The organism is Pseudomonas abieticivorans (genome assembly GCF_023509015.1).
Taxonomy (GTDB): domain Bacteria; phylum Pseudomonadota; class Gammaproteobacteria; order Pseudomonadales; family Pseudomonadaceae; genus Aquipseudomonas; species Aquipseudomonas abieticivorans.
Genome location: NZ_CP094975.1, coordinates 1,731,466 through 1,788,114, shown reverse-complemented (window position 1 = coordinate 1,788,114; position 56,649 = coordinate 1,731,466). Strand labels below are relative to the sequence as shown.

The window sequence follows — 56,649 nt, the reverse complement described above, 5'->3', positions numbered from 1 at the left end:
TGATCAATGACACCTGCTCCCCATTCTTGTGGTGCAACCGAAAGAACCTCATCCATCACCATTTTTGCTGTGATGCCACCATTAGGATGTTGGTTAAAAAGTTTAATACCAATACCGACAGATATCCGGTCAGGATCGTCGTCCCATGCGCGGAGTCCCTCGACGTTTTCAGCACGTTGAGGCCCTCGGTGTTTTCTTCTTTCCTGTGGTTTTGTTATGTCAGTGAGCGCCCCGACAGAGTCTGAAACTATCTGCTCCAACCCCGCACCGTCGGCCAGTACGCTCTCTGAAAGACCACCTGCGCGCCCAACATAGCCATAGTGGATGTTGGACCAGATATCATAGAAGTATTCGTACTCGCCTTGCTTGTGGTAGTACCCACCGAACTTCTTATGGATTTTCGGCTTGTGGTCCCAATCCCGATACTGCCCCACGCGCTCAGTCCAGATCGCCATAGCAGCAGCGCCATTTGCAGCACCAATAGCTTGTGGGCTGGTGGCGCCAATCTGGGCATACCACGGCAGAGCCATTTGCTTGCGGGTCTCTTCGGCAACGTCGTAGCTGAGCAATTCCTTCATCTTCAGGACAGATGGGTGGTGGATGTTGTTGTTCATCTCGTCGGCTATATATGCCGCCAGTTCTTCCATCATGTCAGGGTCTTTGCAGACGGTAGGTTCCGCTTTCTCTTCAGCTTCCCCCTCAGGTTCCTTACCGGATGCCTTAGGGTCTACCAAAGCGTTCGCCGCTAAGGCCTTCTCCTTGAGATTCGGGTCGGTCAACAAGGTCGCCATCTTCTCATCATCCACAGAGCCATCGGGCCGGAAAGCACCAAGGGCCATGAAGTTGATGATCGTTGCGCCACCGGCATCACCCATGACAAAGCCACCACCGACATCACCTGATCCCGTGATGATTGTCCCACCGTGGCTTGTGGGACTCCCTAAGTGGGCCATAGGACGGCCGTTCACTTGTATAGAAGGAAAGCCTGTAGTGATTACCGCACCACACCCACAGGTATCACCAACGCGGGCGGAGCCCATGAAGTTGATATTAACGTCACCGCTGGCTGAAGCAATTGGGGTAGTCCCGTGTCCGGGTAAAGGGCAGACGTGTTTGTCGCCCAGTCGAGCAGAAGAAATCATTGAGCATCGTCCTTGCGTCTTTCGTCCATAGACAATCACCAGCCTTTGAGCGGGCGCGTGGGAGGCTACTGGAAACGGAAGGGCAGGTCTGTAGGAAAAGTCTTAATCTTGAACAGTGGGTGCCGAAAAAATCTCATTGAGCGAACTCATAGTCGAAAAACGGGAGAGATTCACGGTTGCTACTACGCCCAGTATCTGCGCAGGTATAGGTGTGACTGGGCAAGGGCGTCTGGTCACTTCCAGCACTCATTTAAAAACACCCACTATAAGCAGAGGGGAACTTAAAGGTATCTCTCTCGGTATCCATCCGAGCACTCAATGGTGAAGTCAAAACTTCTCACTATAACCAGAGGGGACTTTAGGTTATTCAAACAGCCCTTGCACTCTAAGACCTCTCACTGGCTTCCTCTCTGGTGATGAATATCAATTGACCAATAACCACCTCACACACACGGAGGGCTACGCGATGACTACACGGTGGGAGACCTGTGTTGCTGTATTCCGCACTCTGGCTACCCATCGTGTCACCTATCGATTCCTTGGCTTACTCCTTGTCACTCTTGGAGTTGCGCAAGGCGGTCCTTTGGTCGAAGGTTTTGAGGATGTCGTCTGTGTCGCACTTGGCGGCTGTGACGGATGATTTTCCAGCTGATGATTCGGAAAGTTTATAGATCGCCGTTGTAAGTGATTGGGTCTGTTTCAATTCCAATATCTGCACGAATGGCGTTGAGCGCCGCCAGTGCCACCACTCGGACTCTGGCCCACTCGTAGGTGTCGCGTCCATTACAGATTTTTAGTAAGTAGTCCATAAGGCTATCTTGAGCGTCCATCACAGATTGAGGCGCAAGCGTGGTGAGATAACCGTAGACCCTGATCCGGTGTTCATTAAACTCATCATAGCGAGCTGCAGCATTGATCGCCGGCAATCTGCCGCTCTCGTAAGCGTCAAACGTCGCAAGGATTCGCGCAATGATTTCGATGACTGCCCGGTAAGAGAGGATTTTGTCGTGCAGGGACCGGAGCGTGGTCTCTTTGATAACGTCGAGATTTCGTTTGGTCGCCTCAAGCTCCGTAGCGAACCGGTGCTTTACGGGCTCCAATATCCGATTCGCCCATAGCTTCCCCAACCACGACGACAGGACCAATATAAGAATCCCAGCAGAACCTACTGATGCAATCGCGGCGGTAACCAATTTGAATACGTCGTCCCAACCCATGATTAGAATCTCAGACTCAAAAACTGAGTATGGTTCAGATCTGAACGACTCCTGGAAGACCGTTGAGAATCTGACAGAAAAATCTGAATGACCACCTCAATGTCTTTACAGCCCAAAGCTCCCCCGTGCCACCCTCGCGCCTGAGCCTTATCGTGCGCCCGCATGGGGTCCTCATCGCGCCCGCGCAGGCCTCTGGATGAGGGCTTTCAGGCAACCTTTCTGGTTGCTGCGAGGTGTCACAAGTCCTGTCATAACCACTGTCACAAGTCGTTGCAGTGGCAGGCCTCATCTCACTACGATAGGACTTCCTTTCGCCTTGTAGTCACTCAGTCTGTAAACCGAAGGTCTCGCGTTTCGCCCAGTAATAACGGGCGGTTTAGCTCGGTCACCGCCCGAATGTAATCCCACAACAAGTTAATCCGCTTCAACTTGCGCAAATCCTCCCGGCAGTACATCCAGAACTGCCGCGTCACGTTCACCTCCTGCGCCAGCACGGGCTTCAGGTCTGGTGCCTGGGCTGCCAGGAAACACGGCAGTATCGCCATCCCCAACCCTTGCCGCGCGGCCACGAACTGCGCGATCACGCTGGTGCTGCGCAGGTTGGCGCTGGCGTTGGGCAGCAGGTTGGCCAGGTATAGAAGCTCGGAGCTGAAGGCCAGGTCGTCGACGTAGCTGATGAACTGATGCTGCATCAGGTCGGCGGTGCCGTTGATGGGGGCGTGGCGGTCCAGATAGCCCTGGGTGGCGTACAGCTGCAGGCGGTAATCGCAGAGTTTGCAGCACACGTATGGGCCGTGTTCCGGGCGCTCCAGGGCGATGACGATATCGGCTTCGCGCTTGGACAAGCTGATGAAGTGCGGCAGCGGCAAGATGTCCACGGTGATTGCCGGGTAGGTGTTGACGAAGTGGCTGAGCTGCGGGGTGATGAAAAAACTGCCGAAGCCTTCGGTGCAGCCCATGCGTACGTGCCCGGACAGCGCCACGCCTGTGCCGGATACCTGCTCGCAGGCCATGTGCAGGGTGCTTTCGATCGACTCTGCGTAGCCCAGTAGGCGCTGGCCCTCGGCGGTGAGGACGAAGCCTGTGTTGCGGGACTTTTCAAAGAGCAGGGTGCCCAGGCCGTTTTCCAACGAGGTGATGCGCCGTGACACAGTGGTGTAGTCCACGCCCAGGCGTTTGGCGGCCGTGCTGGCCTTGCGGGTGCGCGCCACTTCGAGAAAAAACTTCAGGTCATCCCAGTTCAGCGCGCTTAGCGAGGTGATGTTTTTTTGCATGTTGGACCGGCTTTTATGTGCGTTTTTATTGGAGATTTGCACATCTATACTCCATGACAGAACCATCACGCCATGCATAAAAACAAACACGCGGAGGTCTTGATGAACGTTTCTGTAAAAGCTGAGCCGGTTAACGTCAAACTGCTGATCGACGGCCAATGGGTCGAGTCGCAGGCCACCGAGTGGCGCGACATCGTCAACCCGGCCACGCAGCAGGTGCTGGCGCGGGTTCCCTTTGCCACCCAGGCAGAAGTGGATGCCGCGGTCGCGGCTGCGCAAAAAGCTTTTCTCACCTGGCGCAACACCGCCGTGGGCGCGCGCATGCGCATCATGCTCAAGCTGCAGGCGTTGATTCGCGAGCACTCCAAACGCATAGCCCACACACTCAGTGCCGAACAGGGCAAGACCATTGCCGACGCCGAGGGCGATATTTTCCGCGGCCTGGAAGTGGTGGAGCATGCCTGTTCCATCGGCAGCCTGCAGATGGGCGAGTTTGTCGAGAACGTGGCTGGCGGGGTCGACACCTACACCCTGCGCCAACCGATCGGCGTGTGCGCGGGCATTACCCCGTTCAACTTCCCAGCGATGATTCCGCTGTGGATGTTCCCCATGGCCATCGTCTGCGGCAATACCTTCGTGCTCAAGCCGTCGGAGCAAGACCCGTTGTCGACGATGCAATTGGTTGAGCTGGCCCTGGAAGCCGGCGTACCGCCTGGCGTGCTCAACGTGGTGCACGGTGGCAAGGACGTGGTGGACGCCATTTGCACCCACCCGGACATCAAGGCCATTTCCTTTGTCGGCTCCACGGCCGTGGGCACCCATGTGTATAACCTGGCCGGTCAGCACGGCAAGCGCGTGCAGTCGATGATGGGCGCAAAAAACCACGCCGTGGTGCTGCCCGACGCCAACCGCACGCAAACTCTCAATGCCTTGGTGGGCGCGGCATTCGGCGCGGCGGGGCAACGCTGCATGGCAACTTCCGTGGCAGTGATGGTGGGAGCCACCAAGCAATGGATACCGGAGCTCAAGGCCCTGGCCCAACAGCTCAAGGTGAACGCCGGCAGCGAGCCGGGCACCGATGTAGGCCCACTTATTTCGCGCCAGGCCAAGCAACGCGTGCTGGGCCTGATCGACAGCGGCGTGAAAGAGGGCGCCACCCTGGAACTCGATGGCCGAGACGTGAAAGTGCCGGGCTTTGAGGAGGGCAACTTCATCGGCCCCACCCTGTTCACAGGGGTTAAGACCGACATGCAGATCTACACCCAGGAAATCTTCGGGCCGGTGCTGGTGGTGGTCGAGGTAGATACGTTTGACGAGGCCATCGCCCTGGTCAACCGCAACCCGTTCGGCAACGGTACGGGCCTGTTCACCCAGAGCGGTGCGGCGGCACGCAAGTTCCAGAGCGAGATCGATGTCGGCCAGGTAGGCATCAACATCCCGATCCCGGTGCCGGTGCCGTTTTTCAGCTTCACCGGCTCGCGTGGCTCCAAGCTCGGCGACCTGGGCCCGTATGGCAAGCAGGTGGTGCAGTTCTACACTCAAACTAAGACGGTGACCGCGCGTTGGTTCGATGACGACAGCGTCAACGATGGCGTGAACACCACGATCAACCTGCGCTAGGAGTACGTCATGCGTATCGCATTCATTGGCCTGGGCAACATGGGCGCCCCCATGGCCCGTAACCTGATCAAGGCCGGCCACACCCTGCAACTGTTCGACTTGAACCAGAGCGTGCTCAAGGAGCTGGCCGAACTGGGCGGGCACATCAGTACTTCGCCCCGCGAGGCTGCGGCGGCCAGTGACCTGGTGATCACCATGCTGCCGGCCGCCGCCCATGTGCGCAGCGTTTACCTGGGCGAAGACGGCGTGCTGGCCGGCATCCGCCCCGGTACCCCGGCGCTGGACTGCAGCACCATCGACCCGCAAACCGCCCGCGATGTCTCCACCGCTGCGGCCGCCCAGGGTGTCGACCTGGGTGATGCACCGGTGTCGGGCGGTACCGGCGGCGCGGCGGCCGGCACCCTGACCTTCATGGTCGGCGCCACTGCGGCGTTGTTCAAAACCCTGCACCCGGTATTGGCGCAGATGGGCCGCAACATCGTCCACTGCGGCGAAGTGGGCACCGGGCAAATCGCCAAGATCTGCAACAACTTGCTGCTGGGCATTTCCATGATCGGCGTATCCGAAGCCATGGCGTTGGGTGACGCGCTGGGCATCGACACCAAGGTGCTGGCCGGCATCATCAACAGCTCCACCGGCCGTTGCTGGAGCTCGGACACCTACAACCCCTGGCCCGGCGTGATCGAGACGGCCCCGGCGGCACGCGGCTATACCGGTGGCTTTGGCGCCGACCTGATGCTCAAGGACTTGGGCCTGGCCACTGAAGCTGCGCGCCAGGCCAAGCAGCCGGTGGTGCTGGGCGCGGTGGCCCAGCAGTTGTATCAGGCGATGAGTCTGCGTGGGGAAGGGGGGCAGGACTTTTCGGCGATCATCAAGGGCTATCGCAAGCCGGAGTGATCTTTTTCTGGATAAACCGGGGCGCCGCTCCTACCGATCGGCGCAATTCACCTGCGCGAACCTGCCTCGCAATCCATCAGGCAAACACAAAGTATTTACGCACCGTTTCCACCACCTCCCACGTGCCCTTCATCCCCGGCTCCACGATAAAGATATCGCCTGCGCGCAGGTGCACTGGCGCCATGCCGTCCGGGGTGATGATGCAGTAGCCTTCCTGGAAGTGGCAGTACTCCCATTTCACGTAGTCGACGCGCCATTTGCCGGGCGTGCAGATCCAGGTGCCCATGATCTTGCTGCCGTCTTCGCTGGTGTAGGCGTTCAGGTTGACGGTGTGCGGGTCGCCCTCCAGCTTTTCCCATTTGCAGGCATCCAGCACGGGCAGGGGGTGGGTGTCGCGCAGCACTACGAGGGGTTGGGACATGGGCGATGGCTCCGGGCTGAATAAGGAGCCAGCACCCTAACGGTTAGGCGGCGTGGGCTGATGCTTGAGGTCGACGTCAGGTTGCCCGGCAGCGCCATGGTCAGGCTCGGGCACTGATCGAAAGCCATGGGCCAATTGTTGGTAAAGCTCGGGCCCCAGCCGCGAGCTGACGGCTTTGGCGATCAAGGCCACGGCCATCAGGCTGATCACCAGCCCGTGGCTGTCGATCATTTCCATCACGATAATCGCCGAAGTGATGGGGGACTGGGTGACGGCCGCCAGGAAACCGACCATGCACAGGGCGATCATAGGCTGCGTTGCCAAGCCGAACAGGTCTGCCACGTTGGCACCCAAGGCCGCGCCCACGGCCAGCGAAGGCGCGAAGATACCGCCAGGGATACCGGAAAAATAGGTCACCACGGTGGCCAGGAAACGCGTCACCGGCGCATGCCAGGGGATGCCGACGTCGCTGCTGATGATTTGCGAGGTGATGCCATAGCCGCTGCCAAAAGACATGCCGCCACTCAGCCAGCCCAGTATCGCCACGATCAGGCCGCAAATGCCGGCAAACCACACCGGGTGGCTGCGACGCCATTCCCACACCACAAAGCGATGGTGGCGCTGGGGCCAGAGCAACATGCGGCTGAACAGCCCGCCCAGCAGGCCGCAGCCAATGCCAACCGCCAGTACCGGAACAATGATTTTCAACGACACGGCCTGCACGTCGAAGTGGCCGAAATAGTTGTAGTTGCCTTGCAGGGCGATGGCGACCATGCCTGACAGGATGATGGTGCTCAGCAGCACGCCGCTGGTACGGGTTTCCAGCTTGCGGCCCAGCTCCTCGACGGCAAAGGCGATGCCTGCCAGCGGGGTATTGAACGCTGCGGCGATACCCGCGGCGCCGCCTGCCAGGATCAGGTCGGCGGGGCGGATCACTCGGCTGTTGGGCAAAAAGCGATGGAAGAAATGCATGATCGAGGCGGCCACCTGCACCGAGGGCCCTTCTCGACCAGCCGAAAAGCCCCCGGTGAGCGCCAGCGTGCCCAGGCCGATCTTGCCAAAGGCGATGCGCAGCGACACCAGTTTATTCACCGGCTTGCCGTGAGCCGCCAGGCGGGTGGCGGCGATAACCTGCGGAATACCACTGCCCTGGCTGCCCATGAAAAAGCGCTGGGTGAGCCACACCACCAGCATCCCGATCAAGGGCGTGTAGACAAAGGGCAGCCAAGGGCGCTGGCTGCTCTGTAAAGCGAACTGGGCCAGAGCCAGGTCCGCCAAACGGGCGAACATCACCACCAGCAAGCCGGCCAAAGTGGCCGCTGTCCACAGCGTGACACGGGTGCGCCAGCGTACGGAGGTGAAACGACGGCGCAGCAGCATGAGCGGTTTTATCACAGGAGTTGCCCCGATGGCGGTCTACAAGTGGGGTAAGCGTAACCGCTCAGGCCGAGGGTACAAAGTGAAGGCTGTCCACCAGCGCCCTGGCATGCCCCGGCAACTGCTCGAAATCCTGCGCGCACAACAGCAATTGGCGGTCGGCCCAGGGCTCCTTCAAGGCAACGGCCCTGAACTGCAGCAACGCTTGCCAGCGCTTCACCGCCGCCAGCGTGACGATACCCAACCCCGCGCCTTGGGCAACCATGCGGATCACCCCGTCAAACCCTTCGGCACGTACCCGCACGGGCAAGCGCCGGCCAGTGTTCAAGGCGTGGTGCTCAATGTGGATGGCCAGCGCGCTGTTGGCATTCAGGGCCACGTGGCCGTGCGCCAGGCTATCGATAAAGGTGGGCGCGCTGGCCTGTGCCAGCGGATGAGCGAGCGGCATCACCAGCATCAACGGGTCGTCGCGAAACGGCCGGGTTTGCAAGCCTTCGGTGTCGACCACGTTGGAGACAATGCCCAGTTCCGCCGCACCTTGGCGCAGCGAGTGGACGATGCGCAGGCTGTGCTGCTCCTGGATGTCCAGGTCGATGCCGGGGTAGCGCTGCAAAAACTCGCCCACCAGTTCCGGCAAGTACTCGGTCAGGGCCGAGGTATTGCACAGCAAGCGTACTTGGCCTTGGACGCCCAAGGTGTATTGCGCCAAGTCGAATTGCAGGTGTTCCACCTGCTGCATCAGCACGCGGCTGTGTTGGCCCAGGGCCTTGCCTGCCGCAGTGGGCGTGATGCCGCGCCGGCCACGCTCCAGCAGCGGGGTGCCAAGGGAGGCCTCCAGCGCACGAATGCGCGCGCTGGCAGCCGCCAAAGACAGATGGCTGCGCTCGGCGCCAGCGGTGATGTTGCCGCTGTCCAAGGTGTTGAGAAACAGCCGAAGGTCGATCAGGTCAAAGTGCATAGAAGTTATCCACAGGCCAGCCTCTTTCTGGGCAAGAGGCTGGCTCAGTATATGGCAGATTTTCAGCGCTGGCCGGGCCGGGCACCATGGGCCCATGACAAACATTCTCGGGTTTTACCAAGACATAGGCCTGGCACTGACGGTGCTGGTGCTTTCCACTTTTCTGCTGGCCGGCACGGTCAAGGGCGTGATCGGCCTGGGGTTGCCGACCGTGTCCATGGGGTTATTAGGGCTGGCTATGGCGCCCGCGCAGGCAGCCGCGTTGCTGATTGTGCCGGCCACGGTCACCAACTTCTGGCAGTTGGCCGCTGGCGGGCATTTGCGTGGGCTGGTCACACGGCTGTGGCCCATGGTGCTGATGATCTTTGGCGGCACGCTGGTGGGCAGCCTGTGGGTCGGCATCGATGGCGGCCCCTGGGTGGTGCGGGCACTGGGCGGGGCGCTGTTGACCTATGCGTTGGTGGGGCTGTTTCTGCCAGCGTTCAAGATCCCGGCCCACCGTGAGCGCTGGGCGGGGCCGGCCTGTGGAGTCATCACGGGGGTAGTCACCGCGGCGACGGGTGTGTTCGTGATCCCCGCCGTGCCGTACTTGCAGGCGTTGGGTTTGAGCCGCGACGAGTTGGTTCAGGCACTAGGGTTGTCGTTCACCGTGTCGACCCTGGCGCTGGCCTGCGGGTTGTTCTGGCATGGCGAGTTGGGGGGCGGGGCAATGGGCGCTTCATTGTTGACCCTGCTGCCGGCGCTCGCGGGCATGGCGCTGGGGCAGTGGTTGCGCCAGCGCATCAGCGCCTTGGTGTTCAAGCGGGTATTTTTTACCGGGATGGCGCTGCTGGGCGCGGTGTTGCTGACGATGGGCTGAGCATCTCCACGCGCTGGATCTCGAAATCGCGCTCCAGGTAATCCATGCGTCGTTCAAAAAACGCGGCCATGTGCGGGAGGGCCGAATGCACGTCCAGGTCGGCCTGGCTGGCCCAGATTTCGTAGAACACAAACAGCGTCGGGTCTTGCAGGTCGCGCAGCATGTGGTACTCGATGCAGCCGGGTTCCGAGCGGCTGGCGGCGACATAGCCGCCAAACAGGTCGTGGAAGGCGTCGGCCATATGCGCCTTGGTCTTGGCCTTGAGGATGAAGCCGTGTTGCTCGCTCATAGCGGTCTCCGAGAAAATGATTGAGCAAAGCCTACGGCAATAATTTCTGCTTATTCGTGATTTTAAGGCAAATGTATTTTGCCCAGGCGGGGCTTAATTCGCCCGCGAGGGATCCCTAGACTGCGCCCATCAGATTTATCCATTCAGCGGCCCCTCTTCAAGAGCGTGGCCAAGATGAGGCTCAGCATGAAAAAGGTTCTGTTGCTCAACGGCGGTAAACAATTCGCCCACTCCGACGGCCGCTACAACGCCACCCTGCACGATGCCGCGGTCGCCTGGCTGGACCACAACGGCTTCGATGTGAAAACCACCTTCATCGATGGCGGCTACGACATTGCCGAGGAAGTGCAGAAGTACGTGTGGGCCGACGTGATCATCTACCAGATGCCTGGCTGGTGGATGGGCGCGCCGTGGACCGTTAAAAAGTACATCGATGAAGTCTTCACCCAAGGTCACGGCAGCCTGTACGCCAACGACGGCCGCACCCGCTCCGACGCCTCGCAGAAATACGGCAGCGGCGGTTTGTTGCACGGCAAGCAGTACATGATTTCGGCGACCTGGAACGCCCCGCAGCAAGCCTTTGAAGACCCCTCCGACTTCTTCGAAGGCAAAGGCGTGGATGCGGTGTACTTCCCGTTCCACAAGGCCAATGAGTTCCTGGCCATGACCGCGCTGCCGACCTTCCTGGCGGTGGATGTGATGAAGGTGCCGAACATCGAAGGCGACGTGGCACGTTATGAGCAGCATTTGGCCAAGGTCTTCGGCTGAGTCACCTTCCTTCTCCCTGAGGGTGAGGGGATCGGGGGTATACTTAGGCTTTGCGCACGCCGCAAGATAGCGCCCTCTCCCTCAGGGAGAAGGCCGGGCTGAGGGGGCCCTTGAAGGTGAAAGCCAGATCCGACGAACTCCAGGTTTTTATCTGCGTCATCGAGTGCGGCTCCATTTCTGCTGCGGCCGAGCAGGTCGGGCAAACGCCTTCGGCCATCAGCCGCACGCTGTCGCGGCTGGAAGCCAAGCTCGACACCACGTTGATCAACCGCACCACGCGGCGCATGGACCTGACCGAAGAGGGCAAGTTCTTCTTCGAGCGGGCCAAGCAGATCCTGCAGCAAATGGAAGAGCTGGAAGAACGCCTGGCGCTGCGCCACCAGACGCCTTCCGGGCGCCTGCGGGTCAATGCCGCGTCGCCGTTCATGCTGCACGCCATCGTGCCCTACGTCAGTGAGTTCCGGCAGCGCTACCCGGACATCCTGCTGGAATTGAACACCAACGACCTGATTATCGACCTGCTGGAGCAAAGCACCGACATCGCCATCCGCATCGGAGTGCTGGCCGACTCCACCCTGCATGCCCGGGCCTTGGGTAGCAGCCCGCTGAACATCCTCGCCAGCCCCGCTTACCTGGCGCACTACGGCACCCCGCGCACGGTCCAAGACCTGGCCGGGCACAGCCTGCTGGGCTTTACCCAGACCGAAACGCTCAACCACTGGCCCTTGCGCCATGCCGAGGGCGACCGCCTGCACATCCAGCCAAAGATGTCCGCCTCCAGCGGCGAAACCCTGCGCCAACTGGCATTGGCCGGCGAGGGCATCGTCTGCCTGTCAGACTTCATGACCCACCAGGACATCACCCAAGGCACCCTCAAGGTGCTGCTGGCCGACGCCAACAGTGGCTACCGCCAGCCGATCAACGCGGTGTACTACCGCAACTCGCAACTGGCCCTGCGAATCCAGTGCTTCATGGATTTCATGCAGGAAAAGCTCGCCTGTTACGCCTACAAAGATTCGTGATCCCTGGGCAAAAGTGTATTGGGCTACACCGGCTTTTTCGTCACGGATAAGTCTTTGATACTGGCCCCATTACCTCGCAAGCCTTAATGGGAGCCCCATCATGAACGTATTCGTCACAGGCGCCGCTGGTTTCATCGGCGGCTCCATCGCCACCGCCTTGGTCCGCGCTGGCCACAGCGTCACAGGCCTGGTGCGCAGCGCCGAGCAAGCCCTGGAAATGATCGCGCTGGGCATCATCCCGGTAGTTGGCAGCCTGGATGACAGCGAACTGCTGATTGCCCAGGCGCAGCACGCCGATGCCGTGATCAACGCCGCCAGCAGCGACCACCTCGGTGCCGTCCAAGCCTTGATCGCAGGCTTGCGCGGCTCCAACAAGCCGCTGCTGCACACCAGCGGGTCGAGCATTGTCGGCGACGCCAGCGGCGGCAAAGGCAGCGACGTCATTTACTACGAAGGCCACCTGCCCGAGCCCACCGCCGACAAGGCCGCGCGCGTCGGCATCGACAACCTGGTGCTGGCGGCGGCCAGCCAGGGCGTGCGTTCGGCCGTGATCTGCAACACCCTGATCTACGGCCACAGCCTGGGCGTGAACCGCGACAGCGTGCAGTTGCCGCGCCTGCTCAAGCAGGCCCGCCAAAGCGGTGTGGTGCGCCATGTCGGCCCGGGCCAGAACATTTGGTCCAACGTACACATCGAAGACGTGGTTGCGCTGTACCTGCTGGCGCTGGAAAAGAACCCGGCTGGCACCTTCTACTTCGTCGAAAGCTCGGAAGCGGCCTTTGTCGACATGAGCACCGCCATCGCCCAGGCGCTTAAGTTGGCGCCACCGCAGGACTGGCCGCTGGCCGAAGCAGAAAAACAATGGGGCTATGAAATGGCCAATTACGGCCTGGGTTCCAACAGCCGCGTACGGGGTAAAAATGCCCGCGAACTGCTGGGCTGGGAGCCGAAACGCACCTCGGTAAGCGAGTGGATTTTGAACGAAATGCTATCGAATTGAGTGTCGGAAAACGGCCGCCGAAAGGTAGCCGTTTTCATTTGCGGGTTTGAAAAGTGAGGCGTCATGGGTCTAAATGGGGTTCGACGATAATAAAAGTAAGGACACCCCATGCGTTGTATTGCATTCAAAACCTTGGCCATCAGTGCGGCCATCATCGCCAGCTCTTCGGCTTGGGCCATTACCCTGGAGGGCGGCGCTGTTGCCGCGCCCGACCAGTACGGCGCCGAAGTGGCGGCGCAAATTCTCAAGAAGGGCGGTAACGCGGTGGACGCCGCCGTGGCCACCGCCTTCACCCTGGCGGTCACCTACCCCGAAGCCGGCAACCTGGGTGGTGGCGGCTTCATGACCCTGTTCGTCGACGGCAAGCCGTACTTCCTCGACTACCGCGAAACCGCGCCCAAGGCCGCCAGCCGCAACATGTACCTGAACGAAAAGGGCGAGGTCATCGAGAACCTCAGCCTGGTAGGCGCCAAGGCCGCCGGCGTACCGGGTACCGTGATGGGCTTGTGGGAGGCGCACAAGCGCTTCGGCAAGTTGCCCTGGGCCGAGCTGCTGACGCCTGCCGTGGGCTATGCGAAAAACGGTTTCAAGGTGGCCGACAAGCAGTACCAGTATCGTCAGGACGCGCTGAAACTGTTTAACGGCCAGACCAACTTCAACGACTATTTCGGCAACATGAAAGTCGGCGAAACCTTCCGCCAGCCCGAGCTGGCGCAAACCCTGGAGCGCATCGCCGATCAGGGCGCCAAAGACTTCTATGACGGCAAGACCGCCGACCTGCTGGTGGCGCAGATGCAGGCCGACAAGGGCCTGGTGACCAAGGAAGACTTGCACGATTACAAGGTGAACTGGCGCCAGCCATTGCACATCGACTGGCGCGGCAACGTGGTATACACCGCGCCCCTGCCAAGCTCGGGCGGTATCGCCCTGGCACAACTGCTGGGCATCAAGGAAATCCGCAAGGACGACTTCAAGGGCGTGCCGTTGAACTCGGCCAAGTACATCCACTTGCTGGCGGAAATCGAAAAGCGCGTGTTTGCCGACCGTGCCGACTACCTGGGTGACCCGGACTTCAATAAAGTGCCGGTGAACAAACTGATCGCCCCGGCCTACCTGATCAAGCGCGCGGCCGAGGTGAACCCCAACGCTATCTCCGAAACCGCCAAGGTGCGCCCGGGCCTTGAGCCGCACCAAACCACGCACTTCTCCATCGTCGACGCCCACGGCAACGCGGTGAGCAACACCTACACGCTGAACTGGGACTATGGCAGCGGCGTGGTCGTAAAGGGCGCAGGCTTCTTGCTCAACGACGAAATGGATGACTTCAGCTCCAAGCCGGGCGTGGCCAACGCCTTTGGCGTGGTGGGCGGCGACGCCAACGCGATCGAGCCAGGCAAGCGCATGCTGTCGTCCATGAGCCCGAGCATCGTCACCCGCAATGGCCAGGTCACCCTGGTGCTTGGCACGCCGGGTGGTTCGCGGATATTCACCTCGATCTTCCAGGTGCTGAACAACGTCTACGATTACAAGCTGCCGCTGCAAAAGGCCGTGGCCGCGCAACGGGTGCACCACCAGTTGTTGCCCAAGGACACCATTTACTACGACAGCTTTGCGCCGCTGACCGGCAAGGTGGCCGACGAGCTCAAAGCCATGGGCTACACGTTGGAAGACCAAGGCTGGGAAATGGGCGACATCCAGGCTATCCGCGTCAACGGCACAAAGCTTGAAACCGCCTCCGACCCGCGCGGCCGTGGCCAGGGCAAAGTGGTCAAGTAACCCTGTAACATGGGCGCCCTCAACCTAATGGACTGGGCGCCCTTCGCCTCCGGGAATTTTATGCAACGTATTGCTTTGGCACTTGCCCTTTCCGCGCTCGCCGGTTGCGCCCAGCACAGCAAGGCGCCGGACGTTCCCCCACCCCCAACCGCGCAAACCAAGGCCGCCAGCCTGGCCGAGCAGTTGCTGGGCGACACCATGGGCCTGTCGCCGCTGCCAGACACGGTGTTCCGTGAGGGCGACCGCCTGAGCTACGCCGTGCTGCAACCCAAGACCGACGCCTCGCCGTTCAGCTTCATGGCGCAGATCGAAGCTTCCTGTAGCGTGCCCGGTGCGCAATTGGTGTTTATCAATGGTGACAAGCGCATTTATTTCGGCGGCCCCGATGGCCAGTACATGCCGGGGCGGGAAGTACCGCCGCGGCTGGTGGAAACCCTGAAGAAAAACGCCGAATTCAACAAGGCCTGCAGCAGTACACCCAAGCCCGACTGGCGTATCGTCAAAGGCAGTGGCGCGCAGCCATGGGTGATGATTGATCGCAACAGCGTTAAATCCCAGGGCAACGCCCTGCGGTTCTGGGCGGCCTACGACGACCCGGTGATCACCCTGGACCCACCCTACAACGCACCCACCGCGCAAAAGCGCGAGCATTTTGCCGTGGATTGCAGCAAACAAACCTACAGTTTGTTGGCCGGCTACGACGTCGACGAGCGCAATACCGTGACCGACGGTGCGGTGTTCTTTGCGCCCAAGGCCGAACCCATCGCCGCTGGTAATGCCGATTACCAGGTACTGTTCAAAACTGTTTGCGGCAAGCCTGACGCCCTGGCCAAGTTGCCGGCCTTCAGCCCTCGCACCAAGGCCCCGGTGGCCACACCGCTGCCGGGCGTGGCGGCGCTGCCGTTGACGGCGATCAAGCGGCTGAACCTGCCCAAGCCTGCCAAGTCGCTCAAGCGCCTGGTAGAAACCGGTACTTCCTCGACCAAAGACAGCAACGTGGCCCTGAACGAGGAGCGCTACCTGGAAACCGACAAGGCCACCGGGCAATTGGGCATCCGCCTGCGCGGTGAAAATTATGACGGCAGCGAAGTCAGCTTCCGTGGCCTGGTGGCGCTGGCGCAAAAGACAGCGTTCCGTGGCAAGGCCTCGATGACCGACACCGCCAACCTCACCAACCTGACCTTCACCGGCAATTGGCGCGAACTGCCAGTGGGTGAAAAGGTGGGTTACGCCACCCAGGCTAACCGGGTCAATAGCGTGGTGGGCGCGTACGGCCAGAACCGCCAGGTAGTCAGCTGCACGGTAGACAGCCAGGCCCCGGCGGCGCTGGTCAATGCTGCCCTGAGCGGTAACGCCAAGAAGCTGCGCTGCAGCACCGACGGCGACAAGTACCAACGGGTCGACACGGTGTACTACCTGGAAGACTACGGCTACTTCTACCGCGCCGGCACCGACAAGAATGACTTTTTCTACGATGAGCGGCACCTGAAAACGGTGGAATGACATGCAGTACCACACCCTGATCCGCAACGCGCTGGTCATCGATGGCCGCAACCAACCGGCCTACCAGGCCGACGTGGCACTGCGCGACGGCCGCATCGAGCGCATCGGGCAACTGGCCGATGCCAGCGCACGCGAGGAGGTGGACGCGGCTGGCCGAGTGCTGGCCCCAGGCTTTATCGACGTGCACACCCACGACGACACGGTGGTGATCCGCCAACCGCAAATGCTGCCCAAGCTCAGCCAAGGGGTAACCACGGTGATCGTCGGCAATTGTGGCATCAGCGCCTCGCCGGTTAGCCTGCGCGGCGATCCGCCCGACCCGATGAACCTGCTGGGCAAGGCTTGCGACTTCATTTACCCGCGCTTCAGCGACTACCGCGCGGCGGTCGAGGCAGCGCGCCCGGCCGTCAACGTGGCAGCGCTGATCGGCCACACGGCGCTGCGCAACAATCACATGGGCAACCTGCAACGCAGCGCCACGCCGGCTGAAATCGCGGGCATGCGCGAGCAGTTGCGCGACAGCCTGGCCGCCGGTGCCTTGGGGTTATCCACAGGCCTTGCCTACGCCAGTGCCTACAACGCCAGCACTGATGAAGTGCAGCAATTGGCGCAAGAGCTGCACGCCTTCGGCGCGGTGTACACCACCCACCTGCGCAGCGAATTCGAGCCGGTACTGGAGGCCATGGCCGAAGCCTTTCACATCGGCCGCCACGCCCGTTCACCGGTGATTATCTCGCACCTCAAATGCGCCGGTGCCGGCAACTGGGGGCGTGCGCCGCAGTTGCTGGCGGCACTGGAGCAGGCCAGCCAGCAGCAACCGGTGGCGTGCGACTGCTACCCCTACGCGGCCAGTTCCTCGACCCTGGATTTGAAACAGGTGACCGATGCGCACCGCATCACCATCACCTGGTCCACGCCGTGCCCGGAGCAGGGCGGCCGGGACTTGAAAGACATCGCCGCGGACTGGGGCGTGGCCCTGCTGGACGCCGCCCGTCGCTTGCAACCGGCGGGCGCGGTGTACTACGGCATGGACGAGCAGGACGTGCGCAAGATCCTCGCCCACCCGCTGTCGATGATCGGCTCCGACGGCCTACCCGAAGACCCATTCCCGCACCCACGCCTGTGGGGCGCATTCCCACGAGTGCTGGGGCACTTCAGCCGGGACCTTGGGCTGTTCGATTTGCCCACGGCGGTGCACAAGATGACCGGGTTGTCGGCGCAGCGGTTTGGCCTGCAAGGGCGCGGGGAATTGCTGGAGGGTAACGTCGCCGACCTGGTGCTGTTCGACCCGTTGCGGGTGCGTGACGTGGCGGATTTCAACGAGCCACGGCAGGCGGCGCAAGGTATTGACGGGGTGTGGGTAAACGGGGTGCGCGGGTATGTGGACGGGGTGGCGAACGGGCTGCGCGCCGGCCAATTCCTCCCCCGCACCACTCACCTGTAGGAGCGGATTCATCCGCGAAGAGCGCGCCAGGATCTAGCTGATTGCGCGGCATTCTTTTCGCGGATGAATCCGCTCCTACAATGCAGATCTATTCGCGGATGAATCCGCTCCTACAATGCAGATCTATTCGCGGATGAATCCGCTCCTACAATGCAGATCTATTCGCGGATGAATCCGCTCCTACAATGCAGATCTATTCGCGGATGAATCCGTTCCTACAGGGGGATGCTATACGCGGAAGTGGCTGACCATCATCTGCAATTGATTGCCCAACCGCGCCAGCTCGACGCTGGACTTGGCCGTTTCATCGCTCGCCGCGGCGGTCTGTTCAGACACATCGCGTACGTTGACGATGCTGCGGCTGATTTCCTCGGCCACGGCGCTTTGCTGCTCGGCGGCGGCAGCGATCTGCTGGTTCATCAGCTGGATGTTGGACACCGTGCGGGTGATGTTCTCCAGTGACGTACCGGCCTTGCGCGTCAGTTGCACGCTGCTGTCGGTCAGGCTGCGGCTGTTGAGCATCACGTTGGCCACTTGCTGGGTGCCGCTTTGCAGGCCGGCGACCAGGCCTTCGATCTCTTCGGTGGACTTCTGCGTACGCTGGGCCAGCCCGCGCACCTCATCGGCCACCACGGCAAAACCGCGGCCGGCTTCACCGGCGCGGGCCGCTTCGATGGCCGCGTTCAGCGCCAGCAGGTTGGTCTGTTCGGCCACGGCCTTGATCACGTCCATCACCTTGCCGATCTTGTCGCTTTCCTGTTGCAAGTGGTTCATGGCGTCGGTGGACCGGTTGACCTCGGTGGCCAGGCGTTCGATCTGGGCGATGGCCTCACCCACTACCTTGTCGCCTTCGCGGGCTTCGGCGTCGGCATCGGTGGCCGCGTGGGAAGCCTGCTCGGCATTGCGCGCCACTTCCTGCACGGTGGCGGTCATTTCATGCATGGCGGTGGCGACCTGGTCGGTCTCGATCTTCTGGCTGTTGACCCCGGCGCTGGTCTGCCCGGTCACGGCCGACAGTTCCTCGGCGGCGCTGGCGATCTGCGTGACACCGTCACGGATGCCGCTGATCAGGTCGCGCAAGGTCACGCCCATGCGCTGGATGCCTTGTTGCAGCACGCCCAGTTCGTCCTTGCGGGTAACGCTCTGGTTGTGGGTCAGGTCGCCGCCGGCGATGCGCTCCACCACGGCCATGGTTTCCTGCAAGGGGCGGGTGATCTGCCGGGTGATCAGCCAGGCTGCCAGCACGCCGATCAACAGCGCAAGCAACGTAGCCACTACCTGAACCAACTGTGCCTGGGCGCTTTCGGCGTCGCGGCGGTCCAATTGCAACTGGGTCAGGCGGTCGCTGATGCTGAGGAACTCGGCGCCTTGGTCGGTCATCTCTTTGCGTGCCTGGGCGATCTGCATGTTGCTGTCGCGGAACTGGCGAACCGCGTCGCGGTAGCTGGCCAGCGCGGTTTCAAACTGCTTCAGGCGGCCTTGTTGCGCAGGCAATGCGGTGACGAAATCGGCAATCGAGGCCAGCGCGGTTTCCAGTTGGGCGAACGCTGCCTGCTCGGTCTTCTCGTTGACGTTGCCGGTGTAGCCACGCACTTCATAGCGCACCAGTTGCAGTTGTTCCTTGGCCTTGGCCGCAGCTTGCACTTCTTCGAAGCGGTGGTCGCTGGCCGACAGCACGTCCTTGTTGATCTCGGCGATCAGGTCGAACGCGCTCATGGCCGTGGTGGTCATGTTGGCTTTGGCGGCATTGGCGCTGTTGTAGGCGGCACGCATGGCGTTCAGCGAGCGCTGATACTCAGTGATCACCTCACCATCGCGCTTGAGCAGCGTGATGTTTTCCGGGCTCTTGAACGTTGCGGCGAGCTTTTTTTGCTGAGCGCTGAAGTCGTCCAGTTGGGTCTGTACGGTTTGCGCCACGCTGTCATCGCCGTTGGCGATCATGTACTGCAGGCGGCTGATGCGTACTTTGGTCAGCAGGGCATTGAGCTGATTGATGTCGCTCATCCAGTTGCTGCGGTCGATGAGGCTGCTCAGGCTGGACCAGCCTGCAAGCGCCAGAGCGGTGGTCAATACCAGGACCAAACCAAACCCCAGGCCGAGCTTTTTCGTGACGCTGATATTGCCAAACCAGCTATTCATATTTTCCCTCCAGGAACGTTGAGCTTCTTGATCGAGTGTTCGCTGGAGTTCTTTTTTTGGGGTTATGGCCAGCAGGTGTTCTTGTTGAACCCTGAATATCGGCGGCGCACGCGAATTCTGTAGGGGGTAATTGCCGCACAAGCATTCGCGCCGCTTGTTCGCCAGCGGGTAACTAACTACCGCCCCCGGGCCTTGCCAGGCTGGCCCAATACTCGCTCCCCCCTGCGCGTGCGCTAGGCGCCGCATCTTGGAGCATCTATGAGCGATTCCCACTTAGCCCTACCCGACTTCGATAGCCCTTTGCTGGACAGCCAGGCCTGGGCCGACCTCAAAGTCCTGGAAACCATCGAACAACAGTTCAAGACCTTCATGGGCTCGTTGCCCCTGGACGCCCAGAAGCGCTACCTGAAGGTCAGCCAGGAAGAATTGATACTGCGCCAGAAGGCCGATAACGCGCTCAATGGCTGGTTGGCGGACTTCCAAGCCAGCGCCAAGGCCACCTTGCGCAACGCACTGAAGCACAAAACCGGGCAGGACCTGGACGTCGATACCACCTATCTGCATACCCGCTACCGCACCGACCCGAATACGGTTCACAGCATCAAGGACAGCCCTGACCGTACCCAGACCGTCTCGCTGTGGCAGGCGGCGCTGACGAGTTTTGCCTTCAACGTTGCCCACGGCACCGGCAGCGGCCAGGCGATTGCCAGGGCCAGCAGCATCAATACCGACCGCAGCGGCCGGTTGCCAGACTCGCTCATAACCCTGGAGCAGTTCGCCCAGGTCGCACGCAGCGCAGACCTGGGCAGCTATATGCGCAGTACCCTGGAGAACGCCTTGTCTGGCGCGCTGGGCCAGTGCATCCGCGAGCAACAGCGCAGCAACCTGGAACTGGAAACTCTGGAAAGCTTGCGCAGTAGCACCGAGCACGCCAGCCAGACCCATGAACAACTGCTGCAAGCTGTCACCACTGGCCAATGGGCCCGCTACACACTGACCTACGACTTTTACTCCGCCCCCCTGCCGCTGTACCTCTGGCAAACCAGCGGCGGCGTCCCTGCCGCCGTGTTCAGCTATTTCCCCAATAGGCCCGGCGGTGCCTTGCGCCGCCACGGCACGGTGCATGCAGCCCTGGACTCATGGATCGAGCAGGTTAAGCACGACTCCACCCACGCCGCGCCGGCGTGGCTGCTCAGCGCATTGGCCGACGGCGATCGGGAAAGCATTGCCAGGCATTTCAACGTAGAGGACAGCGGGCTCAACTGGGTGGCCAATAATTTGCGCGACGCCACACTGGGTATCTATCGTGTGCTGAGCCACACCGATGCCGACGGCAAAGGCCTGATGCTGAAGAAAGCCGACAACGTCGACGGCTCGTTGCAGGACGCCTTGTTCGCCCACAAGATCGCGCTGGTGCGCGCGCGGCTGATCGAGCCCAACCAAGACCGTCGCCGAGCAGGATTGGGACCAGGTCAAGGGCGCCCTGAGCTATGCCCTGGAGGAAATCCTGGCCATGCTGACCTTGCCCGTGCCAGGCGGGGTGACAGGCCTTAACCGGGTCATGCTGGCCGCCACCCTGGGCCTTCAGGGCTACCAGATGTACCAGGCGGCCAAGGCACTGATAGACCGTGACGACACCGCACTGGCCCAGGCCCTGGTAGACCTCACCGACCTGATCGTCACGGCCAGGCTGCAGAAGGTTGCCGGTAAACTATCGGCCAAGCGTGCGCGCACGCTGGTCAAGGACCTGGGCGAGCCGCGTCGACGCGGGGCGACCTTCCAGCAAGACCCTGCCCAGGCGCATGAACTGACATACGACCCCAGTGAAAAAGCCTCCCGGCCAGACAACCTGGATACTGGTGCCGTACGCTCGCGCACCTGGTTTGAGCGCATGCTGCACCCCGGTTTTCCTGCGTTCAGCGCGGCTGCGATCAAGCAGGCGTTGCAACTGTCGGGCGTGAATGGCAACCACCTCAAAGACACCTGGCACGGGCGCAAGCACACCCCATGGGCGTTAAAAGACGCGTTAAGGGCAGCGCACTGCCGGCAGCAGATCGATAAGGTGCTTGGCGCCGGTGTCGATGATGCGTTGCCGGCCTCCGAGTTGGCTGAGCGGATGTTGCTGCCTGCCTTGGCGCAACAGACCGGCCATGCCATCGAAGTGCAAAGCCCGGGGGGCACGCAGCGGTTGTGGTATGACCAGCCTGGCGCTGCCACGTCCACTTCCACGATCGTGCTGACGCGCACCCCAGCGGGCCTCTATCAAACCCGCGAAGGGGGCGCGGGTTATTCACTGATCGAGGCCACGCTGCGGGCATACGAAACGCGGGTACCCGGCAGCGAGCTGGGCAAAATTGGCGACATTACCCTGGACCGGCACAGCGCCCACCGCGTCAGCGAACTCAAGCGCCAGTTGCTCAGCCGCTTGCGCCGCGACCAGAACCTGGTCTTCCAGGCGTTAGTGGTCGACAGCCTGCAAATGTACCTGCCCACCCGCCACCCTGCCCATGCCTACAGCGCCGCCGGCCGTACCAGCAGTGAGCAGGACCATGCGCCATCCCTCGACAGCCTGCGCAGCCTGTTCCCGGAACTCAGCCAAGCGGCGCTCAAGCACGCCTTGGGCAACGACAATACCGCGCAGCAAACCCAGGCTTGGGCCCGGGGCACGCCACTGCCCACCCGCGTTGCCGGGCGTTTGCGCGTGGCCAGCGAGCAAAGCCGGTTGAACGCCGCCTTGTCGAGCCTGGCCGCCCCCAATGGGCGTGGCATCAACGATGACGGTGAGGCGCTGTTTGGCACGTTGCTGACCTTGCACGCGAAATGGCCGGCAAATACCGCATTGCGCGTGTATGCAAGCTCGCTCGACAGCACGGGCAAGTACACCCGTGATGACTATGTGCTGGACAGTTACGGGCCTGACGACGCCAGTGCTTTCATCGATATTGTCAAAGTCGGCCACCGCTACGCTGCTACCACCGGGCGCAGCCAGGACCTGCTGTCTTCAAGCCATCCCAACTCATTGCTCGACGCCTGCTTGCTGAGCCTGAGCGCCGAGCAGCGCAAACAACTGGGCTTCAGCGAGCATGACCACGGCCGGCTGGCCCATTACATCAGCGAGCGAGCCGAGTATTTCAACGAAGAGCTGTTCGACATGTTGACACCGCCGCGCGACACGCCACTGGCCGCCGAAACCCTTCACGGCTTTGCTGCCGGTGTCGACCTGAGCCTGACGAGTGCCGATGCGCGAGGCATCCACTGGCAGGGCGGCAAGCATTACCTGTTGATCGATGGCAGCAGTTATCAAATTGTCGAGGACAAGGGCCAACCCAACCTGGTCTGGCGTATCGTCAAGCCGGCTGACCCCGCAGGTATCAGCATCGCGGTGGTCAGCCGCCCCCAGCGCTTGTGGATGCAAACCCGTACCGGCGGCATGGGCGGCAGTGGCCGTGGGCGCATGTCGGCTTACGAAAAATACCTTCCCAAGGCCACCAAGATCGAACAGTTCACGCAGATTCATCAGGGCTACCTGGATGCTGCCGCAGAGTTTTCCAGGAACCTTACGCGCATCAATTTGCTGGTGAACAACCCCAATGAAATTGTTTCTGACTTGGCTCGCAAGAAGCTTGAAACGTTGGTGTACGAAAAAATCACCCGCGACACTCAATACATCGCGGACGTACAGAGGACCTGGCGGGCGCGTGTTATCAGTGACAACTCCTACACCGAAAAAACCGCCATTACCTTGAAAAGTATCTCGGAGTGCTATCGCAACCTCATCGAGCTGCATAAAACCACCCTGCAACGCAAAACCAATGGCCAGAGCCTGCCAAGCTGGGTCAGCGACTTGCCAGGTTTCAAAGAGCGCGCGCCGCACTACCTCGAGAATGTGTTGAACACCTACCCCATTTTGGTCAAGGCACATGAAGTCGTAAACCAACGGCTCGAGAAATTCGGCCACGATCCAGACCTTCTGGCGGACATCGAGCTCACTCAAGCCGAGCTAAAATACAAACCCGTGGAGTTGCTCTTGTCTGAGATGAATCTGCGCTGCGTGCTGTTGCAGATCAGCAGCGAGAACACGCGCGGCGAAGACAGCCCCGTGCTCGATATCGAAGGCTTGTCCCAAGGCATCAGCCTTGCCCTCAAATTCGAGCATCAACTGGAGACGATGCCGACGGACTTCAAAGGGATTTTCCTTGAGTACCACCTGGAAAGTGTCGAGTCGCTTCAAGCCAAAGCTGCGGACATGCGCCATGACTTCAGTGAGAGCGAAAACATCCAGCACCTGGACAAGTTGGACCTCACACTCGAACGTCTACGGGGTCAAGCCCGCAGAGGGTTCAATGACGAGATCAATCCCGAGACCTATCGCAGGGAGGGCGCTGACGCCATCGACTACGATTTCCTGCCTGCTATCCAGGCCCCAGCGGCCCCGTCACCGGCACGCCGACGGGTCATTCGCACGCGCGACCGGCAAGCCTACATCGCCGAGCCATTGCCCAGCGCCGCAGGCGAGCCGGAACGCGTGCAGGTCCGCTTACCCGCAAGTTCAACCAGCGCCGAACAGTTGTTGCCCTTCACTCGCAACAGCCAGGGCGACTGGGTTCGCGAACAGATCGTGCTGCCTGCGCCTACCCTTGGCCTTGATGCATTGCATAGAAAAGCCAGGGCGCAAATGAGGAAAGCCACGGCCGAGCAAGCGGTCGGCGAGCGCCGCGTTGGCAGCAAAACACGCCCTGGCGAGATCGAAGACGATCTCGTCAAAATGGCCGAGGCACTTGAAGCGACTGCAGCTGACCTGCGCGCGTTGGCGGCAGCCAGCACCACGGCAACGCCCGATGAGCACATTGGCCAGTTGGATGCCGGCAGCAAAAGCCTGCGTGATACCGGGCGTCGGCTGCGGATAGCACAATGCAAGCGGTTGTTACCGGACCTTTCAAATCTGGAATATTTATTCGATCAGGGCGAGGTAAGCATCGAGCGCGAACCCGGGTTGCTCAAACTGGCAAAGGACGACGTTATCGTTGAGTACTGTATCAAGGAGAAAGCCAGCGGAGACGAACTGTGGTGGGCTCATTTTCACTATGCCAGCGCCCAGGCTCCGTTTGCAGACTCAACCGCCGCGCACTTGAAAACCGTCAAGGAGCGTAAAGAGGGCAGGACTGCCGAAGCCATTCGCAAGCTTCGGGGCGATAACACCAAGATCGTGCGCACCAAAATCGTGGCGAAGGCTGCGCTGAAAATGTTCCAACCCGCCCGTTAGCAACTACCCACCGATGGCGGCGAACAAGGTCGCCGTCATCAGTGGTCGCTGCGCCAAGGGCCAAAGCGTCAGGCCGCGAACTCCAGCATCGCGTCCTGCACGGCGGCGACGAAGTAGGCGTGGGAAGCCCGGTCGAACAGAATCTGAAACGCGCCCCCCACGTTCACCACGATCACGTTGATCCGCGCCGCCGACGTTTGCGCCACCGCCCCTGACCCGAACACCTCGGGCCGAAGGTCTACGCCGCACAGCTTGGCCATCACCTGTGGCACTGCGGCGCCGCTCAGTTGCAGCCAGGCGTGGCTGTCCTGACGGGGCAGCAGGTAGTTGGCGTGGTGGTCCAGTTCCCAGCGGGCTTCTTCGTCGGCAATGCGCTCGCCTTGGTCAGCTGGGCTGCCGAGCAAAAAATACTCGGTTTGCGACAGGCGGGCGATGTGGCTGCCGTCGGCCTGGGTCACGGCGCGGTTAGGCGCCTGGGGCAGGCTGAAGCCGCGGCCGGTCAGGTATTGGGCGGCATCGGTGCCGCGGAAACCGACCCGGGCGAGGTCGGTCAGGTCGGCCAGGGCACACGGCTGCAGCGGGCTCAGGCCGATGTAGTGTTCGGATTGCAGACTGGACATGGCTCAGAGCTCCTGGCGCAGGTTGTCGGGGTCGAAAAAGGGCAGCTTCACCACGGTGGCCTGCAGCACGATGCCGCCTTCCACGCGGATCGGGATCTGTTGCCCGGGTTCGCTTTGGTCGTAGGCGGCGTAGGCCAGGCCAATCACCTTGCCCAGGTGGTGCGAGTATTCGCACGAGGTCACGTTGCCGCTGATATCCGGGCCTTGCAGCACCAAGTGGCCTTCCAACGGCTGCACGCTGCCCTTGGGCAAGGTGAAGCCCACCAGCTTGCGGGTCATGGGTTGTGCCTCCAGGATGTCTACCGAGCGCCGGCCCACGAAGAACGGTTTGTTGCGGCTTACCGCCCAGCCCATGTCGATCTCGGCCGGGTGGGTCATGCCATCGGTGTCCTGGCTGATGATCACGTGGCCTTTTTCCAGGCGCAGCAGGCGCTGGGTTTCAACGCCGAAGGGGCGAATGTCCAGGTCCTTGCCGGCTTCCATCAGCGCATCCCACAGCTTGACCGCATGGCGCGCCGGCACGTGGATCTCGTAGCCCAGCTCACCGACGAATCCTACCCGCAGCAGGCGTGCCTTGATCCCGGCCACGGTGCCGGTGCGCACGCCCAGGTACGGGAAACCTTCTGGGCTCAGGTCCAGGTCGGTGCAGATTTTCTCCAGCACTTTGCGCGAGTCCGGCCCCGCCACGTTCACCGCCGAGATAGCCGCGGTCACGTTGGCGATGTCGACGTTCAGGCGCCACTGGGCGTTCCACTTGAGCATCTGCTGGTAGATACGGTCGACACCACTGGTGGTGGCGGTCACGTAAAAGTGGTTTTCGCTGAAGCGTGCACACACGCCGTCGTCGATCACCACGCCGTGCTCGTTGGTCATCAATGCGTAGCGTGAACGGCCGATCGGCTGCTTGATGAAGGCGAAGGTGTACATGCGGTTCAGCAGTTCGGCGGCATCCGGGCCGCGCACGTCCAGGCCGCCCAGGGTCGATACGTCGATGATGCCGACCTTGTTGCGCACGTGCAGCGCTTCGGCCTGCATGCATTGGTCGCGTTGGCTGGCGTTGCCGTAGTAGGCGGGGCGCTGCCAGATGCCGGCGGGCATCATCTTGGCGCCGGCGTCCAGGTGGCGACGGTGCATAGGTGTTTGCCGGTAGGGGTCGAACGCACGGCCGGCGACGTGGGCGAGTTTTTCCGCCACGAACGGCGGGCGCGCAGTGGTCACGCCGGTTTCGCTGATGTTGCGTTGGGTCGACTGGGCCACCAGGCGCGCCGTTGGCAGTGCCGAGTGACGCCCTTGGGACGGGCCCATGCCCACGGTGGAGTAACGTTTGACCAATTGCACGTCGCGGTAGCCGATTTTGGTGGCGTTGACGATGTCGCGCACTTGCAGGTCTTCGTCAAAGTCGACGAAGTCCTTGCCCTTGGGGTGCGGGAAAATTGGCCACGGGTGGTTGACCCGCGCTTCGTTCTTGTACTCTGCCCGTGCGATGCCCGGCAGGGCCGTGGCGATGGCGTTGGTGGCGTCGGCCAGCACGTTGTCCAGCGCGTGGCGGCCATTGGCGGAGCCGGCCACCAGCAAGTTCTTCGGCAGCCCGCTCAAAGTGAATTCGGCGCTTTGGTCGTCATAGGCCAGCTTGCCGCCGGCCTGGCACAGCAACTGATACACCGGCATGTAGCCGCCGGACATGCACAGCAAATCGCAGCTCAGGGTCAGGCCGCTGTTGGCCACCTGGCCTTGCCCGGTGATCTTGCGCAGCTCCACGCCAGTGACGTGGCGCATGCCTTTTTCATGCAGTGCTTCATAAACCGTGGTGTCGACGTGCAGGGTGATCGAACGGTGTTCCAGGGCGCGTAACAGGGCGCGATCCGCCGGGCCACCGCGCAGGTCCACTACTGCCGCAACCTTCACACCTTGATCATGCAAGTCGAGCGCGGCCAGGTAGCCGTCATCGTTGCCGGTCAGCACCACGGCCTGCTTGCCGGGTTTCACCGCGTACAGTTTCATCAGCCGTTGCGCAGCGCTGGTCAGCATGACGCCGGGCAGGTCGTTGTTGCGGAAAATCACCGGCTGGTCGAACGAGCCGCTGGTGATCAGGCACTGGGTGGCGCGCACTTTATACAGGCGCTTGCCCTGGATCACCGGCAGGTAGTTGTCGGTAAACCAGGCGTTGCAGGTGGCGTTTTTCAGTACCTGGATATTGGCGTGGCCTTCAACGGCACTGACCAGTTCGCGGCGCAGGGTTTCGGCACGCACGCCTTCGATGTCGAAGCGCGCATAGGTCAGCGAACCTCCGAGCAGCGGCTGCTGTTCGATCAGCAGCACCTTGGCGCCAGTGTTGGCGGCGGTCAGCGCGGCTTGCAGGCCCGCGGGGCCTGCGCCGATCACCGCAAGGTCGGTGAACAGGTAGGCTTTGTCGTAGTACTCGGGCTGGAATTCAAGGTCCAGTACGCCCAGGCCGGCCTTTTTGCGAATGATCGGCTCCCACACCTTCCACATGCCCTTGGGCTTATAGAAGGAGCGGTAGTAGAAGCCCACTGGCATGAACTTGGAGAACTTGCCCAGGTAGGCGTCCTTGTCGTTGTCCAGCGAGCCGTTGAAATTTTGCCCGGTGGCGGCAAGGCCGGCCTCAAGCGGGTAGGCGTCGGCCAGCACGTTGGGCTCATGGGGCAGTTGCACCAGGCTGTTGGCATCTTGCCCAGCCATGGTCAGCGGCCCGCGCGGGCGGTGGTACTTGAACGAGCGGGAAATCAGGAAACGGCCATTGGCGAGCAGGGCACTGGCGATGCTATCGCCCTCAAAACCCTGGTACGGCGCACCGTCGAAACTGAACGTGAGCGGCTGATTGCGATCAATCAGCAGGCCCATGGGGGCGGGTAGGCGGCTCATCGGGCGATCTCCTTGGCCGGTGCTTGGAATTCAACGCGGGCGGTAAACACTTCTTTGGGGTCAAAGGTGCGGATGATCTCGTCGGTGACGGTGTGGCGCTCGGCCAAAAACCAGTAGCTGGACGGGTTGTGCATCCACCACTCGCGCACGATGCCGGCGATGTTCTCGCTGTTGAACACGTAGTCGGCCCACTGGGCGTCGCTGCAGGTGGCCGGGTCTGGCATGTGCTTGAACTCGCCGCCGTAGGTGAACTCGCTGATGTTGCGCGGCCCGTTGAGCGGGCAATTCAGAATTTTCATCGTCCGATCCTCAGTGGCTGGCCGCGGTGGCGCCCATCTCGTTGACTTGCTTGAAGGTGGAAAAACGCTCAAGGCCAAACGGCTTGATCAGGTCTGGCACCTTGCCGCCGCTGGCCACCAGCTGCGCCATGGTTTTGCCGCAGATGGGCGTGGCCTTGAAGCCCCAAGTGCCCCAGCCAGCATCCAAGTAGTAATTCTTGACCGGCGACAGGCCCATGATCGGGCTGTAGTCCGGGGTCATGTCGGTGATGCCGGCCCACTGGCGCATCAGCTTGGCGTTGGCCAAAAACGGGAACATCTCGATGGCGTGGGCCAGCAAGCTTTCTTTCAAGTCGAGCGTGGAGCGTGAGTTGTACAGCGGGTACGGGTCGGAGCCACCCCCAAACACCACTTCGCCGCGGCTGGTTTGCTGCACGTAGCAGTGCAGCGCCGAGGAGCTGACCAACGGATCGAGGAACGGCTTGAATGGCTGCGTCACCATGGCCTGCAGCGGGAAGGTCTGGATCGGCGAGCGGATGCCGGCCTTGGCCATCATCAACGAGCTGTGCCCGGCAATCGCCTGCACCGCGCAACCGCACTTGATGGTGCCACGGTTGGTTTTAACTGCGGTGATGGTGCCGTTCTCGATCACCAGCTCTTGCACTTCGGTGAGCTGGTGGATCTCTACGCCGCGCTTGGCCGCCTGCTTGGCGTAGCCCCAGGCCACGGCGTCGTGGCGGGCAGTGGCGCCGTCCATGTGCCACAGGCCGGCGATCACCGGCAGGTGGCCGGGGTCCAGGTTGAGGGTGGGCACCAGTTCGCGGATCTGCTGGCGGTCGATCATCTCGGTACGCCCGCCAAAGTGTTTGTTCACCTCGGCGCGTTGGCGGAACGAGCGCACCGTGGCGTCAGTGTGCGCCAGGGTCAGTTGGCCGCGCTGGGAGTACATGATGTTGAAATCGAATTCGTTGGACAGCCCCTCGAACATCCGCACCGATTCGGCGTAGAACTTCACGCCCTCGCTGGTGAGGTAGTTGGAGCGGATGACTGCCGTATTGCGTGCGGTGTTGCCGCCGCCCAGGTAGGCCTTTTCCAGCACGGCGATATTGGTGATGCCATGGTACTTGGACAGGTAATAGGCCGTGGCCAGGCCGTGGCCGCCCGCGCCGATGATCACCACGTCGTAGGAAGACTTGAGTTCCTTGGGCGGCGGCAGGTCGACCTCCACCGGGTATTCCGAGCTCAGCCCGTACTTCAGTAAGTTGAAAGGCATGGGGCCTCCGATAGGCTGCGTTGGGCTTGGGCCTGCTGCACGGCAGCGGTCACGGTGTTTTTCATCAAGAAGGCGATGGTCATCGGGCCTACACCACCGGGTACCGGGGTGATGGCGCTGACTATCGGCAGGGCGCTGTCAAAGTCCACGTCACCGACCAGGCGGCTGCGGCCGTTCTCTTCGATGCGGTTGATGCCGACGTCGATCACCACGCAGCCTTCCTTTAACCAGCTGGCATCGATCATGCGCGGGCGGCCGACGGCAGCCACCACGATGTCGGCCTGGCGGCACAGCTCCTGGGCGTTGCTGCTGCGCGAATGCACCACGGTGACCGAGCAATGCGCCTGCAACAACAGGGCGGCCATGGGTTTGCCGACAATGTTGGAGCGGCCGATGACCACCGCGTGCTTGCCGGTCAAATCGCCCAGGGTATCGGTCAGCAACTGCATGCAGCCGCTCGGGGTGCAGGGCGTGAGCACGCGTCGGCCCTGGCTCAGGCCGCCGACGTTTTCACTGTGAAAGCCGTCGACGTCCTTGCCCGGCGCGATGGCCTGCAAGGCGCGGGTTTCTTCGATATGCGCCGGCAGCGGCAGTTGCAGCAGGATGCCGTTGACGCTGGCATCGGCATTAAGCCGTGCGATCAAATCCAACACTTCGGCTTGGCCGGCATCGGCGGGCAGGCGGTATTCCAGCGAATGGATGCCGGCCTCTTCAGCGCGCAGGATCTTGTTGCGCACGTACACCTGGCTGGCGGGGTCTTCGCCTACCAGGATCACCGCCAAGACGGGTTGAATGCCTTGCAGCACCAAGGCTGCCACGTCGACGCGCACCTGTTGCAGCACGCGGGCGGAAGCGGCCTTGCCGTCGATCAACTTGAGACTGTTCACCGGAAGATCACCGTACGGTCCTGGTTAAGGAAGACGCGGTGTTCCAGGTGGTATTTCACCGCCTTGGACAACGCCACGGTTTCGGTATCGCGGCCGATGGCAACCAGGTCATCGGGCAGGTAGGCGTGGTCTACGCGCTGTACTTCCTGCTCGATGATCGGGCCTTCGTCCAGGTCGCTGGTGACGTAGTGCGCGGTGGCGCCGATCAGTTTCACGCCACGTTGGTAAGCCTGGTGGTAAGGCTTGGCGCCTTTGAAACCTGGCAAGAACGAGTGGTGGATGTTGATGGCGCGGCCCGAGAGCTGCTTGCACAGGTCATCGGAAAGAATTTGCATGTAGCGGGCCAGCACCACCAGGTCGGTGCCGGTTTCGTCCACCACCTTCATCAACTCGGCTTCCTGGCGGGCCTTGGTGTCCTTGGTTACCGGCAGGTAAATAAAGCGGATGCCCTGGCGCTCGGCCATCGGGCGCAGCTCCAGGTGGTTGCTGACGATGGCGGTAATGGTCATGTCCATCTCGCCTTTTTGATGGCGGTACAACAGGTCGGTGAGGCAGTGGTCGAATTTGCTCACCATCAGCAGCACGCGCATCGGCTCGCGGGTGTCATGCAGTTCCCAGTCCATGCCGAAAGCGCCGGCTACGTCGTTGAAACCTTGCTTGAGCTGCGCGATATCGCCCAGGTGCCCGTCGTTGAAACGGAACACCGCGCGCATGAAAAACGTGCCACTGAATTCATCATCGAACTGCGCCATTTCGCCGATGTAGCAGCCGTTTTCCGCGAGGTACGAGGTAACGGCTGCGACAATGCCGGAAGTCGCCGGGCAGCTGATTTTTAGAATGAAGTGCATCTTTTCGTGTTGCATGGCTAGTCCTCGGGGGGATGGCGGCAGCTCATCGCATAGGCGAAAAAGGTCATCGGCAAGATAAATTGCCTGAGAAGAATAAAATATTCCTTTGGGTGGTTTTATAGGGGAAAGCGCGAGGGGCGTCTAGAGGGGATTGAAACTTTTTTAACTGACAGGAATTTTTTTGCCCGGTAAATCCGCCCCGAGTAGGAGCGGATTTATCCGCGAAAAGGCCAACGCGGTCTTAAGCCTTACTCCGGGTTACTGCCGTAATTCATGATCGACAACAAGCGGATCGGCACTTGCACCAACTGCTCCGGCCCGTGGGGCACGTCGCCGTCGAAGGTCAGGCTGTCACCGGCTTCCAAGCGATACAGCTGGTTGCCATGGCGGTAAATCAGCTCGCCTTCCAGCAAATGCAGGAACTCGGTACCGGGATGGGAGAAGGTCGGAAACTCTTCACTGGCGTCATCCATGCTCACCATGTATGCCTCGAAGCTCTTCTTCGGCCCACGGGTGTGGTTCAGCAGGTGGTAGGTGTGGCCTTTCTCGGTGCCGCGGCGTACCACCTCCAGGCCCTCGTCGTGCTTGACCAGCAGCGCGCTGCCGCCTTGCTGGTCGTACTGGCTGAACAGCTTGGACATGGGCATGCCCAACACGTCGCACAAGCGGCTCAGGGTGTCCAGGCTGGTAGACACTTGGGCGTTTTCGATTTTGCTCAGCATGCCTTGGCTGATACCCGCGATGCGGGCCACGTCCGCCAGCTTCAACTCTTGTGCCTGGCGCTGGCGCTTGATCTGCATTCCCAGGTATTGCTCAAGCTTGAGGCGCGGTTGGGGGTCGATGGGCATATTCATAAAGACCTGCACGGTTTCTGTTCATTAATAATAGTTTCGCACCAGGAATGTGCAAATTGAGGAGCCTGCGCCGCACGGCGTTTGGTCATATTCCCCTAGTGAAAACTATATTCCCATATAGATAGCGGAAAATCCCCTTTAAATGGATGAATCGCCTTCGCGAGCAATTCTGGCAAGCGCTTTGCATTCCTGAAAAGAAATTAAGTTTCTTTAGCGGAATAATTGATCAGCTAGCCAGTCGCGAGGAGTGAAGAGCACATGTTGCCAGAAGAAACCCAGCGCATTATCGAACAGCACGGGATCAAGTACGTGCTGGCGCAGTTCGTCGATATCCACGGTGCCGCAAAAACCAAATCGGTGCCGGTGTGTGGCCTTAAGACCGTGGCCGAGGAAGGCGCGGGTTTCGCCGGCTTCGCCATTTGCGGCATGGGCATGGAGCCCCACGGGCCAGACTTCATGGCGCGCGGCGATTTGTCGACCCTGACCCCAGTGCCTTGGCAGCCAGGTTATGGCCGCGTGGTGTGCGTGGGCCATGTGGATGGCAAGCCGCACCCGTACGACAGCCGTTATGTACTGCAACAACAGGTCCAACGTTTGGCTGACAAAGGCTGGACCCTGAATACGGGCCTGGAGCCGGAGTTCAACCTGATGCGCCGCGACGCTGGCGGCAAGCTGCAACTGGTGGACGCCAGCGACAACCTGGACAAACCTTGCTACGACTATAAAGGCCTGTCGCGCTCCCGCGAATTTCTGGAGCGCCTGACCGAAGCCCTGCAAAAGGTCGACTTCGAGATCTACCAGATCGACCACGAAGACGCCAACGGCCAGTTCGAGATCAACTACACGTACAGCGACGCGCTGACCTCGGCCGACCGCTTCACCTTCTTCCGCATGGCCGCCGGCGAAATCGCCAACGACCTGGGCATGATCTGCTCGTTCATGCCCAAGCCCGACCCCAAGCGCGCCGGCAACGGCATGCACTTCCACCTGTCGATCGCCAGCGCCGAGAACAAAAACCTGTTCCATGACGCCAGCGACCCGAGCGGCATGGGCCTGTCCAAACTGGCTTACCACTTTGCCGCAGGTTTGCTGGCCCACGGCCCGGCGTTGTGTGCGTTTGCAGCGCCTACGGTCAACTCCTACAAGCGCTTGGTCGTTGGCAACTCGTTGTCGGGTGCCACTTGGGCCCCAGCCTTTATTGCCTTTGGCTCCAACAATCGCTCGGCGATGGTGCGCGTGCCTTATGGCCGCCTGGAGTTCCGCCTGCCGGATGCCGGTTGCAACCCCTACCTGGTCAGCGCCGCGATCATCGCCGCCGGCCTGGACGGGATCGACCGCCAACTGATGCCCGACCAGGTGTGCAACGAAAACCTCTACAAGCTGAGTCTTGAAGAAATCGCTGCGCGGGGCATCAAGACCCTGCCGCAATCGCTCAAGGAAGCGTGCGACGCGCTGGAAGCCGACCCGCTGTTCAGCGAAGTGCTGGGCAAGGAAATCGTCGGCGAGTTCATCAAGCTCAAGCGCATGGAGTGGGTGGAATACAGCCGCCACGTCTCCGACTGGGAGATCCAGCGCTACACCGAATTTTTCTGATCGACCTCTTCAACACGCCGCTGCGGGCGCCTGTGCCTGGCAGCGAAGGAGACTTGTTATGTGTGGAATCGTGGGCCTGTACCTGAAAAATCCGCAGCTGGAATCCCAGCTCGGCAAACTGTTTGAACCGATGCTCGAAGCCATGACCGACCGTGGCCCCGACAGCGCGGGCTTTGCCATCTACGGTGACGAAGTGGCCGATGGCTGGGTCAAGTTGACCCTGCAAAGCACCACCGAAGGTTTTGACTGGCAAACCCTGATGGGCGCGCTGGAAGGCCGCCTGGGCTGCTCGCTGGACTGGTTCCAGAACGCCACCGCCGCGGTGTTGAAAATCAACGCTGGCGAAGCACCGGTGCGCGATGCCCTGGCGCAGTTGGCCCCCAGCATCCGCATCATGAGCGCCGGCCAAAGCATCGAGATCCTCAAGGGCATGGGCTTGCCGCGTGAGATCTCCGAACGTTTCGGGCTGGCCGGCATGAAGGGCAGCCACATCATCGGCCACACCCGCATGGCAACCGAAAGCGCGGTCACCATGGAAGGCAGCCACCCGTTCTCCACCGGCGCCGACCTGTGCCTGGTGCACAACGGCTCGCTGTCCAACCATTACCGCCTGCGCCAGGAACTCAAGCGCGAAGGCATCAAGTTTGAAACCGACAACGACACTGAAGTGGCCGCCGGTTACCTGACCTGGCGCCTGCAGCAGGGCGACTCGTTGAAACAGGCCTTGGACAATTCCCTGGAAAACCTCGATGGCTTTTTCACCTTCGCCATCGGCACCCGCAACGGCTTTGCAGTGATCCGCGACCCGATTGCCTGTAAGCCCGCGATCCTCGCCGAAACCGATGACTACGTGGCCATGGCCTCGGAATACCAGGCGCTGTCCAGCCTGCCGGGCATCGAGAACGCCAAAATCTGGGAGCCGGCACCGGCCACCCTTTATGTCTGGGAACGCGAGTCGGCTTAAGGAGCACGCACATGAAAACTATCGATCTTTCCACTGCCACTGTGCGCGACCTCAACCAGGCGCTGCATGACCAAGTGAACAACGTTGAAGACCGCGAGTGGGTCGTCACTCACTCCAACGGCAAGCACAACCTGGCCGTGGGCGTTAACGAAGCGGTGTCCATCGATATCCAGGGCCACGCCGGTTACTACTGCGCCGGCATGAACCAAAAAGCCTCGATCACCGTGCACGGCAACGTGGGCGTGGGTTGCGCCGAAAACATGATGAGCGGCTACGTGCGGGTCAAAGGCAGCGCTTCGCAAGCGGCCGGCGCCACCGCCCATGGCGGTTTGCTGGTGATTGAAGGCGACGCCGGTGCCCGTTGCGGCATCTCGATGAAAGGCATCGACATCGTGGTGGGCGGCAGTATCGGCCACATGAGCTGCTTCATGGGCCAGGCCGGGCGCCTGGTGGTGTGCGGTGACGCAGGCGATGCGCTGGGCGACTCGCTGTACGAAACCCACATCTACGTGAAGGGCAAGGTCGAGTCCCTGGGCTCCGACTGCATCGAGAAAGAGATGCGCGCCGAACACCTGGAAGAGCTGCAAGAGCTGCTCAACCGCGCAGGCTTTGCCCACCAGGCGGCTGACTTCAAGCGCTATGGCTCGGCCCGCCAGTTGTACAACTTCAAAGTCGATAACGCGTCCGCGTACTGATCCGCTAGAGGAGCATTGATATGAGCGAGAAGAACCCTCCGGTATTGCGCGAGTCGGCCACGTTCGACCGCCTGACCATCCAGGAAATCCAGCGTGCCGCCGAAACCGGCATCTATGACATTCGCGGCGGCGGCACCAAGCGCAAGGTCCCGCACTTTGACGACCTGTTGTTGCTGGGCGCCAGCGTGTCGCGCTACCCGCTGGAAGGCTACCGTGAAAAGTGCGGCACCGACGTCATCCTCGGCAACCGCTTCGCCAAAAAGCCGATCCACCTGAAAATCCCGGTCACCATTGCCGGCATGAGCTTCGGCGCACTGTCGGCGGCTGCCAAAGAGGCCCTGGGCCGTGGCGCCACCATCGCTGGCACCAGCACCACCACCGGTGACGGCGGCATGACCCCGGAAGAGCGCGGCCAGTCCCAGCACCTTGTTTATCAGTACCTGCCGTCGCGTTACGGCATGAACCCAGACGACCTGCGCAAGGCCGACGCCATCGAGATCGTGCTCGGCCAGGGTGCAAAACCGGGCGGCGGTGGCATGTTGCTGGGCATGAAAGTGACCGAGCGCGTGGCCGGCATGCGTACCTTGCCGATCGGCGTGGACCAGCGTTCCGCTTGCCGCCACCCGGACTGGACCGGCCCGGACGACCTGGCGATCAAGATTGCCGAGATCCGTGAAATCACCGATTGGGAAAAGCCCATCTACGTGAAGATCGGTGCAAGCCGGCCTTACTACGATGTGAAACTGGCCGTTAAAGCCGGCGCCGACGTGATCGTGCTGGACGGCATGCAAGGCGGCACTGCGGCTACCCAAGAAGTGTTTATCGAACACGTGGGCATCCCGATTCTGCCGGCCATTCCGCAAGCGGTACAGGCTTTGCAAGAGATGGGCATGCACCGCAAGGTTCAGCTGATCGTGTCGGGTGGTATCCGTAACGGCGCCGACGTGGCCAAGGCCATGGCCCTGGGCGCGGATGCGGTGGCCATCGGTACTGCTGCGCTGATCGCCTTGGGCGACAACCACCCACGCCTGGACGAGGAACTGAAAAAGATCGGCTCGGCCGCCGGTTTCTACGACGACTGGCAGAACGGCCGCGACCCGGCCGGCATCACCACCCAGGATCCGGAGCTGTCCAAGCGCCTGGACCCAGTGGAAGGCGGCCGCCGTTTGGCCAACTACCTGCGCGTGCTGGTACTGGAAGCGCAAACCATGGCCCGTGCCTGCGGCAAGTCGCACCTGCACAACCTCGACCCTGAGGACCTGGTGGCACTGACCGTGGAATCAGCCGCCATGGCCCGCGTACCGTTGGCTGGCACCAGCTGGATCCCTGGCCAGCAGTACTGACCGGCACTGGCTTTCACTTTGTGGGAGCACAGCTTGCTGGCGATGGCGGCCTTGATGGCCCCATCGCCGGCAAGCCGTGCTCCCACAGGTGGTTGGCGCACACTCGAAGAGGCCCACACGGCCCACCACAAAAAAACCATTGCTTGCTGCCAGACACTTTCCATTCCTTTGCAGGAGCTTCGAAAATGGTCAATCGTGTACCCGGCAAATCCCTCTTCGCGTTGCTCGCACTCGGTGCCTTGTCACCGCTGGCGCACGCCGCCGACGCCCCCGTCATGAACACCGGCAGCACCGCCTGGATGATCACCGCCGCCGTGCTGGTGCTGTTCATGTGCCTGCCTGGCCTGGCGCTGTTTTACGGCGGCCTGGTTCGCGCAAAAAATATGCTCTCGCTGTTTACCCAATGCTTCGGCATCGCAGGCCTGGTGGGCGTGCTGTGGGTGATCTATGGCTACAGCATGGTGGTCGACACCACAGGCATGGTCGAAGGCCAAGTCAGCTTCAACAGTTTCGTCGGTGGCTTGAGCCGCGCCTTTCTGGCCGGCATGACCCCCGACAGTTTGGTGGGCGACATCCCGGAAGGCGTGTTCGTGACCTTCCAGATGACCTTCGCCATCATCACCCCGGCACTGATCGCCGGTGCGTTTGCCGAGCGCATGAAGTTTTCCGCCGCGCTGCTGTTCATGGCGCTGTGGTTCACCCTGGTCTACGCACCGCTGGCCCACATGGTATGGGGCGGGGCAGGGGCCTTGATGCATAACTGGGGCGTGCTCGATTACGCCGGCGGCACCGCCGTGCACATCAACGCAGGCGTCGCGGCACTGGCGGCGTGCATTTTGTTGGGCAAACGCAAAGGCTACCCGCACACGCCAATGCCGGCACACAACCTGAGCCTGACCATGGTCGGCGCGGCCATGCTGTGGGTGGGCTGGTTCGGCTTTAACATCGGCTCTGGCGGCGGCCTGAGTGGCGCCTCGGGCATCGTCATGCTCAACACCCAGCTTGGCGCTTGCGCTGGCATCCTGGGCTGGATGTTCACCGAATGGTACAAGGCCGGCCGTCCCAGCGCCTTGGGTTTGGCCAGTGGCGCACTGGCCGGCTTGGTCGGCATTACGCCGGCGTGTGCTTACGTGGGCGTAGGCGGCGCATTGGCCATCGGCCTGGTCTGCGGCGTGGCGTGCTACTTAAGCGCTACGGGCCTGAAAAAACGCTTTGGCTACGACGACAGCCTGGACGTGTTCGGCCTGCACGGCGTGGGCGGGATCATCGGCGCACTGATGACGGGCGTGTTCTGTGTACCGTCGTTGGGCGGGTACGTGGAAGGCGTGACCTTGCTGGGCCAGGTGTGGGCGCAGTTCAAGGGCGTGGCGTTCACCTTCGTGTACTGCTTTGCAGTGAGCTGGGTCATCTTGAAAGTGATCAAGTCACTGATCGGCCTGCGGGCGGATGAGGCTACCGAGGAGATGGGGTTGGATATGGGTGAGCATAATGAGAGTGCTTATAACCACTGATTGGGGTTGCCTACCCGCTCTCATCCTTGACCTTAGCTGCCCAAAGTCGTAGCCTTTTGGTCAAGAAAGCGCTGGTGCGCCGGCTGAGTTTCAAGTTATCCGGGTGAGTGTTTTCTTCGTAACATTAAGGCCGCTCAATGCGGCCTTTATTTTGCCTGCCGTTTGGGTTTCATTTTGTCGCCTTTCGGTACGACTGAATAAAGCTCTGCTTTAGGCTTGCGAGCGATAAGCTCGAAAATGGCCTCATCCTGTACCTCATTACCATATCCGTCCTGGCGCAACCGCGTGTTTTTGATAGCCGTCATTTTAGGCGAAGCAACCGCAATGGCCGTTTCACTAATGCGGCGGTGATTTGCTCAACCATGTCGTCGATGAATGTCCTGAATCGACAATGATTGCCGAGCATCGGGGCTCCGGCAATCAGTTTCCCGCTGGATTTGTTACTCAAAATGTTCGGTCAAATGCCGCTCGTACCTCTGATACGCTGCAGGCATTCTCCCAGCGAGATCCTTGAAATGGCCGCTCCTTATTTGAACCCTGGCGACTGCGTCGTGCTGTTCGACGGCGTGTGCAAACTCTGCAATGGCTGGGCTCGCTTTGTCATCCGCTTTGACCGCCAACACCGGGTCAAACTGGCGGCGGTGCAATCGCCCGAGGGGCAAGCGCTGTTGGCGTGGGCAGGGTTGCCGATGGATCAATTCGATACCATGGCGGTGATTGATGATGCCGGCATCCACCTGCGCTCGGAAGGGTTTGTGCGAGTGATTCGTCGCTTGCCGAAGCCTTGGCCGTTGCTGGGTGTTTTGCGGGTGGTGCCTCGGGGCGTTCGGGATTGGTGCTATGACCGTATCGCGCGCAATCGGTATCGGTTGTTTGGGCGGTATGAGGCGTGCCTGCTGCCCAATGCGGATCATGAGGGGCGGTTTGTGAGGGAGGGGGATGCATAAGCGCGATCGAGTCGTTCTTTTCGCGGATGAATCCGCCCCTACAAGATGGGGACGTCTGTAGGAGCGGATTTATCCGCGAAGCAGGCGCCGCGGTCTCTCTATTCCAACACACCGCCTGTAACGGTATCGGCCCCATCCAGTAACGCATCCACAATCGCCTTGCCCTGCTCGATCGAATGCAGCTTATCAGGAGGTTTCGCTGTTTTAGTTCGGAAGTAGGGGTTTAGTGTTGCGGTGTTTGTCGTGGCCGGCGCGCCGCATCAACCCGTAATACCCCAGCGCCGGCACCAGCAACCCCACCACCCACGCCAGGTCCACGCCATCCAATGCGGTGGCCACCGGCCCCACGTACAGCGTGGTGTTCATGAACGGTACCTCCAGCACAATCGCCCCCACGAAACAGCCACAGGCGATCCAGTTCACCCGGCCGTAAATACCGTTCATGTCGAAGATGTCGGCCAGCCGGTAAACCCCTTTGCGCAGGCAGTAGTAGTCCACCAGATTGATCGCCGTCCAGGGGATCAGGAAATAGCTCATGAAGAAAATGAAGTTGAGAAAGAAGCCAATGAAATCGGCCTGCCCCACGGTGCACAAACCCGTTGCCACCAGGCTGATCACCAGCATGAACACGCCGCGCACTTTGGGCGTGACGCGCAGGCGCGAGAAGGGCTCGATCACGGTGACAGTCGACATGAACGCGCCATACAAGTTGAACACGTTGATCGACACCTGCCCGTAAACGATGAAGGCAAACAGCAACAACGTGCCCCCGCCAAACAATTCCACCACGTGCCCACCGACGTTATCGGAGAAACCCGGTATGGCGACGCTGAGCACCGCGCCGAGGATCATCATCCAGGCGCCGCCTACCACGGTGCCGGCATAGCTGAACCAGAACACCCGCGCCATCGGCGTGGCGGTTGGCAGGTAGCGCGAGTAGTCGGCCACGTAGGGCGCGTAAGACAGCTGCCAGGTCACCGCGATGCTCACCGCCACCAGAAACTTCGATAGCACAAAACCGTGCGGCAACCATTGCCCGGCCGGGATCGGCAAGGTCAGCGCGAGCACGGTGGCGGCCAGGAATACCAGCAGCGACAGCATCGACAACAGCTTCTGCAAGCGATGGATCAGCCGGTAACCGTACAGCGCCACCACGAAGCACAGCGCGCCGATCAGCCAGATGTTGCTGGCATTGCCCAATGGGCTCACGGCGCTCAGCGCTTGGGCGGCGAGCAAGGTGTTGCTGACGAAGAAACCCAGGTAAATCAGCATCACGAACAGCAACGGTAGCACTGCGCCAATCACGCCGAACTGCGCGCGGCTCTGGATCATTTGCGGGATGCCCAGCTTGGGGCCTTGGGCCGAGTGCGAAGCCATGAAAATGGCGCCCAGCAGCGAACCAAGGATGATCGCCAGCGCGCTCCAAAACAGGTTGAGCCCCATCACCACCGGCAGCACGCCAGAGGCGATGGTGGTGATGTTCATGTTGGCGCCGAACCAGATGTAGAACAGCGAGCCCGGCTTGCCGAAGCGTTCGCCTTCGGGGATGAAATCGATGCTGCGTTTTTCGACATTCATGGCCGTGCCTCCTGTGCTTGCAGGCAGGTTTGGAAGCGGGCGATGGTGGCGCTCAATTCACTGGGTTGGTGGGCCCATTCATCGGGTGCTGCCGGGCGGTAGTGGTGGAAGCCTTCGCCACGCAACAGGCGCAGGTAGTGGGCGCAACTGAACAGCTCGATGGAGTACACCCAGTTACTCATGATCAGCAACGCGCTGTAATGCGCGGCCTGGGTGGTGGCGGTGCAAGCATCTGCGATCAATTGAATCTTGTAGCCCAGGGCAAACGCATCGAACACCGTGGTCAGCACGCACACATCGGTGAGTACGCCGGTGATGACCAGCGTATCGATGCCACGGGCTTTGAGGTGCGTATCCAGGTCGGTTTGGCAAAAGGCACTGTAGCGCGGTTTGTCGAAGGACTAACTCGTCGGCCCGTGGCGTGAGGGCCTCGAGTATTTCGACCTGGTAGCTGCCGGCGCGGTAGCTACTGGGGCCGCCATCTGCAGCCAAGGGCTCGCCGGGTGGCAGGTCGCTGCCGTTGATATGGCGGGTGTAAATGACCGGTAGTTGCCGTTTGCGAAACGCGCGCAGTAGCAGGGCGGTGTTGGCGATGACGCAGCCGTGGTTTTCCAGGGCGAAGCCGTCTTCGCGTTGCATGTCGATGATCACAAGCGCTTTATTGTTGTTCATGGGCAAACCTGATCGTTTGGCGGGCGCACGGGGGCGCGGACGATTGTTTAATCAGCCACCGATCAGTTAATTATTTGCCAGAAACCGTTCTGCTTGGCCGAGACGCTGGCGCGCAGGCGTTTGAAATGGATGTGCGATGAGCTGCCGTTGGCGCGCAGGTAAGCCGACTCGGCGCCGGGCGAGGTGAAGGTCGCGATGGGGTTGAATCGATTGTTCATGGTGAAAATCGACCGTGGGAGGGGGTGGCGTGTTGATCGCGGGTAAACCGGCGTACCGGTGTACCCGCGAAGGCCTCAACGAAACGCTGGGACGACGTGCTTGATAAACAGCTCCAGCGATTTCTTCTTCTCGGCGTGCGGCAAGCTGTTGTCGCACCAGAAGCTGAACTCGTCCACGCCCAGCTCCTGGTAGTGCTGGAGGCGCGCGATGATTTCTTCCGGGGTGCCGATCATGGTGTTCTTGCGGATGTTATCCAGTTCGAACTCCGGGCGCTCGGCGAACTTCGATTCCGGGCTTGGCTCCAGGAAACCGTTCACCGGGGTGGTCTTGTTGCCGAACCACGCATCGAAGGTGCGGTAGAAACGCGAGATGGCAGTGGCGCCCACTTTCCAACCTTCCGGGTCATCCACGGCATGCACGTGGGTGTGGCGCAGCACCATCAATTGCGGGCGCGGCACATCCGGATTGTTGGCCAATGCGGCTTCGAATTTGTTTTTCAGGTCGACGACTTCTTCGTCGCCCTTCATCAGCGGCGTGACCATCACGTTGCAACCATTGGCCACGGCGAAGTTGTGCGAGTCCGGGTCGCGCGCAGCGATCCACATCGGTGGGGTGCGGACTGGCTTCGGTACGCTGGTGGAAGTGGGGAATTTCCAGATATCGCCGTCGTGGGCGTAGTCGCCTTCCCACAGCTTGCGCACCACCGGGACCATTTCACGCAAGGCCGCGCCGCCGCTGCTGGCAGGCATGCCGCCAGCCATGCGGTCGAATTCCACCTGATAGGCGCCACGGGCCAGGCCCACTTCCATGCGGCCGTTGCTGATCACGTCCAGCAGGGCGCATTCACCGGCCACCCGCAGCGGGTGCCAAAACGGCGCGATGATGGTGCCAGCACCCAGGTGGATGGTGGTGGTCTTGCCGGCAAGGTAGGCCAACAGCGGCATGGGGCTTGGCGAGATGGTGTATTCCATCGCGTGGTGTTCGCCGATCCACACGGTGCTGAAACCACCGGTTTCTGCCATCAGGGTCAGTTCGGTCAGGTCTTCGAAGAGTTGGCGATGGCTGACTTGCTCATCCCAACGCTCCATGTGCACGAACAGGGAAAACTTCATGACGCATACCTCGGATCTTTTGTATTTGACCCGTGGGTGACGGGCCTGATGCTGTGGCTATATTGGTATACCATAATACCATTATCTGCAATGTCTTTATGCGATGGCCGGCAGCGCGCCCATCTTGCCGCGGCAATACACCAGCGGGCTGTTGCGTTGCTCGGGCACGATCAGGTTCTTTACCGCGCCCACCATGATCGCGTGGTCGCCGCCTTCGTATTCGCGCCACAACTCGCATTCGATAATGGCCACGGCATTACTCAGCAGCGGGTTGCCCAATTCGCTCAGGGTCCATTCGATGCCCTGGGCCTTGTCCTTGCCCTTTTTCGCGAACGCGTAGGCCTCGGCTTGTTGCTCACCAGACAGCAGGTGGATGGCAAAGCGCTTGTTCTTGATCAGAATCGGGTACGAGTCGGAGCTATAGTTGGGGCAAAACAGCACCAGGGCCGGGTCCATGGACAGCGAGCTGAAGGCGCTGGCGGTAAGGCCGGCAATCTGGCCGTCGTCGTCCAGGGTGGTGATCACGGTCACACCCGAGGGGAAGGAGCCCATCACGGTCTTATAGGCGTTGGCGTCGATCATTGCGGGAATCCTCTCTGGGTGTGGCGGCTGAAAGCACGCTTCGTAAGCTTGTTATGTCTGATGGTATACCGTAATACCTAATTGGCAAGCGCTTTCATGTTCAGCCGATGAACGTTCATCTTCGCCTGCAAGCCCCGTATTACAGAGGCTGGCTGCATTCTTGCAGGGTAAAACCGACTAAAATCAAGGCTCAGAAGCGCTTGCGATAAGCGGATCAGTCTTGTGAAAAGTTTGGAATACCATAATATGGTGTCCAGAATCGCCGTCGCCTAACGGTTACCCGAGCTGATTTCATACAAAGATAAAAACAGAAAAATTCGAGTGTTCCCCATGACCCAGTCGCACAGTCAGCAGCAACTGATCGAAAACCATACGGTCGATTACGTACCGTTAGCAGAGCGCCACGGGAAGGCGCGCGATCTCTTCACTTTATGGTTCAGCACCAACATTGCGCCCCTGCCTATCGTCACCGGTGCAATGGTGGTGCAAGTGTTCCACCTCAACCTGTTCTGGGGCCTGATCGCGATTGCCCTGGGGCACATGATCGGCGGTTTGGTAATTGCCCTGGCCTCGGCGCAAGGGCCGAAAATGGGCATCCCGCAGATGGTACAAAGCCGCGGGCAGTTCGGCCGCTATGGCGCGTTGTTGATCGTGTTCTTCGCGGCCATCATCTACGTCGGTTTCTTCATTTCCAACATCGTGCTGGCAGGGGAGTCGATCCACGGCATCGTGCCTGCTGTACCGCTACCTGCCGGCATCGTGATCGGCGCGCTCAGCGCCACGGCCATCGGCGTGATCGGCTACCGCTTTATCCACAGCCTGAACCGCATCGGTACTTGGGTGATGGGCAGCGCGTTGTTGGCGGGTTTCCTCTACATCTTCAGCCACGACTTGCCGGTGGATTTCTTTACCCGTGGGGCGTTCAACCTGTCCGGCTTCCTGGCCACGGTGTCGCTGGGGATCATCTGGCAGATCAGCTTTTCGCCCTACGTGTCGGACTATTCGCGCTACCTGCCGAACGACATCGGCATTGCCAAACCGTTTTTCGCCACCTACGCCGGCGCGTGCCTGGGTACCATCCTGTCGTTCAGCTTTGGCGCGGTCGCGGTATTGGCAACGCCCGAGGGCACTGAAGCGATGGCGGCGGTCAAACAGGCCACCGGTGGCTTTGGGCCGTTCCTGATGGTGCTGTTCTTGCTCAACATCATCAGCCACAACGCCCTCAACCTGTATGGCGCGGTGTTGTCGATCGTCACCTCGATCCAGACGTTTGCCGGCAACTGGACGCCGAGCATCAAGGTGCGCGTGGTGTTGTCTGCGCTGGTGTTGGCCGGTTGCTGTTTGATGGCGCTGAGTGCTTCTGCCAACTTCATCTCGCACTTTATCGGGCTGATCTTGGCACTGCTGTTGGTGCTGGTGCCGTGGGCCTCGATCAACTTGATCGACTTCTACCTGATCCGCCGCGGCGAGTACGACATTGCCTCGATCTTCAAGGCCGATGGCGGCATTTACGGGCGCTTCAATATGCACGCGATCGTGGCGTACTTCATCGGCATCGTGGTGCAGTTGCCGTTTGCCAATACTTCGCTGTACGTGGGGCCGTGGGCCAACCTGGTGGACGGGGTAGACCTGTCCTGGCTGGTGGGGCTGGCGGTGACGTGCCCGCTGTATTGGTGCTTGGCCACGCGCAGCAAGAGCGTGCAAGCGCAGGTGGCTTACGCCAAATGATGTGATGCGGTGGATTCTTCGCGGATAAATCCGCTCCTACCGGTCTGGGGGTGAACCCCACCGTGTAGGAGCGGATTTATCCGCGAAGCGTCAACAAGCCAAACTCAGAACCACCCTACACCCATTGCCGAAGCGTCTGATGTCGCACCCGCAATCCTCAGCTTAATTTGATCAGCCCCGCCAACCCAAGGACTGATCAAGCATGCAGCGTTTCCATATTACCGTCGGGGCCAAGACCACCGCCGGCGGTATCGTGTGCACGGGCAATAATTCCAGCACCATCAATGGCCAGGGCATGGCCCGGGAAGGTGACGAAGTTTATTGCCCGGCCTGCAAGAGCACCGGGACGATCGTCTGCGATGGCCCTCGCCTGGTGGACCAGATGGATGGGCGAAGCGCAGCCCTCAGTGGGGACCTTTGCCTGTGCAAGTGCAGACCGCTGCCCCAACTGATTGCTAACCAGACGTTCAGGTTTCAGACAATCGAGGTCGGTGACACCTCGCCACGAGCCGCTACTGTTGCCCAATCCGATGCTGCGGCTGCCGCTCGGCCTACACTCGACAATGTGCAGCGCTCCAATGGGCCAACCGCTTCAAGCCCTCGCGCATCGGCAATGCCCGAACAACCAGGGCAGGCCTGCGAAAACCTTTGGCTCAAGTATCAGCAACAAGCCGAAGCCATCATCGCCCCAGGCGGTAAGCTGATCGAAGACCCCAAAGCCCGCAATCGTGCAATCAACGCTGCCTATGCTCAGTTGTGGCTGGAGGACCGACGCTTCCAATGGGCAGGGCTGGCGGCGTTCGCTTCTAAGCAGGTGGGGTGTGGGTTGCTGCATGCGGCGGATTCGATCGAGAAGATTCAGGTTGAGTACGAGTCGGGGCAACGCCTGGAGGAGAGTGCCAGAAAAGGCTTTTGGGGGTTGTTCAGCAGCCGCAGTGAGCGCGAGCGCTCGGCGAAGGTACGGGCGTTTGAGCAGAGCAAGCGGGAGCATGAGGAGGCTCGGGGGAATAATCCGATGCCGAGTATCGATTGGAGGAATGAGGGCGAGTCGCAATCACTGGTACAGCAGCAGCTTCAACATGTTTACGACATGCTGGCGATGGGAAATACCACGCTTTTTCTGGATGTTTATCCGTTGCATCGGTTTTACAAAGAGCTAGGGTTTAGAGCGCTTGAGAGGTGCCTGGAATCGAGAAGCAGTATTTTTGACCACCATCCAGTGATATGGCCGGTTGATCGGAGGAGGCTAGGATTTGGCATTAACTTCCAAGAAATCCTGAAGGCGTTCGAACTCGTCGAAAGGGGTGGCATCGCAGAGAGTGTTGAACACCTTGCCAGGCACGAACAGGTGAATATTCTGCAACCCGTCATGTACAGCGACCCACGATTTGTAGCTCTATTGCGCGGCAACCATGCGTCCTTTGTTATTGGCTTTCCTTCTGGCGCCACTCAAGCCATTGAGTTAACGCTTGCCAGCCAATGCCCACGAATCAATGACGGACGGACGATTGGCTTTAGCGAGAACCCATTTTCCGATTTATCTGACATTAGTCAACGGATGCCTTTTGTACTGAATGCCGCAGATCGATTTAATGAACTGTTGCATAACGGCAATCGCACACAGATCGAGCAAGCTGTACGAGATATATCTACTGGACGAGGTGAGCGATGACGTTAATGAGACGTATAGGCTGGCGCCGCGGAGCGTTAGCCATACTGGTCGTTACCGTTCTCACGATGGCAGCAATCAAAGCGCTATCAAATGATGTGGAAATCGCCTTGGATATTGGCGAGCCGTACGAGGCGATGCGCCAGCGATCCAGCGCAAGTATTGGTCCTGCTCTTGCCGGTCGAGCGTGGTTCAACATCCCTAAATCGGATGCTCGTCTGCGCTTCGCAAACCCTCAGTATGGGTTTGTTACCCCATTGGCCCGTTTTTTCACCGTGATGTATAAAAATGGAATGATCAGTAGCGTCCGGATATCCCCGCAAATCGAACCACTTTTGCTAGACGATACGCTCAAGGTGGTTTTGGACTTACAGGAACAATGGCTTCAAGCCGGCTGGGTACCCACTCGGGCCAGTGACTTTCCACCCATCGCCGATACCCCCGCTTGGCGTGTCGATTTGCGTAACGAGCGCAAAGGCGGCACTACTTATTGGCAAGCAGGTAACCAATACCAGGTCATGCTAGTGGTTAATCGTTTTGAAGATGCCAAACGCCCCGATGAAGAGCGTTACCTGATAACCCTGCAACTCGCTACGCCCTGGGTAAAACCCTGAACCTGCCTTGGTTGAGTGCGTCAGGCACTTTTTTGTGGTGGGTTTTTCGCGGATAAATCCGCTCCTACAGGGCACAACCGCTGTAGGAGCGGATTTATCCGCGAAGGGGTCAATGCGCCCCAGCTGCCTTGTTCAAGTCACTCTCGGCCCACTGCGTGTACACGCAAGCATCCGCCGTAGCCCAGCGTACCCGCACCTGGTCCCCAGCCTTCATCGGCATGCCCGCCGCAGACAGTGCTTTGACCGTCATGGCCGTACCGCCATCGGTAACAACGCTGCAGGTTTGGCTTTCGCCCAAGAACAGCACCTCGGTGACCTTGGCCGCCACCTCGTTCCAGCCTGGCTGCAACGGCTCACGCATGGCTTGTTCCACGCTCAGCGCCTGGGCTTTTTCGGGGCGTACCATCAGCAGTACGTCCTGGCCGGTCGCCAGCCCCGAGGTCAGGCGAATCGACAACGCCTGGTTCTCAAACGTCGCTGCCGCGTTGCCTTGAACTTTCAGCTTGAGGAAGTTGGAGTTGCCCAAAAACGATGCCACAAACGCATTCGGCGGGTTCTGGTACAGGTCGTAGCCGGTGCCCAGCCCTACGATTTTGCCGTGGCTGAAGATGGCGATGCGTTGGGACAAACGCATGGCTTCTTCCTGGTCGTGGGTGACGTAGACGATGGTGATGCCCAGCCGGCGATGCAGTTGGCGCAGTTCGTCTTGCAGGTCTTCACGCAGTTTTTTATCGAGGGCGCCGAGGGGTTCGTCCATCAACAGGATGCGTGGCTCGTACACCAGCGCGCGGGCGATGGCCACGCGTTGTTGCTGGCCGCCCGACATTTGCGAAGGGCGACGGTGGGCGAACTGGTCCAGTTGCACCAGCTTGAGCATGGCGTCGACGCGGCGTTTTACTTCGTCGGCCGATTGTTTGCGAATGGTCAGCGGGAAGCCGATGTTGTCGCGCACCGACAGGTGTGGGAACAAGGAGTAGCGCTGGAACACCATGCCGATGTCGCGCTTGTGCGGCGGCACGTTGACCAGGGATTCGCCGTTCACCAATATCTCGCCGCTGCTGGGGGTTTCGAAGCCGGCCAGCATCGACAGCGTGGTGCTTTTGCCCGAGCCGCTGGAGCCCAGGAAAGTCAGGAACTCGCCTTCCTGGATGTCCAGGGAGATGTTGTCCACTGCGGCAAAATCACCGTAGTGCTTGTTCAGGTTGCGCAGGCTGACCAGGGTGGTGGCCGGCTGCGATGGATCTTTGATCACTGCACTCATGACGAAACTCCCAGACGCATTTCACTGCGCCGGCGCAGGCCGGCGGCGATGACCATGACCAGGATCGACAGGGCGATCAGCAACGTCGAGGCGACGGCGATCACAGGTGTCAGGTCCTGGCGCAAGGTGGTCCACATTTTCACGGGTAGGGTTTGCAGGGTGGGGCTGGCCATCATCACGCTGAGCACCACTTCGTCCCACGAAACGAGGAAGGCGAACAGTGCGCCAGCCACCATCCCGGGGCGGATGCCAGGGAACGTCACCTTGAACACTGCTTGCAGGCGCGAGGCGCCGCAGATCACCGCCGCGTCTTCGATCGACTGATCAAACAGCTTGAGCGAGTTGATGATCGAGATGATGGTGAACGGCAGCGCGACGATCACGTGGCTGACCACGAAGGCGAACAGGGTGCCGGTGTAGCCCAGCTTCAGGAACAGCGCATACACGGCCACGGCGATGATCACCAGCGGCACGATCATCGGCAGGGTGAACAGCCCGTAGAGCATTTCGCGGCCGGGGAACTTGCCGCGCACCAGGGCGAAGGCGGTCGGCAGGCCCAGGGCCACGGCGAAGATCGTGGTCAGGATCGCCACCTTGAGGCTGGAGAACGCAGCGTCCATCCAGTCGGCGTTGGAGAAAAACTGCACGTACCATTTCATCGTCCAGCCGGGTGGCGGGAATACCAGCCACTGGGACGAGCCGAACGAGAGCAACACGATGAACACGATCGGCAACAACAGGAACAGCGCGATCAGCCCGGTGGTGGTGTACAGGCCAAACCGCATGCGCCGGCTCATGGCATTGGGGGTCAATAGCATGATGGCTTACCTCGCGTTGCTGGAGCCGACCGGCGATTCCGGTTGCAGCTTCAGGTAGAAGTAGAACAGCACCAGGGTGATCAGGATCAGCAATGCGGCGGCGGCACTGGCCAAGCCCCAGTTGAGGAACGACTGCACCTGTTGCACGATGAATTCAGGCAGCATCATGTTCTGCGCGCCACCGAGCAACGCCGGTGTCACGTAGTACCCCAGCGACATCACGAACACCATCAACGCACCCGAGAACAGCCCCGAGCGACACAGCGGCAAAAACACCCGGAAGAAGTTGGTCCAGGGGCTGGCGCCGCAGATGGAGCCGGCCTGCAACACCATCGGGTCGATCGCCGACATGGTCGCCTGCAGCGGCAGCACGATGAACGGGATCATGATGTAGCTCATGCCGATCACCACGCCCGTGAGGTTGTGCACCATCTCCAGCGGCTGGTCGATGATGCCCATGGCCATCAGCGCCTTGTTGATCACCCCTGAAGCCTGCAGCAACACCAGCCAGGAGTAGGTGCGCGCCAGCAGGCTGGTCCACATCGACAGCAGCACGATGTTCAGCAGCCAGCGGCCCCAGCCACGGGGCACCAGGGTGATCGCCCAGGCCAGCGGGAAGCCCAGCAACACGCTGAACAACGTCACCAGGCCGGCCACCGAGAAGGTGTTGAACAGCACCCGTGCGTAAGCCGAGTTGGCAAACAGCTGTGCGTAGTTGCCAAAGCCTGGGGTGGGCTCCAGCACGCCGCGCAGCAGCAGGCCGATCAACGGCGCGAAAAAGAACAGGCCCAAAAACAACATGGCCGGGATCAGGTTGCGCGAGCCGCGCCAGCGCTGTGCCAGGGAAGGGGAGTTGTGCATGGCGCCAGCCTTTGCCGGTACCGCAACGGCAGCGCCAGTGGCGCTCCCGTTCGGCGTGGAAGGGCGGTGGGCGGTCGCCGTCATTTTCATTTGACCAGCCATTCGTTCCACCGTGTCGCGATTGCCGGACCATTCTTGGCCCAGTAAGCGAAGTCGAGAGTGATCTGATCCTTAGCGTAGGCAGTCGGCAGGTTCGGCGCGAGTTCAGGCTTGAGCAGGCTGACACTGTCGGTGTTGATCGGGGCGTAGGCGGTCAGGTTGGCGAATTCGGCCTGGCCTTTGGCGGAGCTTGAGTTGGCCAGGAACTTCATGGCCGCATCCTTGTTTTTCGAGCCCTTGGGGATGACCAGGAAATCGGCCATGACCAGGTTCTGCTTCCAGCTCACGCCCACCGGTGCGCCGTCTTGTTGCAGGGCGTACACGCGGCCGTTCCAGAACTGGCCGATGGACGCTTCACCGGACGCCAGCAGTTGCTGCGATTGCGCGCCGCCGCCCCACCACACGATGTCTTTCTTGATGGTGTCGAGTTTTTTGAAGGCACGGTCCAGGTCCAGCGGGTACAGCTTGTCGGCGGGTACGCCGTCGGCCAGCAGGGCCAACTCCAGCACGCCAGGGCTTGGCCATTTGTAGAGGGCGCGTTTGCCGGGGTAGGTCTTGGTGTCGAACAGGGCGGTCCAGTCTTGTGGCTTGGCGCCGGCAAGCTTGCTGTCGTTGTAGCCCAGCACGAAGGAGAAGTAGAACGAGCCTACGCCGTAATCGGAAACGAAACGCGAGTCCAGCTTGTCGCGCTGGATGACTTTGAAGTCCAGCGGTTCGAGCAAACCTTCGGCGGCGGCGCGCAGGGCGAAGTCGGCTTCGACATCGACCACGTCCCACTGCACGTTGCCGCTCTCGACCATGGCCTTGAGTTTGCCGTAGTCGGTGGGGCCGTCCTGCACCACTTTCACATCGCTTTGCTTGCTGAAAGGATCAGCCCAGGCTGCCTTTTGTGCATCCTGGGTGCTGCCGCCCCAACTGACGAAGCTCATGCTTTGCGCGGCATAGGCCGAGCTGCACGTCAGCGCCAGAAAACCTGCGGCCAGGGCCGCGGTTGCAAGTTTGTTGAACACCATGTGTACGCCCTCATTTGTTGTGTTTTGAGCGGGCTGTAACAACGCCCGCCTTTCGGGAGCAGTAGGTCCATTGGAGCCTTTAAGGGGCGACCCTGTCAGGGGCTGTTATTTGTGCTGTCCCTGGCGGGCGCACCTGACATTTTTGTTCGGTCTACGGAATATCATATTATGGTATTCCAAACTTTCTGCAAGAGGTTTGCCTTACCGGTTGTCTGTGGTGGGCCCCCTTCGCGGATGAATCCGCTCCTACAGGGGTTGCCATCGCCTGGTAGGCGCGGATTTATCCGCGAACCAGGCGCCACGGTTCTCAAGCCGTAAACGCAATACTCTCAACCACTTCCAGGTCATACCCGGTAAGCCCCGCGTACTTCAACGGCGGCCCCAGGTGCCTTAGCTTGCCCACGCCAATGTCCTGCAAAATTTGCGCACCGGTGCCCACCTCCGAGTAAATCCGCGACTGCGACCGGGTGTATTGGCGCGGCGCTGCAGTGAGTTGCGGCACCCGTTCCAGCAACGCCTGGGATGACTCATGGTTGGCCAGCACCACCACCACGCCACGGCCTTCCTCGGCCACCCGTTGCAAGGCCGCCCACAGCGTCCAGTTGGCCGGCCCGTTGTACTCGGCGCCCACCAGGTCGCGCAGCGGATCGATCACGTGCACGCGCACCAGGGTCGGGTCCTCGCGGCGGATGTCGCCCATCACCATGGCCATGTGCACGCCGCCTTCGATGCGGTCTTCATAGGTAATCAGACGAAAGGTACCGTGCACGGTAGGCAAGTCGCGTTCGCCGTTGCGTACGATGGTGTGCTCGGTGCTCAGGCGGTAATGGATCAGGTCGGCGATGGTGCCGATCTTGATGCCGTGCTTGCGGGCGAACACTTCAAGGTCGGGGCGCCGGGCCATGGTGCCGTCGTCGTTCATCACTTCGACGATGACCGACGCTGGGGTAAACCCGGCCAGGCGCGCCAGGTCGCAGCCCGCTTCGGTATGGCCGGCGCGGGTCAGCACGCCGCCTTCCTTGGCCCGCAGCGGGAAGATGTGGCCGGGCTGCACCAGGTCTTCGGCGCGGGCATTGGCGGCCACGGCGGCCTCCACGGTGCGGGCGCGGTCGGCGGCGGAAATACCAGTGGTTACCCCGGTGGCCGCTTCAATGGACACGGTAAACGCGGTGCTGAACACGCTGCCGTTGGCCGGCACCATTTGTTCCAAACCCAAGCGCTGACAATGCTCGTCGGTAAGTGTCAAACAGATCAGGCCACGCGCTTCGCGGGCCATGAAACTGATGGCGGTGGGGGTACACCGGTCGGCGGCCAGCAGCAGGTCGCCTTCGTTTTCTCTATCCTCATCGTCCACCAGCAAGACCATCTTGCCTTGGCGGTAGTCGTCGATGATCTCTTCGATGCTGTTGAAGGCCATGGGTGGGCTCTCTTTTTGTAGATGGCGTTAACGTTATTCTGGTATACCATAATACAAATATAACCGAAACGGTCGAGGTCAGAATGAAGGCTTACTGGATCGCTCAAGTGGACGTCACCGACCCTGAGCAATACACCGACTACACCCAGCGCGCGCCCACGGCGTTTGCCTTGTATGGCGGCAAGTTTTTGGCCCGGGGCGGGCGCTGCCAGGCGATGGAAGGGCGCGAAACGCCGCAACGCAGCGTGGTCATCGAGTTCCCGTCGTACGATCAGGCGATCGCCTGCTACAACTCGCCGGAATATCAGCAGGCGTGCGCGTACCGCAAGGGCGTGGCCAAGGCTGAAATAATCATAGTTGAGGGGCATTCCCTCGGTACTGACGAGGCCTAGCGGATGAAGTGGATTTTCCCGCTGTCATCGTTGCCGATGTAGATGCCGTACACCCCCGCCTGGCGTTCCTCGATATAGCGTTCGAGGATCTGCCGGATGGCTGGGTAGTAGATGCTCTCCCACGGGATGTCCTGGGGGGCGAAGAATTTGTAGTCCAGGGTTTCCGGGCCGTACTGCCCGGTGATCTCCACGGCCACGGCGCGGAAGATGATGTACACCTCGCTGATCTGCGGCACGCTGAAGATCGAGTAGGGCGAGACGATTTCGGCGCGCACGCCGCTTTCTTCCCACACCTCGCGCAAGGCCGCCTGCTCGGTGGTCTCGCCGCTTTCCATGAAACCTGCCGGCAGCGTCCAGGTGCCTGGGCGCGGGGGGATGGCGCGCTGGCACAGCAGGTACTTGCCCTCTTGCTCGATGATGCAGCCGGCGATGATCTTGGGGTTGATGTAGTGGATGTAGCCGCAGCCCTGGCACATCAGCCGCGAATGGGTGTCGCCGTCGGGCACCTGGTTAACCAGGTTGGCGGCACCGCACTGCGGGCAGAAGCGTGGGCTGGGCATGTTCAGCGACCTATGCGCGGTTCTTTCTGGACGATGGGCGTGGCGATCTCGCGCAGCTTGCCGGCGTCGGCCTGCTTCTGGCGCAAGTAGTCCAGCGCGACCTTGGCGGCGGAGCGTACGTGGTCAACCGAGGCTTGGTGCGCGGCCAGCGGGTCGCCGCTTTTGATGGCCTCGACCATGCGCTCCATTTCCTGGTTGCTGGCGCCGCGGCGGTTTTCCTGGGACACGGAGGTGGCGCGCAGGTAGCTGATGCGTGCTTGCAACTGGCGCAGTTGGGTGGCGGCCACGTGGTTGCCCGAGCCTTCCAGCAGCACGTCGTAGAAGCCCTGCACCGAATCCAGCACCTGTTGCAGTTCGCCTTCGTTGAGCGCCTTGCGGTTCTCTTCCAGGGCTTTTTCCAGGGCGCGGATGTCTTTGGCCTTGGCGTTCAGGGTGAACAACTGCACGATCAGGCCTTCGAGCACGCAGCGCAGCTCGTAGATGTCGCGGGCGTCTTCCAGGGTGATGATGGCCACGCGCGGGCCCTTGGCGTCGGCGAACTCCACCAGGCCTTCGGACTCCAGGTGGCGCAGCGCTTCGCGTACAGAGGTACGGCTGACGCCCAGGCGGTCGCACAGGTCGCGCTCTACCAGGCGGTCGCCCGGCAGCAATTGGAAATTCATGATGGCGCTGCGCAGTTTATCCAGCACGATTTCGCGCAGGGTAACGGGGTTGCGATTGACCTTGAAGCTGTCGTCGAGTGGCAGGCGTTTCATGGGGTCCGCTCTGATTGAGTGTTGACTGGATACCTCGGGGCCGGAATGCGGGCCGGACAAGGGCCAAAATAAGCGGCGAGTTTATCATGCGTTGATTGAACACTGTGTAGCTGACGAACCCTGTGGGAGCGCGGCTTGCCGGCGATGGCGCCCTCAGCGCCGCCAAGCCGTGCTCCCCACAGGGGGGGTGTCAGGTAAAGGTAGGCAAAGCGCCCAGTTTGCCCCGGTGATAGATCATCGGCGTGACTGGATCGGCCGGCAATATCAGGTTTTTAACCGCGCCCACGATAATGGCGTGGTCGCCGCCATCGTATTCACGCCACAGCTCGCATTCGATGATCGCCGTGGCCTTGGCCAGCAGCGGGTTGCCCAGCTCGCTCAGGTGCCACTCGATGCCCTTGGCCTTTTCCTTGCCCTTGCCGGCAAAGGCGTAGGCCTCCGCCGTTTGGTCGGCGGACAGCAGGTGGATCGCGAAGCGCTTGCTGTCACGCAAGATCGGGTAGGTGTCGGAGGCATAGTTGGGGCAAAACAGCACCAGTGCCGGGTCGATCGACAGCGCGCTGAAGGCGCTGGCGGTGATGCCGACGATGCCGCCTTCCGGGTCCAGGGTGGTGACCACCGTGACGCCGGACGGGAAGGAGGCCATCACCTCTTTGTAGATGCCAGGTTCGATCATTGACGTAATCCTCTTAACGCATCACAAAGGGGTCGGGCATGGGCGCTTGCGACAGGTTGATCCACACGGTTTTCAGTTCCGTGTAGGCCAATACCGAGTCGATGCCGCTTTCACGGCCGTAACCGCTGTTTTTGAAGCCGCCAATCGGCGCCATGGCCGACACGGCGCGGTAGGTGTTGACCCAGATGATGCCCGAGCGCACGTCCCGCGCCAGGCGGTGGGCGCGGCCCAGGTCGCGGGTCCAGATACCGGCGGCCAGGCCGAACTGCGAGTCGTTGGCAATCGCCAGCGCCTCGGCCTCGTCCTTGAAACGAATGACCGAAGCCACCGGGCCGAAGACTTCTTCCTGCATGATTTGCATCGAGTTGCTGTCGCACTCGAACAGCGTTGGCTCGTAGTACCAGCCGTCGCTGTCGGTGTGCGCGCGCTTGCCACCGGTACGCAACGTGGCGCCTTCGGCGATGGCCGCCGCCACCAGGCCTTCGACCACGGCCAGTTGCTGGGCGGTGGCCATGGGGCCCATCTCGCTGGTTTCATCCTGCGGGTTGCCGATGCGGATGCGCTGGGCGCGTTCCACCAGGCGGGCGACGAATTCGTCGTAGATCTCGTCCTGCACCAGCAAGCGCGAACCCGACACGCAGCTCTGCCCGGAGGCGGCATAGATACCGGCCACGGCGCCATTGATGGCGCTGTCCAGGTCGGCGTCGGCGAAGATGATGTTCGGCGACTTGCCGCCCAGCTCCAGCGACAGCTTGGCAAAGTTCTCGGCACTGCTGCGCACCACGTGGCGCGCGGTGGCGGCACCGCCGGTGAAGGCGATTTTGCGCACCAGCGGGTGGCGGGTGAGCGCCGCGCCGGTGCTGGGGCCGTAGCCGGTGACCACGTTGACCACGCCCGCTGGAATGCCGGCTTCCAGCGCCAGGCGGGCCAGTTCAAGCAGGGTGGCAGAGGCGTGTTC

General features: G+C 61.0%; 51 protein-coding genes and 2 pseudogenes (3 of these 53 running past the window's edge). 22 read left to right on the top strand and 31 right to left on the bottom strand.

Translation table 11 applies throughout. The annotated features are described in order from the left end of the window. Position 1, bottom strand: a 1-nt sliver of a protein-coding gene (locus L9B60_RS08105; RefSeq protein WP_249679686.1) for a hypothetical protein. Its footprint begins 410 nt before the window's first position; a 1-nt sliver of its 411-nt coding sequence is all that appears in the window; its start codon straddles the left edge of the window (only 1 of its three bases is visible, at position 1); the stop codon falls past the left edge of the window. Next, on the bottom strand, positions 1-1,142 hold the 5' portion of the coding sequence (locus tag L9B60_RS08100; protein WP_249677920.1) for a polymorphic toxin type 44 domain-containing protein. 19 nt of this gene lie to the left of the window's left edge; the window shows 1,142 of its 1,161 coding nt (coding positions 1-1,142); the start codon lies at positions 1,140-1,142; its stop codon lies beyond the left edge, outside the window. The genes L9B60_RS08105 and L9B60_RS08100 overlap by 20 nt, the downstream gene beginning before the upstream one ends. Before the next feature lie 466 nt (positions 1,143-1,608). Here L9B60_RS08100 and L9B60_RS30560 point away from each other — a divergent pair, with 466 nt between their 5' ends. Further along, positions 1,609-1,782 (top strand): gp19.5 family protein, encoded by a 174-nt coding sequence (locus L9B60_RS30560; RefSeq protein WP_369077125.1) that lies wholly within the window; start codon positions 1,609-1,611, stop codon positions 1,780-1,782. A gap of 25 nt (positions 1,783-1,807) precedes the next feature. Here L9B60_RS30560 and L9B60_RS08095 read toward each other — a convergent pair whose 3' ends face one another. Continuing rightward, positions 1,808-2,359 (bottom strand): hypothetical protein, encoded by a 552-nt coding sequence (locus L9B60_RS08095; protein ID WP_249677917.1) that lies wholly within the window; start codon positions 2,357-2,359, stop codon positions 1,808-1,810. Positions 2,360-2,685: 326 nt separating this feature from the next. Beyond that, on the bottom strand, positions 2,686-3,633 hold the full coding sequence (locus L9B60_RS08090; protein ID WP_249677915.1) for a LysR family transcriptional regulator: 948 nt from the start codon (positions 3,631-3,633) through the stop codon (positions 2,686-2,688). 102 nt (positions 3,634-3,735) lie between these two features. Here L9B60_RS08090 and L9B60_RS08085 point away from each other — a divergent pair, with 102 nt between their 5' ends. Continuing rightward, positions 3,736-5,253, top strand: coding sequence for a CoA-acylating methylmalonate-semialdehyde dehydrogenase (locus L9B60_RS08085; protein WP_249677913.1), 1,518 nt, complete (start codon positions 3,736-3,738; stop codon positions 5,251-5,253). Between the two features lie 9 nt (positions 5,254-5,262). After that, entirely contained in the window at positions 5,263-6,150 is an 888-nt protein-coding gene (gene mmsB, locus L9B60_RS08080; protein ID WP_249677910.1) for a 3-hydroxyisobutyrate dehydrogenase, read from the top strand. A gap of 76 nt (positions 6,151-6,226) precedes the next feature. Here mmsB and L9B60_RS08075 read toward each other — a convergent pair whose 3' ends face one another. The 3 genes from L9B60_RS08075 to L9B60_RS08065 are packed head-to-tail and all read right to left on the bottom strand — an operon-like array spanning position 6,227 to position 8,906. Beyond that, a complete protein-coding gene (locus L9B60_RS08075) occupies positions 6,227-6,571 on the bottom strand; it encodes a cupin domain-containing protein (RefSeq protein ID WP_249677909.1) in 345 nt (114 codons plus the stop codon). 36 nt (positions 6,572-6,607) lie between these two features. Beyond that, on the bottom strand, positions 6,608-7,966 hold the full coding sequence (locus L9B60_RS08070; protein ID WP_249677907.1) for a chloride channel protein: 1,359 nt from the start codon (positions 7,964-7,966) through the stop codon (positions 6,608-6,610). Positions 7,967-8,012: 46 nt separating this feature from the next. Further along, positions 8,013-8,906: a LysR family transcriptional regulator gene (locus tag L9B60_RS08065; protein WP_249677905.1), complete on the bottom strand. Its 894-nt coding sequence runs from the start codon at positions 8,904-8,906 to the stop codon at positions 8,013-8,015. A gap of 94 nt (positions 8,907-9,000) precedes the next feature. Here L9B60_RS08065 and L9B60_RS08060 point away from each other — a divergent pair, with 94 nt between their 5' ends. Continuing rightward, complete coding sequence (locus L9B60_RS08060; protein ID WP_249677904.1) at positions 9,001-9,765, top strand: sulfite exporter TauE/SafE family protein; 765 nt, start codon at positions 9,001-9,003, stop codon at positions 9,763-9,765. Here L9B60_RS08060 and L9B60_RS08055 read toward each other — a convergent pair. After that, on the bottom strand, positions 9,719-10,054 hold the full coding sequence (locus L9B60_RS08055) for a putative quinol monooxygenase (protein WP_249677902.1): 336 nt from the start codon (positions 10,052-10,054) through the stop codon (positions 9,719-9,721). The genes L9B60_RS08060 and L9B60_RS08055 overlap by 47 nt on opposite strands. Positions 10,055-10,240: 186 nt before the next feature. Between L9B60_RS08055 and mdaB the strand changes: the two genes are divergently transcribed. From mdaB to L9B60_RS08025, 6 genes are all read left to right on the top strand, one after another. Then, on the top strand, positions 10,241-10,822 hold the full coding sequence (gene mdaB / locus L9B60_RS08050) for an NADPH:quinone oxidoreductase MdaB (RefSeq protein WP_249677900.1): 582 nt from the start codon (positions 10,241-10,243) through the stop codon (positions 10,820-10,822). Between the two features lie 116 nt (positions 10,823-10,938). After that, positions 10,939-11,844 (top strand): LysR family transcriptional regulator, encoded by a 906-nt coding sequence (locus tag L9B60_RS08045; protein ID WP_249677899.1) that lies wholly within the window; start codon positions 10,939-10,941, stop codon positions 11,842-11,844. A 100-nt stretch (positions 11,845-11,944) separates the two neighbouring features. Beyond that, positions 11,945-12,844 carry an NAD-dependent epimerase/dehydratase family protein gene (locus L9B60_RS08040; RefSeq protein ID WP_249677898.1) on the top strand — a complete coding sequence of 300 codons (900 nt, stop codon included), beginning with the start codon at positions 11,945-11,947 and terminating at the stop codon, positions 12,842-12,844. A gap of 108 nt (positions 12,845-12,952) precedes the next feature. Then, positions 12,953-14,620, top strand: a complete 1,668-nt coding sequence (ggt, locus tag L9B60_RS08035; protein WP_249677896.1) for a gamma-glutamyltransferase — start codon at positions 12,953-12,955, stop codon at positions 14,618-14,620. Between the two features lie 60 nt (positions 14,621-14,680). Next, a complete protein-coding gene (locus L9B60_RS08030) occupies positions 14,681-16,123 on the top strand; it encodes a hypothetical protein (protein WP_249677894.1) in 1,443 nt (480 codons plus the stop codon). 1 nt (position 16,124) lies between these two features. Then, positions 16,125-17,567, top strand: a complete 1,443-nt coding sequence (locus L9B60_RS08025; RefSeq protein WP_249677893.1) for an N-acyl-D-amino-acid deacylase family protein — start codon at positions 16,125-16,127, stop codon at positions 17,565-17,567. Positions 17,568-17,795: 228 nt separating this feature from the next. Here the strand turns inward: L9B60_RS08025 and L9B60_RS30655 are convergent, their stop codons facing one another. Together L9B60_RS30655 and L9B60_RS30650 are read right to left on the bottom strand one after the other, a co-directional pair. After that, positions 17,796-18,500 carry a methyl-accepting chemotaxis protein gene (locus L9B60_RS30655; RefSeq protein ID WP_438866131.1) on the bottom strand — a complete coding sequence of 235 codons (705 nt, stop codon included), beginning with the start codon at positions 18,498-18,500 and terminating at the stop codon, positions 17,796-17,798. Positions 18,501-18,701: 201 nt separating this feature from the next. Beyond that, positions 18,702-19,571 (bottom strand): annotated as a pseudogene (locus tag L9B60_RS30650) (methyl-accepting chemotaxis protein); the annotation flags it as partial. A 393-nt stretch (positions 19,572-19,964) separates the two neighbouring features. Here L9B60_RS30650 and L9B60_RS08015 point away from each other — a divergent pair. Together L9B60_RS08015 and L9B60_RS08010 are read left to right on the top strand one after the other, a co-directional pair. Then, positions 19,965-21,260, top strand: a complete 1,296-nt coding sequence (locus L9B60_RS08015; RefSeq protein ID WP_249677890.1) for a dermonecrotic toxin domain-containing protein — start codon at positions 19,965-19,967, stop codon at positions 21,258-21,260. Further along, on the top strand, positions 21,220-24,969 hold the full coding sequence (locus L9B60_RS08010) for a hypothetical protein (RefSeq protein WP_249677888.1): 3,750 nt from the start codon (positions 21,220-21,222) through the stop codon (positions 24,967-24,969). The genes L9B60_RS08015 and L9B60_RS08010 overlap by 41 nt, the downstream gene beginning before the upstream one ends. A gap of 68 nt (positions 24,970-25,037) precedes the next feature. On the opposite strand, the gene L9B60_RS08005 is transcribed toward L9B60_RS08010, so the two are convergent. From L9B60_RS08005 to L9B60_RS07975, 7 genes are all read right to left on the bottom strand, one after another. After that, positions 25,038-25,589, bottom strand: a complete 552-nt coding sequence (locus tag L9B60_RS08005) for a sarcosine oxidase subunit gamma (protein ID WP_249677886.1) — start codon at positions 25,587-25,589, stop codon at positions 25,038-25,040. A 3-nt stretch (positions 25,590-25,592) separates the two neighbouring features. Beyond that, positions 25,593-28,472 (bottom strand): 2Fe-2S iron-sulfur cluster-binding protein, encoded by a 2,880-nt coding sequence (locus L9B60_RS08000; RefSeq protein ID WP_249677884.1) that lies wholly within the window; start codon positions 28,470-28,472, stop codon positions 25,593-25,595. Continuing rightward, positions 28,469-28,771: a sarcosine oxidase subunit delta gene (locus L9B60_RS07995; protein ID WP_249677882.1), complete on the bottom strand. Its 303-nt coding sequence runs from the start codon at positions 28,769-28,771 to the stop codon at positions 28,469-28,471. The genes L9B60_RS08000 and L9B60_RS07995 overlap by 4 nt, the downstream gene beginning before the upstream one ends. A gap of 10 nt (positions 28,772-28,781) precedes the next feature. After that, a complete protein-coding gene (locus L9B60_RS07990; RefSeq protein WP_249677880.1) occupies positions 28,782-30,023 on the bottom strand; it encodes an FAD-dependent oxidoreductase in 1,242 nt (413 codons plus the stop codon). Further along, the gene (gene folD / locus L9B60_RS07985) at positions 30,005-30,910 is read right to left on the bottom strand and encodes a bifunctional methylenetetrahydrofolate dehydrogenase/methenyltetrahydrofolate cyclohydrolase FolD (RefSeq protein ID WP_249677879.1); all 906 of its coding nucleotides are present in this window, start codon (positions 30,908-30,910) and stop codon (positions 30,005-30,007) included. The genes L9B60_RS07990 and folD overlap by 19 nt, the downstream gene beginning before the upstream one ends. Continuing rightward, on the bottom strand, positions 30,907-31,773 hold the full coding sequence (gene purU, locus L9B60_RS07980; protein WP_249677875.1) for a formyltetrahydrofolate deformylase: 867 nt from the start codon (positions 31,771-31,773) through the stop codon (positions 30,907-30,909). Before purU ends, folD begins: the two co-directional genes overlap by 4 nt. A gap of 233 nt (positions 31,774-32,006) precedes the next feature. Continuing rightward, positions 32,007-32,612 (bottom strand): helix-turn-helix domain-containing protein, encoded by a 606-nt coding sequence (locus L9B60_RS07975; protein ID WP_249677873.1) that lies wholly within the window; start codon positions 32,610-32,612, stop codon positions 32,007-32,009. Between the two features lie 258 nt (positions 32,613-32,870). Here L9B60_RS07975 and glnT point away from each other — a divergent pair, with 258 nt between their 5' ends. From glnT to L9B60_RS07945, 6 genes are all read left to right on the top strand, one after another. After that, positions 32,871-34,205 (top strand): type III glutamate--ammonia ligase, encoded by a 1,335-nt coding sequence (gene glnT, locus L9B60_RS07970; RefSeq protein ID WP_249677871.1) that lies wholly within the window; start codon positions 32,871-32,873, stop codon positions 34,203-34,205. Between the two features lie 58 nt (positions 34,206-34,263). Further along, positions 34,264-35,169 (top strand): class II glutamine amidotransferase, encoded by a 906-nt coding sequence (locus tag L9B60_RS07965; RefSeq protein ID WP_249677869.1) that lies wholly within the window; start codon positions 34,264-34,266, stop codon positions 35,167-35,169. Positions 35,170-35,180: 11 nt separating this feature from the next. After that, entirely contained in the window at positions 35,181-35,864 is a 684-nt protein-coding gene (locus L9B60_RS07960; protein ID WP_249677867.1) for a GltB/FmdC/FwdC-like GXGXG domain-containing protein, read from the top strand. A 20-nt stretch (positions 35,865-35,884) separates the two neighbouring features. Beyond that, positions 35,885-37,207, top strand: a complete 1,323-nt coding sequence (locus L9B60_RS07955; protein WP_249677865.1) for an FMN-binding glutamate synthase family protein — start codon at positions 35,885-35,887, stop codon at positions 37,205-37,207. Between the two features lie 185 nt (positions 37,208-37,392). Beyond that, entirely contained in the window at positions 37,393-38,718 is a 1,326-nt protein-coding gene (locus L9B60_RS07950) for an ammonium transporter (protein WP_249677864.1), read from the top strand. A 461-nt stretch (positions 38,719-39,179) separates the two neighbouring features. Continuing rightward, on the top strand, positions 39,180-39,665 hold the full coding sequence (locus L9B60_RS07945; RefSeq protein WP_438866130.1) for a thiol-disulfide oxidoreductase DCC family protein: 486 nt from the start codon (positions 39,180-39,182) through the stop codon (positions 39,663-39,665). A gap of 204 nt (positions 39,666-39,869) precedes the next feature. On the opposite strand, the gene L9B60_RS07940 is transcribed toward L9B60_RS07945, so the two are convergent. The 5 genes and pseudogenes from L9B60_RS07940 to L9B60_RS07920 form a co-directional block, all read right to left on the bottom strand. After that, positions 39,870-41,243, bottom strand: coding sequence for a purine-cytosine permease family protein (locus tag L9B60_RS07940; RefSeq protein ID WP_249677862.1), 1,374 nt, complete (start codon positions 41,241-41,243; stop codon positions 39,870-39,872). Then, positions 41,240-41,915: pseudogene (locus L9B60_RS07935) on the bottom strand (cysteine hydrolase family protein). The gene L9B60_RS07940 and the pseudogene L9B60_RS07935 overlap by 4 nt, the downstream one beginning before the upstream one ends. Positions 41,916-41,977: 62 nt before the next feature. Next, positions 41,978-42,133 (bottom strand): hypothetical protein, encoded by a 156-nt coding sequence (locus L9B60_RS07930; protein ID WP_249677860.1) that lies wholly within the window; start codon positions 42,131-42,133, stop codon positions 41,978-41,980. Between the two features lie 75 nt (positions 42,134-42,208). Next, complete coding sequence (locus L9B60_RS07925) at positions 42,209-43,246, bottom strand: LLM class flavin-dependent oxidoreductase (RefSeq protein ID WP_249677859.1); 1,038 nt, start codon at positions 43,244-43,246, stop codon at positions 42,209-42,211. A 96-nt stretch (positions 43,247-43,342) separates the two neighbouring features. After that, a complete protein-coding gene (locus tag L9B60_RS07920; protein WP_249677857.1) occupies positions 43,343-43,828 on the bottom strand; it encodes a flavin reductase family protein in 486 nt (161 codons plus the stop codon). A 330-nt stretch (positions 43,829-44,158) separates the two neighbouring features. Between L9B60_RS07920 and L9B60_RS07915 the strand changes: the two genes are divergently transcribed. From L9B60_RS07915 to L9B60_RS07905, 3 genes are all read left to right on the top strand, one after another. Next, a complete protein-coding gene (locus L9B60_RS07915; RefSeq protein ID WP_249677854.1) occupies positions 44,159-45,556 on the top strand; it encodes a purine-cytosine permease family protein in 1,398 nt (465 codons plus the stop codon). Between the two features lie 202 nt (positions 45,557-45,758). Then, entirely contained in the window at positions 45,759-47,228 is a 1,470-nt protein-coding gene (locus tag L9B60_RS07910; protein ID WP_249677853.1) for a PAAR domain-containing protein, read from the top strand. Beyond that, positions 47,225-47,839, top strand: coding sequence for a hypothetical protein (locus L9B60_RS07905; RefSeq protein WP_249677850.1), 615 nt, complete (start codon positions 47,225-47,227; stop codon positions 47,837-47,839). The genes L9B60_RS07910 and L9B60_RS07905 overlap by 4 nt, the downstream gene beginning before the upstream one ends. 109 nt (positions 47,840-47,948) lie before the next feature. Here the strand turns inward: L9B60_RS07905 and L9B60_RS07900 are convergent, their stop codons facing one another. The 5 genes from L9B60_RS07900 to ribBA form a co-directional block, all read right to left on the bottom strand. Continuing rightward, entirely contained in the window at positions 47,949-49,100 is a 1,152-nt protein-coding gene (locus L9B60_RS07900; RefSeq protein WP_249677848.1) for an ABC transporter ATP-binding protein, read from the bottom strand. After that, on the bottom strand, positions 49,097-49,918 hold the full coding sequence (locus L9B60_RS07895; protein ID WP_249677847.1) for an ABC transporter permease: 822 nt from the start codon (positions 49,916-49,918) through the stop codon (positions 49,097-49,099). The genes L9B60_RS07900 and L9B60_RS07895 overlap by 4 nt, the downstream gene beginning before the upstream one ends. Positions 49,919-49,924: 6 nt before the next feature. After that, positions 49,925-50,869 carry an ABC transporter permease gene (locus tag L9B60_RS07890; protein ID WP_249677844.1) on the bottom strand — a complete coding sequence of 315 codons (945 nt, stop codon included), beginning with the start codon at positions 50,867-50,869 and terminating at the stop codon, positions 49,925-49,927. Next, on the bottom strand, positions 50,866-51,891 hold the full coding sequence (locus L9B60_RS07885; RefSeq protein ID WP_249677842.1) for an ABC transporter substrate-binding protein: 1,026 nt from the start codon (positions 51,889-51,891) through the stop codon (positions 50,866-50,868). Before L9B60_RS07885 ends, L9B60_RS07890 begins: the two co-directional genes overlap by 4 nt. A 307-nt stretch (positions 51,892-52,198) precedes the next feature. Next, on the bottom strand, positions 52,199-53,308 hold the full coding sequence (gene ribBA, locus L9B60_RS07880; RefSeq protein WP_249677839.1) for a bifunctional 3,4-dihydroxy-2-butanone-4-phosphate synthase/GTP cyclohydrolase II: 1,110 nt from the start codon (positions 53,306-53,308) through the stop codon (positions 52,199-52,201). Positions 53,309-53,391: 83 nt separating this feature from the next. Between ribBA and L9B60_RS07875 the strand changes: the two genes are divergently transcribed. Continuing rightward, complete coding sequence (locus L9B60_RS07875) at positions 53,392-53,700, top strand: DUF1330 domain-containing protein (protein ID WP_249677837.1); 309 nt, start codon at positions 53,392-53,394, stop codon at positions 53,698-53,700. Here the strand turns inward: L9B60_RS07875 and L9B60_RS07870 are convergent. The 4 genes from L9B60_RS07870 to L9B60_RS07855 form a co-directional block, all read right to left on the bottom strand. Then, positions 53,697-54,260: an NUDIX hydrolase gene (locus tag L9B60_RS07870; protein WP_249677835.1), complete on the bottom strand. Its 564-nt coding sequence runs from the start codon at positions 54,258-54,260 to the stop codon at positions 53,697-53,699. The two genes, L9B60_RS07875 and L9B60_RS07870, sit on opposite strands and share 4 nt — an antisense overlap. A 2-nt stretch (positions 54,261-54,262) precedes the next feature. Beyond that, positions 54,263-55,015 carry a GntR family transcriptional regulator gene (locus L9B60_RS07865; protein ID WP_249677834.1) on the bottom strand — a complete coding sequence of 251 codons (753 nt, stop codon included), beginning with the start codon at positions 55,013-55,015 and terminating at the stop codon, positions 54,263-54,265. A 190-nt stretch (positions 55,016-55,205) separates the two neighbouring features. Continuing rightward, positions 55,206-55,691, bottom strand: a complete 486-nt coding sequence (locus L9B60_RS07860; protein ID WP_249677832.1) for a flavin reductase family protein — start codon at positions 55,689-55,691, stop codon at positions 55,206-55,208. Between the two features lie 13 nt (positions 55,692-55,704). After that, a protein-coding gene (locus L9B60_RS07855; protein WP_249677829.1) for an aldehyde dehydrogenase crosses the window boundary here: on the bottom strand, positions 55,705-56,649 show its 3' portion. Its footprint extends 537 nt past the window's final position; 945 of the gene's 1,482 nt are visible here — the last part of the coding sequence; the start codon falls outside the window, past its right edge; it ends in the stop codon at positions 55,705-55,707.

Coding starts and splice junctions, on each gene's coding strand:
- L9B60_RS30560 (WP_369077125.1), top strand. CDS start 1,609: ATGACTACACGGTGGGAGACCTGTGTTGCTGTATTCCGCACTCTGGCT.
- L9B60_RS08095 (WP_249677917.1), bottom strand. CDS start 2,359: ATGGGTTGGGACGACGTATTCAAATTGGTTACCGCCGCGATTGCATCA.
- L9B60_RS08090 (WP_249677915.1), bottom strand. CDS start 3,633: ATGCAAAAAAACATCACCTCGCTAAGCGCGCTGAACTGGGATGACCTG.
- L9B60_RS08085 (WP_249677913.1), top strand. CDS start 3,736: ATGAACGTTTCTGTAAAAGCTGAGCCGGTTAACGTCAAACTGCTGATC.
- mmsB (WP_249677910.1), top strand. CDS start 5,263: ATGCGTATCGCATTCATTGGCCTGGGCAACATGGGCGCCCCCATGGCC.
- L9B60_RS08075 (WP_249677909.1), bottom strand. CDS start 6,571: ATGTCCCAACCCCTCGTAGTGCTGCGCGACACCCACCCCCTGCCCGTG.
- L9B60_RS08065 (WP_249677905.1), bottom strand. CDS start 8,906: ATGCACTTTGACCTGATCGACCTTCGGCTGTTTCTCAACACCTTGGAC.
- L9B60_RS08060 (WP_249677904.1), top strand. CDS start 9,001: ATGACAAACATTCTCGGGTTTTACCAAGACATAGGCCTGGCACTGACG.
- L9B60_RS08055 (WP_249677902.1), bottom strand. CDS start 10,054: ATGAGCGAGCAACACGGCTTCATCCTCAAGGCCAAGACCAAGGCGCAT.
- mdaB (WP_249677900.1), top strand. CDS start 10,241: ATGAAAAAGGTTCTGTTGCTCAACGGCGGTAAACAATTCGCCCACTCC.
- L9B60_RS08040 (WP_249677898.1), top strand. CDS start 11,945: ATGAACGTATTCGTCACAGGCGCCGCTGGTTTCATCGGCGGCTCCATC.
- ggt (WP_249677896.1), top strand. CDS start 12,953: ATGCGTTGTATTGCATTCAAAACCTTGGCCATCAGTGCGGCCATCATC.
- L9B60_RS08030 (WP_249677894.1), top strand. CDS start 14,681: ATGCAACGTATTGCTTTGGCACTTGCCCTTTCCGCGCTCGCCGGTTGC.
- L9B60_RS08025 (WP_249677893.1), top strand. CDS start 16,125: ATGCAGTACCACACCCTGATCCGCAACGCGCTGGTCATCGATGGCCGC.
- L9B60_RS30655 (WP_438866131.1), bottom strand. CDS start 18,500: ATGACCGCCACCGTGCAGGAAGTGGCGCGCAATGCCGAGCAGGCTTCC.
- L9B60_RS08015 (WP_249677890.1), top strand. CDS start 19,965: ATGAGCGATTCCCACTTAGCCCTACCCGACTTCGATAGCCCTTTGCTG.
- L9B60_RS08010 (WP_249677888.1), top strand. CDS start 21,220: ATGCTGACCTTGCCCGTGCCAGGCGGGGTGACAGGCCTTAACCGGGTC.
- L9B60_RS08005 (WP_249677886.1), bottom strand. CDS start 25,589: ATGTCCAGTCTGCAATCCGAACACTACATCGGCCTGAGCCCGCTGCAG.
- L9B60_RS08000 (WP_249677884.1), bottom strand. CDS start 28,472: ATGAGCCGCCTACCCGCCCCCATGGGCCTGCTGATTGATCGCAATCAG.
- L9B60_RS07995 (WP_249677882.1), bottom strand. CDS start 28,771: ATGAAAATTCTGAATTGCCCGCTCAACGGGCCGCGCAACATCAGCGAG.
- L9B60_RS07990 (WP_249677880.1), bottom strand. CDS start 30,023: ATGCCTTTCAACTTACTGAAGTACGGGCTGAGCTCGGAATACCCGGTG.
- purU (WP_249677875.1), bottom strand. CDS start 31,773: ATGCAACACGAAAAGATGCACTTCATTCTAAAAATCAGCTGCCCGGCG.
- L9B60_RS07975 (WP_249677873.1), bottom strand. CDS start 32,612: ATGAATATGCCCATCGACCCCCAACCGCGCCTCAAGCTTGAGCAATAC.
- glnT (WP_249677871.1), top strand. CDS start 32,871: ATGTTGCCAGAAGAAACCCAGCGCATTATCGAACAGCACGGGATCAAG.
- L9B60_RS07965 (WP_249677869.1), top strand. CDS start 34,264: ATGTGTGGAATCGTGGGCCTGTACCTGAAAAATCCGCAGCTGGAATCC.
- L9B60_RS07960 (WP_249677867.1), top strand. CDS start 35,181: ATGAAAACTATCGATCTTTCCACTGCCACTGTGCGCGACCTCAACCAG.
- L9B60_RS07955 (WP_249677865.1), top strand. CDS start 35,885: ATGAGCGAGAAGAACCCTCCGGTATTGCGCGAGTCGGCCACGTTCGAC.
- L9B60_RS07950 (WP_249677864.1), top strand. CDS start 37,393: ATGGTCAATCGTGTACCCGGCAAATCCCTCTTCGCGTTGCTCGCACTC.
- L9B60_RS07945 (WP_438866130.1), top strand. CDS start 39,180: ATGCCGCTCGTACCTCTGATACGCTGCAGGCATTCTCCCAGCGAGATC.
- L9B60_RS07940 (WP_249677862.1), bottom strand. CDS start 41,243: ATGAATGTCGAAAAACGCAGCATCGATTTCATCCCCGAAGGCGAACGC.
- L9B60_RS07930 (WP_249677860.1), bottom strand. CDS start 42,133: ATGAACAATCGATTCAACCCCATCGCGACCTTCACCTCGCCCGGCGCC.
- L9B60_RS07925 (WP_249677859.1), bottom strand. CDS start 43,246: ATGAAGTTTTCCCTGTTCGTGCACATGGAGCGTTGGGATGAGCAAGTC.
- L9B60_RS07920 (WP_249677857.1), bottom strand. CDS start 43,828: ATGATCGACGCCAACGCCTATAAGACCGTGATGGGCTCCTTCCCCTCG.
- L9B60_RS07915 (WP_249677854.1), top strand. CDS start 44,159: ATGACCCAGTCGCACAGTCAGCAGCAACTGATCGAAAACCATACGGTC.
- L9B60_RS07910 (WP_249677853.1), top strand. CDS start 45,759: ATGCAGCGTTTCCATATTACCGTCGGGGCCAAGACCACCGCCGGCGGT.
- L9B60_RS07905 (WP_249677850.1), top strand. CDS start 47,225: ATGACGTTAATGAGACGTATAGGCTGGCGCCGCGGAGCGTTAGCCATA.
- L9B60_RS07900 (WP_249677848.1), bottom strand. CDS start 49,100: ATGAGTGCAGTGATCAAAGATCCATCGCAGCCGGCCACCACCCTGGTC.
- L9B60_RS07895 (WP_249677847.1), bottom strand. CDS start 49,918: ATGCTATTGACCCCCAATGCCATGAGCCGGCGCATGCGGTTTGGCCTG.
- L9B60_RS07890 (WP_249677844.1), bottom strand. CDS start 50,869: ATGAAAATGACGGCGACCGCCCACCGCCCTTCCACGCCGAACGGGAGC.
- L9B60_RS07885 (WP_249677842.1), bottom strand. CDS start 51,891: ATGGTGTTCAACAAACTTGCAACCGCGGCCCTGGCCGCAGGTTTTCTG.
- ribBA (WP_249677839.1), bottom strand. CDS start 53,308: ATGGCCTTCAACAGCATCGAAGAGATCATCGACGACTACCGCCAAGGC.
- L9B60_RS07875 (WP_249677837.1), top strand. CDS start 53,392: ATGAAGGCTTACTGGATCGCTCAAGTGGACGTCACCGACCCTGAGCAA.
- L9B60_RS07870 (WP_249677835.1), bottom strand. CDS start 54,260: ATGCCCAGCCCACGCTTCTGCCCGCAGTGCGGTGCCGCCAACCTGGTT.
- L9B60_RS07865 (WP_249677834.1), bottom strand. CDS start 55,015: ATGAAACGCCTGCCACTCGACGACAGCTTCAAGGTCAATCGCAACCCC.
- L9B60_RS07860 (WP_249677832.1), bottom strand. CDS start 55,691: ATGATCGAACCTGGCATCTACAAAGAGGTGATGGCCTCCTTCCCGTCC.